48 protein-coding genes (1 of these 48 running past the window's edge) are annotated in these 53,038 nt (G+C 55.9%); 29 read left to right on the forward strand and 19 right to left on the reverse strand.

Annotation, left to right across the window (positions count from 1 at the left end):
- From LAO21_16300 to LAO21_16320, 5 genes are all read left to right on the forward strand, one after another.
- Nucleotides 1-597: the 3' portion of an activator of (R)-2-hydroxyglutaryl-CoA dehydratase gene (locus LAO21_16300; protein ID MBZ5554280.1), read on the forward strand. It extends 1,092 nt beyond the left edge of the window; only the last 597 of its 1,689 coding nucleotides appear in the window; its start codon lies beyond the left edge, outside the window; it ends in the stop codon at nucleotides 595-597.
- 75 nt (nucleotides 598-672) lie between these two features.
- Nucleotides 673-4,239 (forward strand): acyl-CoA dehydratase activase-related protein, encoded by a 3,567-nt coding sequence (locus LAO21_16305; protein ID MBZ5554281.1) that lies wholly within the window; start codon nucleotides 673-675, stop codon nucleotides 4,237-4,239.
- A 174-nt stretch (nucleotides 4,240-4,413) separates the two neighbouring features.
- Nucleotides 4,414-4,689 (forward strand): hypothetical protein, encoded by a 276-nt coding sequence (locus LAO21_16310; protein MBZ5554282.1) that lies wholly within the window; start codon nucleotides 4,414-4,416, stop codon nucleotides 4,687-4,689.
- A gap of 37 nt (nucleotides 4,690-4,726) precedes the next feature.
- Nucleotides 4,727-5,572 (forward strand): tetratricopeptide repeat protein, encoded by an 846-nt coding sequence (locus LAO21_16315; GenBank protein MBZ5554283.1) that lies wholly within the window; start codon nucleotides 4,727-4,729, stop codon nucleotides 5,570-5,572.
- A 13-nt stretch (nucleotides 5,573-5,585) separates the two neighbouring features.
- A complete protein-coding gene (locus LAO21_16320; protein MBZ5554284.1) occupies nucleotides 5,586-5,960 on the forward strand; it encodes a tetratricopeptide repeat protein in 375 nt (124 codons plus the stop codon).
- 1,646 nt (nucleotides 5,961-7,606) lie between these two features.
- On the opposite strand, the gene LAO21_16325 is transcribed toward LAO21_16320, so the two are convergent.
- Nucleotides 7,607-7,891 carry a hypothetical protein gene (locus LAO21_16325; protein ID MBZ5554285.1) on the reverse strand — a complete coding sequence of 95 codons (285 nt, stop codon included), beginning with the start codon at nucleotides 7,889-7,891 and terminating at the stop codon, nucleotides 7,607-7,609.
- 504 nt (nucleotides 7,892-8,395) lie between these two features.
- On the opposite strand from LAO21_16325, the gene LAO21_16330 reads away from it, so the two are divergent.
- Nucleotides 8,396-8,743 (forward strand): iron-sulfur cluster assembly accessory protein, encoded by a 348-nt coding sequence (locus LAO21_16330; GenBank protein MBZ5554286.1) that lies wholly within the window; start codon nucleotides 8,396-8,398, stop codon nucleotides 8,741-8,743.
- 919 nt (nucleotides 8,744-9,662) lie between these two features.
- Here LAO21_16330 and LAO21_16335 read toward each other — a convergent pair.
- From LAO21_16335 to pyrE, 8 genes are all read right to left on the reverse strand, one after another.
- Nucleotides 9,663-10,499, reverse strand: a complete 837-nt coding sequence (locus LAO21_16335) for an XdhC/CoxI family protein (protein MBZ5554287.1) — start codon at nucleotides 10,497-10,499, stop codon at nucleotides 9,663-9,665.
- A 90-nt stretch (nucleotides 10,500-10,589) separates the two neighbouring features.
- A complete protein-coding gene (locus LAO21_16340) occupies nucleotides 10,590-11,420 on the reverse strand; it encodes an EF2563 family selenium-dependent molybdenum hydroxylase system protein (protein MBZ5554288.1) in 831 nt (276 codons plus the stop codon).
- Between the two features lie 220 nt (nucleotides 11,421-11,640).
- Nucleotides 11,641-12,234, reverse strand: coding sequence for a nucleotidyltransferase family protein (locus tag LAO21_16345; GenBank protein MBZ5554289.1), 594 nt, complete (start codon nucleotides 12,232-12,234; stop codon nucleotides 11,641-11,643).
- Nucleotides 12,235-12,322: 88 nt separating this feature from the next.
- Nucleotides 12,323-13,546, reverse strand: a complete 1,224-nt coding sequence (locus tag LAO21_16350; protein ID MBZ5554290.1) for a LeuA family protein — start codon at nucleotides 13,544-13,546, stop codon at nucleotides 12,323-12,325.
- Between the two features lie 78 nt (nucleotides 13,547-13,624).
- Nucleotides 13,625-13,972: a hypothetical protein gene (locus LAO21_16355; protein ID MBZ5554291.1), complete on the reverse strand. Its 348-nt coding sequence runs from the start codon at nucleotides 13,970-13,972 to the stop codon at nucleotides 13,625-13,627.
- Between the two features lie 47 nt (nucleotides 13,973-14,019).
- On the reverse strand, nucleotides 14,020-16,113 hold the full coding sequence (locus LAO21_16360) for an oligopeptide transporter, OPT family (GenBank protein ID MBZ5554292.1): 2,094 nt from the start codon (nucleotides 16,111-16,113) through the stop codon (nucleotides 14,020-14,022).
- A gap of 32 nt (nucleotides 16,114-16,145) precedes the next feature.
- Complete coding sequence (gene truA / locus LAO21_16365; GenBank protein ID MBZ5554293.1) at nucleotides 16,146-16,955, reverse strand: tRNA pseudouridine(38-40) synthase TruA; 810 nt, start codon at nucleotides 16,953-16,955, stop codon at nucleotides 16,146-16,148.
- 44 nt (nucleotides 16,956-16,999) lie between these two features.
- Nucleotides 17,000-17,578 (reverse strand): orotate phosphoribosyltransferase, encoded by a 579-nt coding sequence (pyrE, locus tag LAO21_16370; GenBank protein MBZ5554294.1) that lies wholly within the window; start codon nucleotides 17,576-17,578, stop codon nucleotides 17,000-17,002.
- A gap of 157 nt (nucleotides 17,579-17,735) precedes the next feature.
- Between pyrE and LAO21_16375 the strand changes: the two genes are divergently transcribed.
- The 4 genes from LAO21_16375 to LAO21_16390 all read left to right on the forward strand — a co-directional run bounded on the left by LAO21_16375 (nucleotide 17,736) and on the right by LAO21_16390 (nucleotide 22,386).
- The gene (locus tag LAO21_16375) at nucleotides 17,736-19,532 is read left to right on the forward strand and encodes a TolC family protein (protein MBZ5554295.1); all 1,797 of its coding nucleotides are present in this window, start codon (nucleotides 17,736-17,738) and stop codon (nucleotides 19,530-19,532) included.
- 111 nt (nucleotides 19,533-19,643) lie between these two features.
- Complete coding sequence (locus LAO21_16380; GenBank protein ID MBZ5554296.1) at nucleotides 19,644-20,423, forward strand: glycosyltransferase family 2 protein; 780 nt, start codon at nucleotides 19,644-19,646, stop codon at nucleotides 20,421-20,423.
- Entirely contained in the window at nucleotides 20,420-21,499 is a 1,080-nt protein-coding gene (locus tag LAO21_16385; GenBank protein MBZ5554297.1) for a glycosyltransferase family 4 protein, read from the forward strand. The genes LAO21_16380 and LAO21_16385 overlap by 4 nt, the downstream gene beginning before the upstream one ends.
- A gap of 14 nt (nucleotides 21,500-21,513) precedes the next feature.
- Complete coding sequence (locus LAO21_16390) at nucleotides 21,514-22,386, forward strand: prepilin peptidase (protein ID MBZ5554298.1); 873 nt, start codon at nucleotides 21,514-21,516, stop codon at nucleotides 22,384-22,386.
- 263 nt (nucleotides 22,387-22,649) lie between these two features.
- Here LAO21_16390 and mtgA read toward each other — a convergent pair whose 3' ends face one another.
- The 4 genes from mtgA to LAO21_16410 form a co-directional block, all read right to left on the reverse strand.
- Nucleotides 22,650-23,438 (reverse strand): monofunctional biosynthetic peptidoglycan transglycosylase, encoded by a 789-nt coding sequence (mtgA, locus tag LAO21_16395; GenBank protein MBZ5554299.1) that lies wholly within the window; start codon nucleotides 23,436-23,438, stop codon nucleotides 22,650-22,652.
- A 24-nt stretch (nucleotides 23,439-23,462) separates the two neighbouring features.
- A complete protein-coding gene (locus LAO21_16400; protein MBZ5554300.1) occupies nucleotides 23,463-25,352 on the reverse strand; it encodes a carboxypeptidase regulatory-like domain-containing protein in 1,890 nt (629 codons plus the stop codon).
- A 167-nt stretch (nucleotides 25,353-25,519) separates the two neighbouring features.
- Nucleotides 25,520-26,290 carry a LytTR family DNA-binding domain-containing protein gene (locus tag LAO21_16405; GenBank protein ID MBZ5554301.1) on the reverse strand — a complete coding sequence of 257 codons (771 nt, stop codon included), beginning with the start codon at nucleotides 26,288-26,290 and terminating at the stop codon, nucleotides 25,520-25,522.
- Between the two features lie 88 nt (nucleotides 26,291-26,378).
- On the reverse strand, nucleotides 26,379-27,707 hold the full coding sequence (locus LAO21_16410; GenBank protein ID MBZ5554302.1) for a histidine kinase: 1,329 nt from the start codon (nucleotides 27,705-27,707) through the stop codon (nucleotides 26,379-26,381).
- 247 nt (nucleotides 27,708-27,954) lie between these two features.
- Here LAO21_16410 and ribA point away from each other — a divergent pair, with 247 nt between their 5' ends.
- Entirely contained in the window at nucleotides 27,955-28,551 is a 597-nt protein-coding gene (gene ribA, locus LAO21_16415) for a GTP cyclohydrolase II (GenBank protein ID MBZ5554303.1), read from the forward strand.
- 85 nt (nucleotides 28,552-28,636) lie between these two features.
- Here ribA and rimI read toward each other — a convergent pair whose 3' ends face one another.
- Both rimI and tsaB read right to left on the reverse strand, forming a co-directional pair.
- Entirely contained in the window at nucleotides 28,637-29,146 is a 510-nt protein-coding gene (gene rimI, locus LAO21_16420) for a ribosomal protein S18-alanine N-acetyltransferase (GenBank protein MBZ5554304.1), read from the reverse strand.
- 140 nt (nucleotides 29,147-29,286) lie between these two features.
- Nucleotides 29,287-29,973, reverse strand: coding sequence for a tRNA (adenosine(37)-N6)-threonylcarbamoyltransferase complex dimerization subunit type 1 TsaB (gene tsaB / locus LAO21_16425; GenBank protein ID MBZ5554305.1), 687 nt, complete (start codon nucleotides 29,971-29,973; stop codon nucleotides 29,287-29,289).
- Between the two features lie 190 nt (nucleotides 29,974-30,163).
- Between tsaB and mutS the strand changes: the two genes are divergently transcribed.
- From mutS to LAO21_16465, 8 genes are all read left to right on the forward strand, one after another.
- Nucleotides 30,164-32,788 (forward strand): DNA mismatch repair protein MutS, encoded by a 2,625-nt coding sequence (mutS, locus tag LAO21_16430; protein MBZ5554306.1) that lies wholly within the window; start codon nucleotides 30,164-30,166, stop codon nucleotides 32,786-32,788.
- A gap of 56 nt (nucleotides 32,789-32,844) precedes the next feature.
- Entirely contained in the window at nucleotides 32,845-33,999 is a 1,155-nt protein-coding gene (locus LAO21_16435) for an anhydro-N-acetylmuramic acid kinase (protein ID MBZ5554307.1), read from the forward strand.
- Nucleotides 33,996-35,591 (forward strand): ABC transporter substrate-binding protein, encoded by a 1,596-nt coding sequence (locus tag LAO21_16440; GenBank protein MBZ5554308.1) that lies wholly within the window; start codon nucleotides 33,996-33,998, stop codon nucleotides 35,589-35,591. Before LAO21_16435 ends, LAO21_16440 begins: the two co-directional genes overlap by 4 nt.
- A 16-nt stretch (nucleotides 35,592-35,607) precedes the next feature.
- On the forward strand, nucleotides 35,608-36,942 hold the full coding sequence (locus LAO21_16445) for a tetratricopeptide repeat protein (GenBank protein ID MBZ5554309.1): 1,335 nt from the start codon (nucleotides 35,608-35,610) through the stop codon (nucleotides 36,940-36,942).
- Complete coding sequence (locus tag LAO21_16450; protein MBZ5554310.1) at nucleotides 36,939-37,463, forward strand: hypothetical protein; 525 nt, start codon at nucleotides 36,939-36,941, stop codon at nucleotides 37,461-37,463. Before LAO21_16445 ends, LAO21_16450 begins: the two co-directional genes overlap by 4 nt.
- The gene (locus LAO21_16455) at nucleotides 37,438-38,112 is read left to right on the forward strand and encodes a hypothetical protein (GenBank protein MBZ5554311.1); all 675 of its coding nucleotides are present in this window, start codon (nucleotides 37,438-37,440) and stop codon (nucleotides 38,110-38,112) included. The genes LAO21_16450 and LAO21_16455 overlap by 26 nt, the downstream gene beginning before the upstream one ends.
- A complete protein-coding gene (locus LAO21_16460) occupies nucleotides 38,105-38,827 on the forward strand; it encodes a hypothetical protein (GenBank protein MBZ5554312.1) in 723 nt (240 codons plus the stop codon). Before LAO21_16455 ends, LAO21_16460 begins: the two co-directional genes overlap by 8 nt.
- Nucleotides 38,828-39,151: 324 nt before the next feature.
- Nucleotides 39,152-40,741 (forward strand): glucose-6-phosphate isomerase, encoded by a 1,590-nt coding sequence (locus LAO21_16465; protein ID MBZ5554313.1) that lies wholly within the window; start codon nucleotides 39,152-39,154, stop codon nucleotides 40,739-40,741.
- A gap of 146 nt (nucleotides 40,742-40,887) precedes the next feature.
- On the opposite strand, the gene LAO21_16470 is transcribed toward LAO21_16465, so the two are convergent.
- Complete coding sequence (locus LAO21_16470) at nucleotides 40,888-41,736, reverse strand: proline dehydrogenase family protein (GenBank protein ID MBZ5554314.1); 849 nt, start codon at nucleotides 41,734-41,736, stop codon at nucleotides 40,888-40,890.
- A 578-nt stretch (nucleotides 41,737-42,314) separates the two neighbouring features.
- On the opposite strand from LAO21_16470, the gene LAO21_16475 reads away from it, so the two are divergent.
- Together LAO21_16475 and LAO21_16480 are read left to right on the forward strand one after the other, a co-directional pair.
- Nucleotides 42,315-44,513, forward strand: coding sequence for a protein kinase (locus LAO21_16475; GenBank protein ID MBZ5554315.1), 2,199 nt, complete (start codon nucleotides 42,315-42,317; stop codon nucleotides 44,511-44,513).
- Nucleotides 44,514-44,585: 72 nt separating this feature from the next.
- Nucleotides 44,586-45,344, forward strand: a complete 759-nt coding sequence (locus tag LAO21_16480) for a Stp1/IreP family PP2C-type Ser/Thr phosphatase (GenBank protein MBZ5554316.1) — start codon at nucleotides 44,586-44,588, stop codon at nucleotides 45,342-45,344.
- 51 nt (nucleotides 45,345-45,395) lie between these two features.
- Here the strand turns inward: LAO21_16480 and LAO21_16485 are convergent, their stop codons facing one another.
- Entirely contained in the window at nucleotides 45,396-46,031 is a 636-nt protein-coding gene (locus LAO21_16485) for a Maf family protein (GenBank protein ID MBZ5554317.1), read from the reverse strand.
- 195 nt (nucleotides 46,032-46,226) lie between these two features.
- On the opposite strand from LAO21_16485, the gene LAO21_16490 reads away from it, so the two are divergent.
- The 4 genes from LAO21_16490 to LAO21_16505 all read left to right on the forward strand — a co-directional run bounded on the left by LAO21_16490 (nucleotide 46,227) and on the right by LAO21_16505 (nucleotide 49,945).
- Nucleotides 46,227-46,571, forward strand: coding sequence for a DUF721 domain-containing protein (locus tag LAO21_16490; protein ID MBZ5554318.1), 345 nt, complete (start codon nucleotides 46,227-46,229; stop codon nucleotides 46,569-46,571).
- A gap of 222 nt (nucleotides 46,572-46,793) precedes the next feature.
- Nucleotides 46,794-47,105: an Asp-tRNA(Asn)/Glu-tRNA(Gln) amidotransferase subunit GatC gene (gatC, locus tag LAO21_16495; protein ID MBZ5554319.1), complete on the forward strand. Its 312-nt coding sequence runs from the start codon at nucleotides 46,794-46,796 to the stop codon at nucleotides 47,103-47,105.
- Between the two features lie 34 nt (nucleotides 47,106-47,139).
- Nucleotides 47,140-48,591 carry an Asp-tRNA(Asn)/Glu-tRNA(Gln) amidotransferase subunit GatA gene (gene gatA, locus LAO21_16500; protein MBZ5554320.1) on the forward strand — a complete coding sequence of 484 codons (1,452 nt, stop codon included), beginning with the start codon at nucleotides 47,140-47,142 and terminating at the stop codon, nucleotides 48,589-48,591.
- Between the two features lie 853 nt (nucleotides 48,592-49,444).
- On the forward strand, nucleotides 49,445-49,945 hold the full coding sequence (locus LAO21_16505) for a hypothetical protein (protein MBZ5554321.1): 501 nt from the start codon (nucleotides 49,445-49,447) through the stop codon (nucleotides 49,943-49,945).
- Between the two features lie 22 nt (nucleotides 49,946-49,967).
- Here the strand turns inward: LAO21_16505 and LAO21_16510 are convergent, their stop codons facing one another.
- Nucleotides 49,968-50,477, reverse strand: a complete 510-nt coding sequence (locus LAO21_16510) for a hypothetical protein (GenBank protein ID MBZ5554322.1) — start codon at nucleotides 50,475-50,477, stop codon at nucleotides 49,968-49,970.
- Between the two features lie 223 nt (nucleotides 50,478-50,700).
- Between LAO21_16510 and LAO21_16515 the strand changes: the two genes are divergently transcribed.
- The 4 genes from LAO21_16515 (at nucleotide 50,701) to LAO21_16530 (ending at nucleotide 52,743) form a co-directional block, all read left to right on the forward strand.
- Complete coding sequence (locus tag LAO21_16515; GenBank protein MBZ5554323.1) at nucleotides 50,701-50,922, forward strand: hypothetical protein; 222 nt, start codon at nucleotides 50,701-50,703, stop codon at nucleotides 50,920-50,922.
- Nucleotides 50,923-50,962: 40 nt separating this feature from the next.
- On the forward strand, nucleotides 50,963-51,256 hold the full coding sequence (locus LAO21_16520) for a type II toxin-antitoxin system RelE/ParE family toxin (GenBank protein MBZ5554324.1): 294 nt from the start codon (nucleotides 50,963-50,965) through the stop codon (nucleotides 51,254-51,256).
- A gap of 22 nt (nucleotides 51,257-51,278) precedes the next feature.
- Entirely contained in the window at nucleotides 51,279-51,659 is a 381-nt protein-coding gene (locus LAO21_16525) for a HigA family addiction module antidote protein (protein MBZ5554325.1), read from the forward strand.
- A gap of 61 nt (nucleotides 51,660-51,720) precedes the next feature.
- Nucleotides 51,721-52,743 (forward strand): toll/interleukin-1 receptor domain-containing protein, encoded by a 1,023-nt coding sequence (locus LAO21_16530; protein MBZ5554326.1) that lies wholly within the window; start codon nucleotides 51,721-51,723, stop codon nucleotides 52,741-52,743.
- Here the strand turns inward: LAO21_16530 and LAO21_16535 are convergent.
- The coding region (locus LAO21_16535; protein MBZ5554327.1) for a hypothetical protein at nucleotides 52,740-53,038 on the reverse strand (299 nt) is incomplete at its 5' end. The genes LAO21_16530 and LAO21_16535 overlap by 4 nt on opposite strands.

Genomic DNA, 53,038 nt, shown 5'->3' on the forward strand with positions numbered 1-53,038 from the left:
GCCGAAAAGATCTTCAAGCGCGAATGGAACCGCCTGCGAGACGCGCTCGACCATATGCCCCACGACCTGACCGACCAGTACGAGCTCCAGCGGCTGGGCCATCCCTTTTATAACAGCCGGGCCGGCGGCGGCGAAGGGCATTTAGAGGTCGCCAAGAACATCTATTACTCCAACAAGGGAATCTGCCACATGGTCCTCTCGCTCAAACCGTTTGGCTGCATGCCTTCCACGCAATCTGATGGGGCTCAATCCGCGGTCGTGAACCAGTACAAGGACATGATCTACCTGCCCATCGAGACATCCGGCGAGGGAGAGATCAACGCTCACAGTCGCGTGCAGATGGCTCTGGGAGAAGCTAAGGTGAAAGCCAAGGCGGAGTTTGCAGAGATTCTCAAACAAACGGGATACACCCTGGAAGAAGTGAAAACCTTTGTGGACGACCATCCGGAACTGAAGCGGCCGATGTACCGGGTCCCCCATTACAAGGGGGTCATCGGTGTGGGCGCATCCTTCGTAAAGCATGTGGGTGAAATGATGAAAGCTGAATCGCGCTCAACAGCTTCCTTCACCAACCAGCAGGTTCAAGCCTCAGCGTAGGATCGTCCCGCTGGAGGGATGACCGGACCCCGGACTCCAGGCGTCTCACGTATACAACAATTGAGGGATTCGAGAATGGACAACGTCAATCAAAAGAATTATCTGATAGGGATGGATGTCGGCTCCACGACCGTGAAAGCCGTGGTCATTGACACCGCGACCGATGAGATCCTGTGGAAGGATTATCAAAGGCACGACACAAAACAGCCCGAGAAGACCCTGGAACTGCTCCAGCGCATCGAGAAGGATGTTCCGATTCCCGATCCTAAGCAGGTTCGTATTTTCATCACAGGGTCAGGCGGGAGCGGCATTGCCCCCCGGATCGGGGCGAAGTTTGTCCAGGAAGTCAACGCGGTGTCTCTCGCTGTGGAAAAACTCTATCCGAAAACAGGATCTGTGATTGAATTGGGCGGCCAGGACGCCAAGATCATCATCTTCAAGGAAGATCCCGAAACCGGGAAAAAGAAGAAGATCCCTTCCATGAACGACAAATGTGCGGGCGGAACCGGAGCGGTGATCGACAAGATCAACGCCAAGCTTCGCATCCCCTCGGATGAGCTGTGCAAACAAGGCTATATGGGGAGAAAGCTTCATCCCGTGGCGGGAAAATGCGGGGTGTTTGCGGAGACTGATATCAACTCGCTCCAGAAAATGGGCGTTCCCCGCGATGAGTTGATGGCCTCGTTATTCGAGGCGATTGTGGGACAAAACCTGGCGGTGTTGACCCGCGGAAATACGCTGCGACCTGAAGTGCTGCTGCTGGGTGGTCCGAACACCTATATTCAGGGGATGATGGAGGCATGGAAGTACAACATTCCCAAGGTGTGGCAGGAACGCAATTACCCCCTGCCGGAAGGGGTCGACCCCGCTGACCTCATCAAGGTCCCGGACAATGCCCAATATTTTGCCGCTATCGGGGCTTGTGAGTATGGGAAGACCGAAGAGGCCGAGATCGGGGTTTACAAGGGATGGCAGGACCTCGAGCACTACATTACTTTCGGCCGCGCGGAAGAAAAGATGAAGAAGGGCGCCGGGGCGGGCCTTTCCAAGAACGAGGAGGAATTGACGGCGTTCAAGGACCGCTATAAAGGAAAGAAATTTGTTCCGGCCACGTTCACGCCGGGCGATGTGGTGGAAGGTTTCATCGGTCTTGATGGCGGATCCACATCTACGAAGGCCGTTCTTCTCGACAAGAAGCGGAATGTCCTGGTGAAGACTTACCAGCTCTCCAAGGGGAATCCCATTGAAGATACCATCGAGGTCTTCGGAAAATTGAAGAAGCAGGTGGAAGACCAGGGGGCCACGCTGAAGGTGTTGGGTGTAGGGACGACCGGATATGCCAAGGACATTTTGAAGGATACCTTGATGGCCGATGTTGCCCTGGTCGAAACGGTCGCTCACACCGAGTCGGCCCTCCAGTTTTACAGGGATGTGGATGTGATCTGCGATGTGGGCGGTCAGGACATCAAGCTGATCATCTTGAAGAACCGGCAGGTCAAGGATTTCAAGTTGAACACGCAGTGCTCCGCAGGCAATGGCTATTTCCTCCAATCGACCGCTGAAGGCTTTGGCCTCCCGGTTGAGCAGTACGCCGATATCGCCTTCAAGGCGCAATCCATGCCAACGTTTGGATATGGGTGCGCCGTCTTCATGCAGTCCGATATCGTGGACTTTCAACGGCAGGGGTGGAAGCCCGAGGAGATCATGGCGGGGCTGGCCGCCGTGTTACCGAAGAATATCTGGCTCTACGTTTCGCAGATTCCCAACATCGCCGCCCTGGGGACCAACTTTGTCCTCCAGGGAGGCACGCAACACAATCTGGCTGCCGTCAAGTCCCAGGTCGACTTCATTGAATCGCGATTCAAGGGAAAGGAAGTGCAGCCTCGTGTAATCGTCCACGAACACTGCGGGGAGTCGGGGGCGATCGGCGCGGCGATTGAGTGCGTCCGCCTTTTCGAGAACGGTCATCAGTCTACCTTCATCGGCATGGAGGCCGTTCAGAAGATTTCGTACGTGACCCATCGCAACGAAAACACTCGCTGCTACTTTTGCAAGAACAAGTGTCTTCGAACCTTCATCGATGTCAAGACGGGCGTCTTGGAGAACATTGAGGTCCCCAAGAAATCAAAGATCCCGCTCGAGGCGGGGATCAAGCGCCTGATCGTCGGGAATAGCTGCGAAAAGGGCCTGGTAGAAGACGTCGATGACATGCGCGTCATCAAGAAGGGCCTCGACACCGTCAAGTCGGCCAATCCCAACCTGGTGGAGATCGCCGCCAAGGAATGTTGGCGGTCCATGAAACCCAGGCGGGTGGCGGATGCCATTCCAAAATTCGCCGTGACCGCCGCTCAGAAAAAACGGGTGGAGTTGATGAAGAAGCGCTCCGAGATTCGGATTGGCATTCCCCGCGTCCTGAACATGTACTCCCAAAATCCCCTGTTCAGCGCCTATTTTGAATCCCTCGGGGTCAAGCCGGAGAATCTTATCTACTCCGATTTCACCACCGAGCAACTTTATAAAGACGGGGCCAAGCGCGGGGCCATTGATCCCTGCTTCCCATCGAAGGTCGGCATTCCCCACGTTCACAACCTGCTCTATGTCCATCACAAGAAGAAGCCGCTCGATTTCATTTTCTTCCCGATGATTGATTGCCTGACCTCCGATCTGCAGCACACCCAGGCCAGCCGTTCGTGTCCGACTGTGGCCGCGACGCCGGAGGCCGTCAAAGCGGCCTTCATGAAGGAAGGCGATGTATTCGCAAAAATGGGGACCCGATTCCTCAATACCTTTGTAAACCTGAGTACTCCGAAACTCTTTGGGAAACAGATGTATGATGAATTCAAGGATATTTTGGGACTGAGCGAGGAGGAGAATCATCGCGCCATCAATGAGGCTTACAAGGCGTTGGACAAGTTTTCAAACGTCATTCAACGCGGGAAGGCCCGCGAGGTTTTGGAGCAATTGGAGCGCGAAGAACGCCTCGGTATCGTCCTGTTAGGGCGCCCCTATCATAACGATCCCGGCATCAATCACGAGATTCTTGAAGAGTTTCAAAAGCAAGGTTACCCGGTCTTTGCCGAGGACGCCCTTCCGATCGACGACGACATCCTGGATCGACTCTTCGGCGACGAGGTCCGTGCCGGAGACATCAAGCATCCGATGGATATCAGCGACGTCTGGAAAAACAGCTACTCGGAGAACACGAGCCGGAAGGTGTGGGCCGCCAAGTACGTGGCCCGCCATCCCAACCTCATCGCGCTCGAGTTGTCCTCCTTCAAATGCGGACACGACGCCCCCATCTACACGGTGGTGGAAGAGATCGTCCAGAATTCGGGGACCCCGTATTTCTGTTTCAAGGATATCGACGAGAACAAACCCACCGGCTCCATTAAGATTCGGGTCGAGACAATTACCTACTTCCTGAAACGATACCGGGAGGACATGATCGCGAATAAGAATAAGGAACAGACCTTGGAACAACGGCTGGCCGAATACGAGCGCCGGCTCCGCACCCAATTGACGGCAACTGAGAGTTCCCCGCAACAGGTTTCGGAGGAGCTCCTTCCCCCGATCCTCGACAACTACTTCCCTGCCAGTCAACTGGCAGCCACTGTAGAGGAGGAGCGTCGAGTCAACAGCTGAAGACCAAGGAGATTGATAAGTGCCACAATGGCAGGGACCTGTTCCCTGCCATTTTTTCAGGTGGGTGATTCGGTAACGCCCTCCCTTTGCGACGAAGGTGATTTGTGGTAACCTTGGCGCGATTCGACATCACCACAAAACCTGAGGGAAAACCCTTCGCACGGAGCGAATGAGATGCTTGAAGCCAACCGCGTCATGTTTGAGATTTATCGTGAGGAAAGTTACAACCGCCGTTACAAGGTCGTCTATTTCACCGAGCTCAACGATCACAATAAGGAAACAGAGATCAATCGAGCGCTCGCGGGTGAGCATTACTATGATGGATTCCTGCGGGAGTACCGGAAAGAGGAGGCCAAGGCCATCATCACCCGGTTCCTTGAAAAGATGAACAGTGGCGAGCAAATTCCTCCGGAGCAACTTGAGCAAGAGTTGCACGATTATTTAGGATGAGGATGCAGGCTCTAAAGTTATGGGCGAGGTTAGCGAGGTGAACACACTCTTCCAAAAGGGGTTGCTGCAGTTGGAACAAGCCGAGTTTGAAGTGGCCCGGGAGTGTTTTGAAGCCGTGGTGATCGAAGAGGCCTCCAACAGCGAAGCTTGGTTTAAGCTGGGAATCTGTTATCTGGAGACGGGCCGTCCCGACCTGGCGATTGAGGCGTTGAGCCGAACCCTTCGCTTGAAGCCTGAGAACGCAGATGCCCATTACCTGCTGGGTAACGCCTATGGAAGCACCGGGCTGCTGGAAAAAGCCCAGGAGATGTACGAGAACGCCCTCAATGTACAACCCCACCATCCCAAGGCCGAGGAATTCCTGACCCGGACCCAGTCGCTCATTCAAAGCCGCGAGCATTTCCGTATGGCGGCCCGCTTGTTTGATGAGGGGAAATTCAAGGATCCCGCTACGGATGACCTTCTGTGGCTCAATCAAGCCTTTCGCGAGCTGATCCATTCTGTGTCTTCCTTTCCACAATCGCCGGCAGGGCGTGAGTTTGAGTCTTGCATCAAACTGATTCTGGATCGAAAACTAGAGCAACGGATTGAAGTTCCAATAAGCGTAGAAAACCGTTTATGGGCTGAGCATTGTGAGCGCGGAAAGTCGTTTCTAACATCGAGACTGTGGCCGGGCGCCTATCAAGCCTACTCTGAAGCCACCCAATTCGAAGCAGGCCACCCCTTTGTTCATCACGCCCTGGGAATTTCACAATATCAAATGGGCGATCTGGATGGAGCCATGAAATCCTGGTTGGCAGTCCTCGAGATAGATCCCGAATTCAATTTTGCGAGGCTTGGCTGTTTGCAGGTGCCAAAGCAATATCAAGCCAAAGCGCATTAATTCCCATTTCCCAATGACAAAAAAGAAAGGGCCCTTCCGAAAAGAAGTCATCGAATTCGCGCTGGACCGCGACGTCCAGGAGGAGATTGAACGGGCTCTGCTGGCGATCAAGAAACACCCCAACAACAGTTCTTTTTACGTGAGCTTGGGCGACCTTTATTACAGCCAGAAGAAAATGGAGCCGGCCGTTTCCACTTACGTTCAAGCCTTGCAGGTTGACCCTGGAAACACTCGGGCCCACACGCGACTCGGTCAAATCTGCGCCATGTACGAGCTCTACTCCGAAGCCTGGCAACATGCGCGGGCCGCCGCATTGCTGGGCGATCCCCATTTGAAAGAGCAGCTCGAGCGCAACGGCATTCCGGAACCGCCCTCACAATCTGCGTAGCCCGTCCTTTGGAGTGCGGAACTCCCAGTTTCGCTGTCCCCGACCTCGCCAATCTCTTCCCTCAAGCTCAATCCCATACGCAACTGGAAAGACTTGACCTAAATTATTGGGGTTGAACTTTGAGGTAAAGGCAGCAAAAACGTAAAATCAGTTTTTACCTGGATAACAAGATAACAATGCCAACAGACAACCAGCCAGAAGCAGTGAAAAGCAACGAAGGAGAAGGAGGACGATAAGGCACAATGAGTACCCAATTAATGGTTGCGCTTCTTCTGATACTTACATGCCCCATAGGTGCGTTCTCCATCGACTCGCACCCGAACTTGGCTCGAGTGTTGTCCCGACCAAATGTGAAGCGATTGAACAGGGATGGAACGGCAAGAATCGTCGGCCTCGCCCTGCACCATTGACGCACGTTTGCCACGTAGCGGCTTCCACAAAGGGACTTCTAGCAATGATTGGATGGAGAGCGAATGATTGCGGTGACGTCTTTCCCATCTCCATTGATTGTGAAGATGCGACCCCTACACATTTTTAGAATCTGCCATGATCCAACTCCGTAGGAGTGCCATATTTATAGACAAGCCGCCCCCTTGTTGTCTCCTTCGGTTGAACCCCGTCAGGGGTGACACCTGAGTTGCTATTCTTACCCACGACCAGAGATACATTTTCAAGCCTGTTGAGGGTTGACGAGGGAAGGTTAGCAGCCCAGATATCACCCCTGGCGGGGTTCAACTAAAATGGGAGAAAAGGGGGTTCGTAAGGCTATAAATATGACACTCCTATGGAGTTGAATCACCGCAGCATCAGGATAACCGGAGGCCTTCAGCGCTGTTCTACCCAATTTTCTGCCACTGGGGTTTGGGCTGTAGCCTGGGAATTTTCATTTATTCAGAATTTAGAGCCTGAAATTATTCGCCTAATCTCGAGGGCATGATGAATGGAGGGGTGAATGATGGGTCGCGGTAGGGATGCCCGTCGCCGGGCACCCCCCGCACAGATCCGTACGTGCGCAACTAGCGCATACGGCTCCTATCTTGGATGAATGGCGTCGAAGTGAACCTGGCGCACGCCAGTCGTACGGCATATAGCCTTCTCTGGCCGGTCTGCTGTCTCGACGACCGCAGACAAAGGGGAGGTCTCCCGGTTCTCGTGCATGAAGTTTCTTGGCGTGCACGGGGTCTACGACTACGGGGGGTCCTGGTCGGGCTCACGGTCTGGCGCCCGCGCTGATGTGGCCTTCCCCTTACGACCACAGGGTCGGCACCCCCAAGGAAGTTTTCGAAGCTCAATACCCGGCCCACCAATGCCCCTGTCTACGCTTCAACTGTGTCGCCTCGCCGCGCCCCAGGCAAGACTCGGGGTCAGGATGGTTCGTTACTGCTTTCCTGTGCAGCTCTTTCATCTACTACTTCATGCCGGTTTATCCCGGCGCTCGGTCGCATCTCCATAATCCATATTTCGTCTCGGTCTTGAGTATTGATGTGTATTCTCAAGAGGTTTGAGTCGGGGTCGAGAACGAGGGCGACGGTCCAGTCGGCTCGCAGCAAGGGCCTGAAGCGTCGGACGACTTCGCAAACAGCCTTGGCGCGTATCCCTCGTCAGTCAAAATATGGATTATGGAGATGCGACCCCAATTCCCCTTCCTAGGAGATGACTTGCCTTCTATTCCCGCTCAGAATTCCTACAGCCTTGCCGTTGCGGTTACCGCGGGAAAAAGTCAGTTTCAGCCCATAAATCGTTGCCGATCCCTCTGCGTAGTTATTCTTGAACCGAATGGCTCCAATCAGTTTTCCGCCTTCGTCATAAGCCTTCGCTATCCCATCTGGGATATGACCCGATACAGGCTTTAGGTTCCCGACACTATCCGCCCGCTGCCGCGCAATCTCCTCCGGGCCGTCAAAGAAGATCAGGTCTTCGTTGAACCACATTCGCCCGTCGCGAGGATGCCCATTCGGAGGCCGGAAGGTAACCTCCCCAGACCTCGCGATGCTTCCCGCAGGGAGAGCTAACAAAGCAACTAGCAAGAAAATGCATATCCGAAATCGAATCATAATGAGAATTTCCCGGGGAAATTTCCTGGGCTCAGATTGGGACGGGCTGTTGCCGAAACCCAAAGGCGCCCAGTCCGGGCACCGGGCCTACAGTGTAAGCCGATGATTCGTGGCTGTAGGCCGAATAAAGCGGGTCTTCGCGAAAACTGGGAAAACTGGGGACAGCCACCTGTTTTTGGCTAGAAATGCCTTTGTAACGTCCTTATTTCCCCCGAGAATCCTATGTCCGGCCACATTTTGGCTCCTCCTGATTCGAGACTGTTGACAAATCATGACTCCAACGTTAATATTTGCCTTTGACTCAGCAATCAAACCCGTAAGTAATGCACGCCCTCTCATTTGAGAGGCAGATTAACACTTTATTTAAGGAGAACAATCTCAATGGAAAACACAACCGCCGCCCAGGCACTCTTGCTGACGCCTATGGCTGTCACCAAGGTCAAGGAAATCATGGCGAAACAGCCCGAACAGTTCGAAGGCTTGCGCATTGCCGTCGTCGGCGGCGGATGCTCGGGTTTTCAGTACCACATGGGCTTTGAAAAGACTGCGGGCCTCAACGACCAGGTGCTGGAATTTGATGGCTTGAAGGTCATCGTCGACAACAACAGCCTGAACTACATCAAGGGCTGCGAAGTGGACTACGTCGAAGGCATGCAGGGAACCGGATTCAAGTTCAATAACCCCAATGCCACCTCCACGTGCGGTTGCGGCGAATCGTTCAAAGCATAACACCGTTTGCGAATAACTTCCTCTTTGCGGCTGAAGAAATCAGTGGTAATTTTCTTCAGCCGCAATGCCCTTCCATTTCCTGATTCAATCCCCCATCCCTTCGTCGACTCAAGCGGGTAGATCGTGCGCATCCTGTTGGCAAGCATACTGGCCAGATTCCAGGCTAGTGGCAATACTGTTCAGTTCACGAAGTCAGGGCCGAAACACCCCATTCGATTGGGCAGTTTTTAGTACGAAACTGTGCTCAGTGGATCGTCGATAGGTTGAGAAATGAAGAGATTCTTTCGCCCCTCCGGGGCTCAGATCTTTTTCCCACCCATACCCCGCCCTCGCCCCGCTAAAAGAAAAAGCGCGGGGCTCAGACGGGGCTACACTCTGGCTGCCCTCCGGGCCTAACTTGATTACACTCTTTCGGTCTCCGGGCCTAACCTGATTACACTCTTTCGGTCTCCGGGCCTAACTTGATTACACTCTTTCGGTCTCCGGGCCTAACTTGATTACACTCTTTCGGTCTCCGGGCCTAAGCGGGGCTCTTCCCCCAGCGGATCTTCGACAGACGGGACTAGAATTGTGCCTGCCCTCCGAGCCTCTGAATGGAAATGAACCGGGCATTTGATCAAGAAACTCGAGAGGCGGGATACAGTCTCCCTACCGTTCAATTAACGAAATCCGGGCTGAAACTCCCCATTCGATTGGACATTTCTTAAGACGAAACGCTGCTTAAATGAAGAGTACTGGGGCTAGGGGGGGACTTGTCTGAGCATTTGATGGGTTCACATCGTAGGGGCGTTCGCCGGGGCGGACTATGAGATCCCATCCATTTTGAAGCCGGATGCATGCCGGGGCATCCGCCGTTGGGGAGTGTGTGCCCCCACATTAAATCATGCGCGATACTGTACAAATTTCAAAGACGCTCGTATTAGATCTTCTGTTCGGCGTGGGATTTGTATTTCAACTGGTCAGAGAGTTTGGCGCCCTCGGGCAAGGTGGCGCGGCGGCGTACCGCAATAATCTCCGAAACAAATGCCACGCTAATCTCTTCGGCCGTTACGGCGCCAATATCCAGTCCGATCGGTGCAGTGACCTTCTTGAATAATTCCGGATCAAACCCTTCTTCTTCAAGCCTCTCGTAAAGGGTTCTTATCTTGCGTTTGCTACCGATCAGCCCGATATAGCGAGCCGGGGTCTGGATGGCCCAACGAAGGACATTCAGATCCTCCTTGTGACCTCGGGTAACGATCACCACATAGGACGACTCATTGACCTGGACGCGGGTGAAGGCGTTCTCAAAATAGTCCGCAATCACCTCTGCCGCCTCTGGAAATCTTTTCTGACTGGCATAATCGGGGCGGTCATCGACCACCACCGTTTGAAAGCCGGCCAGGGTAGCTACTTTCGAAATGGCCCGAGACACATGACCAGCGCCAAAGATGAAAAGGGTGGGAGGAGGAAGAATCGGCTCCACAAAAACCTCCAGGGTTCCGCCGCAAACCAGCCCGCTATGGTCCACGTCATCATCCGTCAGGTCGAAAGAAAGCATACGGGATTTCTCCTCTCGCATGGCCTTTTGAGCAGCGAGGACCACTTCGGCCTCGACACAGCCGCCCCCAATGGAGCCGACGATGGAACCATCCTCGCGAACCAGGATCTTCGCGGCCTCGTAACTGGGGATCGAGCCCCGTACACGGACGATCGTCGCCAACGCGGCCTGCTTGCCGCTCCTGCGAATCTTCGATATCTCTTCGTAAATGTCCATAATTATAGTCGTGTCCAAATCGAAAAAAGACGGACAGACACTTGCTTGGGTGCCATCCCCGCGAAGTTGCTTAAGAAAAGGTGTCTGTCCCTAATCCACCCCCCTCTTAGTGTCACTGGGTTGATCCGTCAGAATTCTCAGCACGGCCTCGAGCACCCCGCCGGCAATGGCGCGTGCTTTATCGGAAATCAGAAAACAGTTTTCCGGGTTGCCGCGAGGGTCGATGTCCGCCACTTTGATGCGGTCTGTCACCGGCGTGCCCTCATGCAGCAAGCCCCGCAGCACGCCCGTAAGCGTTGCCTTCACCGGGATACCGTTAACAGACCCAATAATATCACCGGCTTTCACGGAGTCGCCAATCTTTTTGGAAGTGAGAAAGACACCCTTCCCCGGCGGATAAACCACCCGGTCATTCGACGCCCCTTGCACTTCAGCGGGGACGCCGGTGTTTCCCTCTGCACTTCCCTTTTCGATGACCCGACCGAGATGGTGGCCGCGATTGGTCTCAATCACATAATCGGCATTGGTGAGTGCATCAAACCCAGGACCCAGCCCGACGACATGGACGCCTCGCGGGTACTCCCGTGCCACCGGAAGCTTCAACATCCGCGCATCCACAAGGATGGCCATCGTCTGCTGAAAGATCGGGGCCGTCAGCTTCAGCTCCGGATCAACGATCACGGGGAGATGGTTGTCCGCAATCTGATCCTTTGCTTCCTCCAGCGAGGACACGCGATGTCCTTCAAGATCCTCAACGTGATGCGATCCGCAGTAGATTGCTTCCGCGAATGCAACTCCGCGACGAATGGCGAGAGGGGTTTGAATTTCTGTCAGCACGGTTTTGAAGCCACACCGCCACAGCTTGTGCGCCACTCCGCTCGCCATCTCCCCCGCCCCGCGGATGAGGATAAAGCAATCCATGTTCGCGTGCCTCTTCAGAGTTCCTAGCCGGACAAGCCGGAACCAAGTCCAGTATTCATTAGGAAGCCAGGAAACCGGGGGATCGGTTGCCGGTGGAAGGCCGTCTCCAAAGGGATCGTCCGATTCTGTGCCGATTCAGGGTTTTTAACTTCCTATATTCCTGGCTTCCTAATGATAAATTCTTTTTGCCTTTATCGGCAGAAATTCTGTTGATGAGCGACTACTCATTCCATCGGATTCGCAGTCTCTCCCAATCTTCAACGCGATCGACATCGAGCAGAATGGCATCGTCGTCCATCTCCACCCACTCGACTTGTGAAGGGTGTCCTGTGAGGATTGACTTACAGCCGACATCGCCCCGCAAAGCCCGAATCTCATCCCAGAAAATCCGTGGGATGATGACTGGATTGCCTTGCTGCTCCTTGAAACGGGGGGCCACAATCTGGCCCGGGTTCAATTTCCAGCGGGATATCAGTTGGTCAACGATCCCGGGGTTGACCGCCGGCATGTCCGCATGGGCGATAAGCACCGCCTCGCTTATGGGGCTACACGCTCCCAGTCCGCACCGGATCGAGCTTGACATCCCGTCCGAAGGGGATAGATTGACGACCTTTTTGACTCGATCCTGGCGGGGAGGGATTTGCACTAAACGAGACGTTTCCGGGTTCACCACAAGGATCACCTCGTCGATTACACTGGCCTTCAACTGATCGGTCACCCACTCGATCAGCGGCTTCTGATGGATCAACTCTTCCAGCTTTTCACGACCATAGCGGCGTGAAAGGCCTGCAGCTAAAAGCAGGGTTGAGATCACTCGGGCACTTTAAGGAAAGCGAAGGAGGAAGTCAAGATGACGGCAGGTCCAGCGCGATTGCGTGCCCCGCGGCATGACGGGAATGCTCTCAAGTGGGTCGAATCACGGCACGGATTTCAGAATCACTGAGCACATGATTGGACTGTTTGGCCACGGCGTAAATGGCATCCACAAGCGGTTCGTTCGGAGCCATGCCATGTTTCTCCAACCAGTAGACGATGTTCGATTTTCCACTCATGGGCCCAATCTCAATCACCTGCTCCAGGCCGAAGAGGTGGGCGGGGACTCCGGAGTAAACGCTGTTGGCCAACGGCTCATCTTTTTTTCGAAATGCCTTGATGACTGCAGCGGCATGGACACCTGTGGCGGTTCGGAAGGCGTCGGCGCCAAACACGGGGTAATTCACCGGAATGGGTACCCGCGTCGCCTTGGACACCGCCTGGCAATATAACTTCAGTTTGCTCAAATCCTGATGAATGATCCCCATCAGCTTCAGATTGACCAGCAACTGGTCCATCGACGCATTACCCACGCGTTCGCCAATCCCCAGGGCGCACCCGTGAATCTGGTCCGCCCCCGCTTCAAGGGCCGCGAAGCAGTTGGGAATGGCGAGTCCGCGGTCACTGTGACCATGCCAGTCCACCCGGATCGTGGCGCCGCTTGGCTTCACGATTTGATCGACCACAAAATGGATCAGATTCTTGACCCCGGCCGGGGTGGCATGGCCCACCGTGTCACACACACAAATCGCCCGCGCCCCGCATTGAATCGCGGTTGCGTAGAGCAGCTTCACGGTTTCGGGATCAGCCCGCGTGGTATCTTCGGTCACGTACATGACCGGCAACCCCAGGTTGACGGCATAACGAACCGCGCGTTCCGTGGTTCGAACCAGGTGGTCCACTGTCCATTCTTCCGTGAAGCGGCGGATGGGGCTCGACCCGATGAACGTCGCCGCCTCGATCTCCAGTCCAGCCCGCTGCACTACTTCCGCGATCGGCGTGATGTCCGCCTCAATCGTGCGGGCGGCACAGTTTGCCCGAATGCCCAATTTGCCTTGAACAATTTCCCGCGCCAGCCGTTCCACATCGGCGCGCGCCCGGGGACCGGCGCCGGGAAGACCCAGGTCCAGAGAATCAATTCCGACTTCACTCATCAGATGGAGGATCTCGATTTTTTCTTCGATCGAAGGGTCCCGGACTGAAGGCGACTGCAAGCCATCGCGAAGACTTTCGTCATTCAACAGGACGCGCCGGTCCGTGATCGGCGTGCCGCCGTTGGCCGTATTCCAGTCATAAATGAGCTGCTCATCCATGGCACAATTCTATGCGAGGATTAACCTCGGGTCCTGCTCCTCAACGCTCGTTCAGAATCGCGCTACACCATTGCCACATTATACTTCGGCCCAAGTAGCGGCAGGGTCGTGCTTCGTGTCCTCAGGGCGGTACACCGAGTGACACTCCACGCACCGGTAAAGCTCGGCGTCCTTACCCACCTGGCGAATGAGGGCCTCATCCAGGTCGTAAAAGCGTTTGAGCTTCCCCTCGCAGTTCTTCCCTTTCTCGTCTTTCACGAGGCACACCCATTGGCCGGGTTTCTTCACGAGTATGCCTTCCGCTTTTTTCTTCTTCGGTGGAGCGGGAGGCGCCGCATGGGCGGCGGGAGGTGTCTTTGCCTCCGGCGCAGGGCCCGGCGGGGTGCCCGGAGCCGCCGTTTGGGTCTTGGGAATTTCGTCAGGCACAGGCTCTTCTCCTCATTTGAAGGTGTCCAGTGAGAAAGTGGATTCTATCACAACTCTTTGATCCCCTTCTCCTCCGGGGCAGCGCGGTGGGAGTCCCAGTACATGTAAACGCACAGGGCGGCGAAGAGGATGAGGCTAATGATCTGTCCGTAATTGGCAAACCAGGGGGAGGGGGTCGAAGGTCCCCACTCGTAACTCTGGGTGGCGGGATTGAAGGTTCTTAGATAAGGCACTCCCGCGCTAATGAATCTCTCCAAATGAAAATTGCGGACCACCACGCCGACGACTCCCAGCAGGGCCCCACCCGCGATAAACCCTGATGCAATGAGGGTCCCTCTTTCCCAGCGACGTCGACTCACTTCTTTGTTTTGGGAAGACCGGATGACCCAATGGGAAATGAAGCCGCCCACCAGGGCGGGGGCGTTCAGTTCCAGCGGGAGATACATGCCCAGCGCAAAGATCATTGACGGGATCGAGAGCATCTCGCAGATCAGCACGATCACGGCCCCGATGCCGTATAACAACCACGTGATTGGTTCGTTCGCCATCATGGAGGACGCAATGGCTTTCATGATGTTGGCCTGGGGAGCGTCAATCAGCGGCTTTCCGGCCACCACATCGTCCGGGCTGAATGCAAACACCCCACTCATGAAATGGATCGTGTACACCACGGCGATGGAAGAGATGGCGACCCCGACGAACTTCCAGATCTCCTGGTTGCGCGGTGTCGTCCCCAGCCAGTAGCCGATCTTCAGGTCCGTGACAAACCCGCCGGCCACCGCCAGGGCCGTGCACACCATGCATCCGATCATGATGACCACGGTCATTCCGAAATTCCCCGAGATGCCGAGCCGCAGGAAAATAAAGCTGGAGATGATGATCGTCAACATCGTCATGCCGGAAATCGGGTTCCGGGCCACGATGGCGATGGCGTTTGCCGCCACCGTCGTAAACATGAAGGACATCAGTAAGACAATGGCTGTACCGGTCAGGACCGCACCCCACCATCCCAGGAACGATCTCAAATACACCGCCGTCAGGATGCCCACGCCGATAATGGCCACGAACACCAGGACCATGGAGAGGTCCCAATCGGTGCGTTTTTGCCGAACCTCGCCCCCCTTCCTTTTTGCATTAATTGCCTTAAAGCCGAGGGCGAAGGAGCCGACGATGATCTTCAGGGACTTGATGATCGCCACGATTCCCGCAAAGGCGATGCATCCGACGGCGATCCGTCGCTGCACGTACTGGCGGAAGATATCCTCGGCGCTCATGCTGCCGATCAACGCCTTCGCCGGAGCTACCGCGACGGGTAGATGCTGTCCGACAAAATATATTGTGGGAACCAGGATGAGGACGGACAAGAAACTCCCTGCAATCAGGATCAGCGAATTGCGCAGCCCAATGACATAGCCCAGACCCAGAATTGAAGGAATCGCATCCAGCTTGATCACCATGCGGGCTTTGTCAGCCAGCACTTGGCCGGCGCGAGTGAAGAGGAAATCCACGTGCTCCTGCCAGACATTGCATGTGGTGGCGATGAACTCATAGAGGCCTCCCAGCCCCATGGAATACAAGAGGATTTTCGCCTGCTCTCCTCCGCTCTCTCCGGTCACCAGGATTTCCGTCGTTGCTGTCGCTTCGGGATAAGGCAGTTTGCCGTGCATCTCGACGCAAAAGTATCTTCTCAAGGGAATCAGGAAAAGAATCCCGAGGCAGGAACCGAGAAAGCAGGCAAGGATCATGGACCACAGGGAGGGCTGAAGCTTGAGGATGAAAAGGGCCGGCAAGGTGAAGATGGCCCCCGATACCACCACCGCCGAAGTGCTTCCGATCGATTGAATGATGACATTTTCCGAGATGGTCGACCTGCGGGGAAAAACGTGTTTCAGCCCCACGGCAAGGACGGCGATAGGAATGGCCGCCTCAAAGACCTGGCCCACCTTCATTCCCAGGTACGCCGCCGACAGCGTGAAAATCACGGCCATGATCAGGCCGATCCCAAGGGAACGGAGCGTGACCTCAAAGGTCTGAGTTTCGGGTGCAACATAGGGGGTGTAAACTTCACCTGGACCAAGCTCGGAATAAGCGTTATCAGGAAGCCTCTTAAAAGGCTCGATTTCTTGCGGGATAACTCCCATGCGACCTCCGATGAAAAAGTATAAAAGTTACCTCAATATTTGACCCAATCCAGACACAGACCCTGTGCGGGCGCCGTCCACGGGGCTGCGACGCGTTCCCGGGCTTCCAGTTTCAAAGGGATCGCCTCAGGAGCCAGGCGGCCTCGCCCCACCTCGAGCAGGGCCCCGACCATGGCCCGCACCATCCGGTGCAGAAATCCATTTGCCTCGACCCGGAAAACGACAAGCTGGGTACGCTCCTCCTCATGCACTTCGGAGAGGTAGATGGTCCTCACTTTTGACGGGGAGTCGTCCTGGGCATCGCAAAACGATGTAAAGTCGTGCTCCCCCAGAAAGCAACGAGCCGCTGTAGTCATCCCTTCCACATTGAGGGGGTAAGCGGTATGCAGCACGTAATGTCGGCGGAAGGGGGAATTGATGCGTCGCATCAGGATCGAATAGGAGTACTGCTTCGATCTGGCCGAATAGCGCGCGTGAAAGGTTGAATCCACCTCTCGACAGTCATACACGCGGATGTCGTCCGGCAGGAGCTCGTTCAGGGCATGTTGGAGATTCGGGACCGGGATCTTGGAAGACGTCTTAAAGTGGGCCACCTGCCCGCGGGCATGCACGCCGGCATCGGTACGACCTGACCCAAACACATGAATTTCCTCCTGGCACAGCTTCTGCAGGGTGTCCTGAAGCGCCCCCTGGATTGTCACCATTTGCGGTTGAATCTGCCATCCATGAAATCGGGTGCCGTCGTAGGCCAATACCAACTTGATGGTTCTCGGTTCCTGGACGAGAGGAATTTCTGGGTAAGGGAGGGATTGGGGTTCCAGTTGCTCGGTCTGAGATTGCACGTGGTCCTCGTTTGGATCGGTCTGGTCAGATGAGAGTGGCCGCCCTACAGTCGACTGCCCGGCTTGAGGACCGGAATTCGATTCCGACAGAGGGGACATTCGGCCGGTGCATAGCTTTGCACGGCAAGCGTCACAAGCGTATGGTGCGGTACGCTGGAATCCTTGAAGGCCGTACCTCCACTCCGATCCACCAGGGCCCCGACACCAATCAGGACCCCGCCGGCTTGTTCCACGGCGGCTATGGTTTCGCGCGTGGAGAGACCCGTCGTTATGACATCTTCCACGACGATCACGCGGTCCCCAGGCTGTAACGAAAAGCCCCTTCGCAGCGTCATTGTGCCCTTGACGCGCTCCGTAAAAATCGCGCGAGTCCGGAGCGCCCGAGCCACCTCATGCGCCACCAGAATACCCCCGATTGCCGGGGCGGCAACTGCGGCAATGGGTTTGAGTCCTACAAACAACGTTGCCAGGGCTGACCCCAGCTGCGCGGCAAGCGGAGGGTCCTGCAATACTAAAGCACATTGGAAATATCGATCGCTGTGGAGGCCGGAAGAAAGCTCAAAATGCCCCTCCAGAAGGGCCCGGGACTGGCGGAACAGGGTGATGATCTCTGCTTCAGTCATGACGGAAGACAGCACGGCGAAGCTTAAAGAGAAGCGCCGTAATTGTCAAGAAGGATGAAACTTATACGCTCCTTGTATCGTATAATGCGTCAAGACGGCTGTGGCATTCACGTCGACAGCATTCAATTCAGCACTCAAACCAAATTGGAGATTGGTAATGGAAAAGCGAAAAGGTAGAGTTCGACTGGGTAGGAAGTGGTTGGTTCTGGTCGTCATCCTCCTCGCCATCCCGGTTCAGATCGGAATGACGGCTGCGCAGACGCCCTTTCCGATGCCGGGATACTTCAAGAACAATATTTTTGGCCGGGACTTTGTTCCTTCCGAAAAAGAGCGTATTTCGGACCTGATCGAACGCCTGACCAAAGAGGGCAAGGTGACACTGGCAGAGGCCGATGTCATCGCCGTAGCGCTTCAGAACAACCTGGACATCCAGGTGCAGCGCGAGACGGTTCCTCCTGCCAGTTACGATGTCCTCAAGACCTATGGTCCGTTCGATCCGATTTTCCAAGCCACTGCAAACAGTGACCGGCGCCTTTCACCGTCCTCAAACTTCCTTCAAAGCGGGGTGTTTGGTCAGGTCATCCCGATCAGCAGCCTGAATCAATCTTTCAATTTTTCATATCTGCAGGCGTTTCAGACCGGAACCAGCGCAAGGATCGATTATGACACCTCAAAGGCCTTCATCAGCAGCCGGCTGGCCAGCTTGAACCCGTCGCTCACCTCCGCCCTGCGGCTGAGTTTTACCCAGGCCCTCCTCAAGAATCGGGGTGTGGGGGTCAACTCCGTGCCCATCAAGATCGCCAAGAACAACAGGGACATTACCCGGGAACAGTTTTCCTTGACCGTGATTAACATCATGAACCAGGCCCTGAATTTCTACTGGGAGGTGGTTTTTGACCGCGAGGATGTTCGCGTCAAACAGGCCTCTCTCGATCTCGCGATCAAGACCAATGAAGACAACAAGCGGCAGGTCGAGATCGGAACCTTGGCGCCGATCGATGTGGTGCAATCGGAGACCCAGGTGGCCCTCCGCCGGCAGGATTTGATTGTCGCCCAATATACCTTGCAGCAGACCGAGGATACGTTGAAGCGGTTTCTCTCTCCCAATCGTGACCCGGGTGCCATCATTGCCAAGCTGGAGCCCGTGGACCGGCCCAGGCCCGCTGCAGCCGAAGAGATTCCCACGGTGCCCTCCGCCATCGACGAGGCCATCAAGAACCGTCCTGAATTGACCCAGGCGCGCCTCGATCTTCAGAACCGGGACCTGAGGCTTCAATTCACGAAGAATCAATTGCTGCCCCAGGTTGACTTGAGTGGTGCTTATCAATGGATCGGCTTGGCCGGAAATTCAGCGATTGTGGACAGTCAGGGAAACCCCGTTGTAGGGCCGGACGGAAAACCTATCATCGTGCCCGCCGGCTTTCCCGAAACCACTCGGCAACTGTTCAGCTTTCAGTTTCCCGAGTATTCCTTTGGAGTGAGCCTGACGTTTCCCATCAAGAACAAATCGGCCCAGGCTGACTTTGGACGGGCTTCGTACGAGAGACGCCAATCCGAGGCGACCCTGCGACTGTCGGAGCAACAGGTCGCCCTGCAGGTCCGAAATGCCGTGACGGTCCTTCAAATGAATAAGGCCCGCATTGAAGCCGCCACGCGGACCCGTGAACTTCAGGAAAAGACCCTGGATGCCGAAAACAAGAAGTATCAGTTGGGCGCTTCCACGATCCGATTCGTGCTGCAGGAACAGACCAATCTCGCCATCGACCAGGATTCCGAAATCCGGGCGATGGTGGATTATGCGAAATCCAAGATCGCCCTGGCCCAGGCAGAAGGCCTTCTCTTTCGCACTTATGGAGTGCAGATCGAGGACGTCCTCGAGGGGAATGAGGTAACCCCCAAGAAACCCACCGCTGGTTTGAGGGCGGTCACTGCGACCACAGGGAGTAATCGCTAAGGAAGGGCTTGACCCCTAGACCAAGAAGGCCGCTCTCCGGGGCGGCCTTTTTTTCTCCGCTTTCCTCTTTGACTTTCACCAAAAAGAATTTATCCTTGCTGCCCTGCCATCATGCGAATCTCCGCCACCATTATTACCCTCAATGAGGAAAAAGATCTGAGGCGCGCCTGCGAGTCGTTGCAGGAAGTCGCCGACGAGATCATCGTGGTCGACTCGCAAAGCCAGGACTGCACGCGGGAGGTCGCCCTGGAATTTACTCCCCACGTGTTCATGCACCCCTTCAAGAACTATTCCGACCAGAAGAACCTGGCCGCAGACAAAGCGACGAACCCCTGGATTCTCAGTATTGACGCCGACGAGTGTCTGAGCGAAGAGTTGAGACAATCCCTCCTGAGATTGAAAGCCGGACCGGCGAGGCGGGAGGTGGCCGCCTATCGATTTGCAAGACGGGCCAACTATCTGGGAGGATGGATCCGTCATTCGGGATGGTATCCGGATATCAAGGTCCGGTTATACGACCGGGCTCGGGCGCGGTGGGTGGGCGATTATGTTCATGAGTCGCTGGTGGTCGATGGACCTGTAGAATCCCTTCCGGGTGAGTTGCTTCATTACACGGTGGACACCCTTTCTGATCATGTAACCCGCCTCGACCGCTATACGACCCTGGCCGCCAGACACTCCGCTTCGGAAGGGAAAAGGTTCTCGCTGCTGAACTGTCTTTTTGCCCCGCCCCTGACCTTTCTCAAGAGTTATTTCCTGCAGGGGGGAATCCTCGATGGATGGCGGGGCCTCTCGATCTCCGCATTCGCAAGCTGGTACGTCTTCCTCAAACAGGTAAAACTCCGCGAAATTCAAGGGAACGACCGGCACCTCCCGGGTTCAAATTCATGAAGATTCTCCATCTGGATACCGGTCGGACCCTGCGTGGCGGCCAACGGCAAGTCCTTCTGTTGATGCAGGGGTTGAGGTCGTGGGGGGCTTCCCAGATTCTCCTTTCTCCAGCCGGCGCCCCCACGGTGATGCCAGCGCGGCGGGCTGGACTTCCGGTGGCCGAGATTCCGGTGGGAACTTTCGCGAACCTCTCCACATTCCAAAGTGTTCGGAGAACCATTCTAGGGTTTCAACCCGACGTCCTGCATCTTCATGACGCCCGGGCGCATGGCTTCGGCTATCTTGCCAATCGAACCTTAAAGCGCCCAATGGTGGTCTCGCGGCGTGTGGCCTTCCCTCTTCAAATGAATTTCTGGTCCCGCTATAAATACTTCGCCCCACGACAACGTTTCATCGCCGTTTCCCTTTTTGTAAAGGGCCTTATGGTGGACTCCGGGATTCAGCCGGCGCTGATCGACGTCGTTTATGACTGCGTTGATCTCACGATAGAGGCCGGAGGAGGCTCCCAGGCGCGAACGGGTCTCTCTTCCGAACAATTTATTGTCGGAACCGTTGGGGCCCTGGAACCTGAAAAGGGCCACGATGTGTTGATCGAGGCCATGGGAAGGCTTCGGTCGTCCTTGCCGCAGTGTCGTTGTATAATCGCCGGGGAGGGAAGCCTGAAGCCCCGCCTGCAGGCTATGATCGCAGTCCATCATCTCGAGAACACGGTGCAAATCGTCCCCCCGCCCGATTCATTGACCGGCCTTCTGTGCGGGATGGATTTGTTTGTTCTCCCCTCCCGAGTGGAGGGTCTGGGCTCAATTATTCTGCTGGCAATGCATTGTGGCATTCCGGTCCTCGCGAGTAACGCCGGCGGGATTCCAGAATTAGTGGAGAATGAAACGACCGGATTCTTGTTTGAAAAGGGGGATGTGGGAGCGCTTACCCGGGCGCTGCTGACGCTTTCGGACAATCCCACTCAACGACACCAGGTGATCGAAAAAGCGGCAACAAGAATAAGGAGCCAGTTCTCGGTCGAGGCCATGACTGAGGCCACCCTCAGTATTTATCAGAAGGCTCTCGCGGCATCCTGACCCGAGCACAGCGTATGATAAATCTATTCACATTTCTCCTGGGCAGCGTCATCGGAAGTTTCCTCAATGTGTGCATCCTTCGGTGGCCGCAAGACCAGTCCATTGTCAAGCCCCGTTCTCACTGCCCCAGCTGCGGCGCATTCATCAAACCGTACGACAATGTCCCCATCCTCAGCTATCTCATCCTGAAGGGCCGTTGCCGGGCGTGCGGAACTTCCATTTCGGTGATGTACCCTGTGGTGGAGTTGCTCACCGGTCTGTTCTTCCTGTTTTGCGGCCTGCAATTCGGATACACCCTGGAAACATTGAAGTACTTCATTCTCGGAAGCGGTCTGATCGTTCTGATCTTTTCGGACATTAAGTTCCGTCTGCTTCCCGACCAGATTACTATCTATGGCACTTTCGTGGGACTGCTCCTCAGCCTGAAGGTATGGATTGACGATGACTCGTTCAGATCGCTGATCTCCCTCAATCAACCTACCCAGATGTTTATTCAAAGGACCGCTCGTGCTTTAGCGGACTCCTGGGCAGGCAATTATCTGGGCAGTGGATCTCTGTATTCTGTGCTTGGGGCACTGTGTGGCGCCCTTTTTGGTGGAGGGATCCTTTTCTTGTTGGGGGAGCTCTACTATTGGATCCGCAAAGAAGAAGGGCTTGGGATGGGGGACGTCAAGATGATGACGATGATCGGGGCCTTCTTCGGTTTCAAATTAACTTTCGTCACCATTATGTTAGGCTCTCTGCTGGGGAGCGTGGTAGGCGTCCTTGGAATGTTGTTTCTCGGGAGGGACATGAAATACCAACTCCCCTTCGGGACGTTCTTGGGAACCGCTGCATTGATCCTCGCCCTGGCAGGAAAACCAATCCTGCAATTCCTGTTTCACTAGTCCGAATCGGGTAAACGCAGAGGGCTTCCCTTCCCTTTCGGGATCGCGGATTCAGAGGGGCACCCTTTGCCGGTCCATTGGCCTCTCCCGGAGAATTTTCCGCATCCTTCTTTCGACTGGATCTCTTCCTTTCCTCGCGGCCCGCAACCCAAACCATGCCTTCGTTGATTGCGGAAATCGCTCTCCACAGGAACCTGCTTTGAGCGGCGAGCCAACGGCACGGGCCGAGCGCAACTTGAGAAGCTTCCACTTCGGAACTGAAATTAATCTTCCGGGGTAAGCCGTGCCTGGGGTGGAGTTGTTCTGAGGATCAGTGGGGCCGAGAGGGCCGCTCGATACTCCTCTTCACTGATGTGATGGTACCGATACATGCGGTCCAGAATAATGCTTCGACGGAGCTGGCTCCGCTTCAAGCTGATGAGAGGATTCATGCGCAGCGGATTGGGGATGATGGCGGCAAGCAGGACGGCCTCGTTCAGAGTCAGCTGCGCCGCTGATTTTCCAAGATAGTAACGGGAAGCTGCCTCCGCCCCGTATACATTCTGGCCCCACTCAATCACGTTCAAGTAGATCTCAAAGATTCTTCGTTTCCCGAGGTCCCTTTCCAGTCGATATGCCAGGACAGCTTCCTTGAGTTTTCGAACCGGATTTTTCGAAGTGGAGAGAAACAAATTCTTGGCAAGTTGTTGAGTGACAGTGGAGGCGCCGCGGGCGAAGCGCTTTTGCTCCCAGTCCACGGTAAGGGCCTCTTTGATGCGCTGATAGTCGAACCCCTCGTGCTGGAAGAAGGCATCATCCTCACCGATCAACACGGCGGTTTTCATGGAGTTTGAGATGGCCTGATAAGGGACAATGACTTGGAAGTGGGAGGGGGCCTTTCGGTGATGCGAAGCCTCAAACTCCTCATCCCGCTGCCTCATCAGGGCAGTCTCGGCTGGAATCGTCTTTCGCAGAAAGGTCACATCCGGGAGGGAGAAGTATTCGACACCCAGATACGCGGTGATGACGACAAGGACCGCCAAGGCGACTGTCCGCTTGGGGGGGAGCCTCACGGATGGAACCCCGAGATCAGGGGTCTACGGTATGGTGATCGGTTGTGTTTCCTCAACGGTGAAATCCACATTCGTTGTTTCGATTCCCTTTTTGACCTCAACGATTTTGGAGTCGTACCAACGGGGGCCGGCAAAGAGCTTCTCCAGGGTCATCGGCTCCTGTTCTTCGACGAGGACCACCATATATTTTCCACTGCGCAGACCAGGGACGGTGTAGCTGTCTCCTTGAATCCTGTGAAATTCATAAAACTCCTCGTTGAACCTCATGAGGAGGATCACATAATGATCCAGCGGGAGATGAGAGCGTTTCAAGATGACCTTTCCGCTGATCGACCCTCCCACCCGGATCGGGAAATCTATATCGCGGAGGTCTCGCCCCTCTGAAATGATCAGGGTCTTCACATCGATGCCCGGATTCAGCATGACGTTCGGATCTTCGGAGGTCAAGGCCAGGTGGAAGCGGCCGATCGGCGCTCCCACAATCGCATAGCGTCCCTCCTGGCTCAATTCATAGCTGCGCGGCTCAAACCCGTCGATCTCGTTGCCGACCGTGGAGAGGATCAGGTGGAGGTGTTTGTAGTCGAGGGAGTACTCGGGATCGTCGACCGTGACACGCCCCGAGACATTTCCTCCCAGCCGGAGATTGAAATCCACGTTCGGATAAGTATCCCCGTCCTTCAGCGTCAGGACCGTCGCCTTCTTTTCTGCGACTTGGTCCCGGTACCATGTGGCGACATGCTGTTGCCCCGGAGGAGGAAGGTCCACCGTCACATGATAGCTCCCGGGGGGGAGATCATCGACCGCATATCGCCCCTCGGTATCTGAGACCGCAACAGGAATCTTGACTTTACCGTCGGACTGAGCAACAGGTCGAACGGTGACATCCAACATGGGCTGGTTGTAAAACACGGATCGAACGCGGCCGAAGATGTGGCTTCCACGAACCAGGTAGAAATTGATCCCCGTGATGGTTTCCGCCCCGGATACCTCCAGGGGCCGGGCGAGCGCACGATCCAATTTGTGATCATAGAATTCGGTGATATACCGATGCAGTCTGGTTCCTTCCGGAGATTCAGAACGTTCGTCTCCTGCTTCAAGGATATATTTTCCCTGCGCCAGCCCATGGATCGAATAGTTTCCTGACTCGTCGGTGTAGGCATATCGTTCCGGCTGGTTCCCTTCGACGGGGACTGCAACCGCCATAACATCCGGGAGCGGCTCGTTGCTCGACGCGGAAATAATGCGGCCCTGAATGGCGGCACCGAAGTCCAGCTTGAGATCAATTCCGGACGCCTTGTCGCCCGGGTGGATCGCGATGCGTTCTCCTTGTTCTCGAAAGAGCGCACGCGGGTAAAAGCTGGGAATGTACCTTGAATCAAGCACCCCAGCCTGGACTGAATAGTCGTCCGGGGCCAGGGCTCGGAGCAGGTATCGGCCATCCTTTCCTGTCGTGGCGACACCCCGATATGTCTCCCCTTCTACGGTTACCCGCACGTTGTCGAGGGGGACACCGTCTGCCACGCGGGTCACGCGTCCCTCGATAGAGCCCCCCAGTTCCAGTCTTATGTTGGCGAAGCTGAAAACGTCTTCCGCCACAAGCTCCACCACACCCGGAATCGACGGATTCTCCGGCTGACGGTAAATACTGGGTAGATAATTGGAGCCAGACGGGATGGCTTGGACCCGATAGCGGCCCCGGGGAACCTTGACCACATAAGCGCCCTCCCGGTCGGTCAAGGTTTCATAGGTACTGGGCCTCTGCTCAATGGAGGTGGCACGAACGACAACGCGGGAGACCCCTCTCCCCGTTTCCTTGTCCTTCACGACTCCGCCGATTTGGGCCGCCCAGGTGACGGAAACGGCGAAGGGAATAAAGCACAACACCGCCACTAGCCGATGAGAATGAGTGCGCATGACCTCTCCGAGCCGGACTTCTTCGTCTGATCCCTATTCTAATTAAATTGAGCGCGCGGAGCACCACCTTTTTGCATCGGTGTGAATAAGACGGATTTCGGGAGTAGTGGGTCTGAAGAGATTTGGGGGGGCCGAGAACCTCCAGAGGATTTGACAATCCGGCAGATCTATAACTTCAAGAATTCCCTCAGCTTCTTGGTCTGCGTGCGACTGACGGGGATTTCAGTTTCTTTCCTGTCGGTCATCTTCAGTTGCAGTGACCGGTTGAACCACGGGATTACTTCTTTAATCTTGTTAATGTTGGCGATATAGGCCCGGTGGACCCTCCAAAAGACCTTGGGATCAAGGTTTGCCTGAAGATCCTCAAGAGTCCGGTAGTTCGAAGTTCCCACAAGCTCGTTCGTCACGACTGAAATCACACCGTCCTCGACATTTGCAAAGATCATATCCGTAGAATCCACGAGCAGCATCCGGTTCCCCGACTTCACTAACAACTTAAACCGCTGCTCCGGCTGCGCCTGAACCATATTGAGCAGGTTCTTGAACTGATCCTCCATGAAGGCCGTGTTGTTGATCTGCTGTTTGGCCTTGGCGATGGCTTTATCGAGGCGCTGTTTATCGATCGGCTTCAGAACATAATCAACAGCATTCAGATCAAATGCCTTGAGGGCATAATGGTCATAGGCGGTGACAAAAATGACCTTGGGCAGAGGGATCTTCTTCGCGATCAGGCGATCGATCGTCTGAAGGCCATCCAGCCCTGGCATCTGGATATCCAGGAACAGCAGCTGGGGCTTGGTCTTTTTCACCAGGTCGACCGCTTCCAGCCCGTTCTTCGCCTGACCCACCACCTTGACGTCGGGATTCGCCTCGAGAAGAAACATGAGCTCCTCTCGGGCAAGAGGTTCGTCGTCCACCAAGACTGATTCAATCTGCATAGTTCCTGTTATTCCTCCCTTAAATGGTCAATCTGAGGCTCTCGGCTTCACCCTCGGTCACGTCATGGCCCGGGGGCCCCTTTTCAATTCATTTTGCCGGACTTGCCGCTTCCAGTTCCGGGATGCGGATGAGCGTCTGCGTGCCCCGGCCGTTTTCACTCTTCAATTGCAGTTGGTACTCGCTTCCATACACCACCTTGAGACGTTCATTCACATTGGAAATGCCGATCCCTTCAGTGTAAACCGTTTCCAGTTGGTCCTCCGGAATTCCGATCCCATCATCAGAAATCTTGATGACGACATGCCCGTCCTCGCGGTACGCCCGGATACTGACCGTTCCTCCTTCGACTTTGGGAGCCAGCCCGTGCTTGATGGAGTTTTCAATGATCGGTTGAAGAATCATGCTGGGCACGACGGCCGAGACAGTGTCTGGATCCACGGATTTCTCGATACGCAGCTTGTCGTGTCCGAACCGGGTGACCTCAATGTCGAGGTAATCATCAATCGACTCCAGCTCTTCTTCCAGCGTCACAAAGTTATCGTGCGTCTTAAGCAGTTTCCGAAGCAAGTTGGAGAGCTTCAAAACCATCCCACGGGCGAGTTCAGGGCGCGTACGAATCAGCGAAGCGATCGAATTCAGGGTGTTGAACAGGAAGTGCGGATTGATCTGACTGGAGAGCGCCTCCAAGCGGGCGTTCATGACCAGCCGCTCCTGTTCCTCCAGTTTGACCTCAATCCGGCGACTGTTCCACACCTTCAGGGCGATCCCGATGGCCATGGGAGTGGAGATCAGGATACAGAACAGGATCCATGGATTGGGACTGGAGGCACTGTAGAGCCACACCGAATTCGGATGAACCAGGCGCGCCAGGCTGATTCGCAACACCTCAATCATAAGACTCGCCAGCAATAGAATAAACTGCCAGTCGATATTTCGAAACGTCAATGCATTCTTCATGGAGCGATAAATGTTCAAATCAAAAAAGGGAGAGAAATGCCAGATATCCTCTTTGTTCCTGCACAACGCCCGCAGGGCGCCCCCCACCAGCCCTGCCAAGGAGAGAATCAGTGGAGCCAGCCATTCCTTGCGGAAGAGCGGGAGCAGCCCCAGGACACCGCCGGTGACTCCCCCCGTGACCGACCCGCCCAGGAGCCCAACGAGAAAGCAACATTCCAGGCTCACATCGGCCGCGGCATACCCGAGCAACAGCCGGGCCGCCACTCCCACCCCCAACGGCAACCCCAGCAGGAAGACAAAATGCATTTTCTGGCGAAAGTTCTTCTTTTCGACGAAGAGGAGGTCGAGAAAGGTCTTGGAGCGAGCCAGGACGCTGGCCAGGGAGGCGATGACCGCCATCTTTAACAGCAGGTTCAGGAGGATGAACTCGTTTTGTGAGAACGATGGGGTCTGGTGCATGGCACCCGCATTCCGCCGATTGATGATTTGACAAAAAGGGACATAACCATTCTACCCACCATGACGAAATAATTCAACCGGCGTCTCATCGAGGTCGTGTGGAGGCCCACCGCCTTTAAGCTCAAAAGAGCGGCGTTCTTTGCATTCCCGATTGGCGGTTGCTATAATGGCCCGCTTTGAGCGGAACACAATTTGTCACTGTGGAACGGAGCACATGAAGCGGGGCCGAAACCGGGGAATCGCAAAGATCAAGACGCGCAAGGTCGCGGAGGCCAAGCTTCCGACCCGATTGGGACGATTTCGAATCCTGGGGTTTGAATCGTCGGGAGGCGCGGAATCCGCAGTGGCCCTGATCATCGGACAGCCGCAGCGGGTCCGGGCTCCTCTGGTGAGGATTCATTCGCAGTGTTTGACAGGGGATGTTTTGGGATCGCTCCGCTGTGACTGCGGCTGGCAGTTGAAGACCGCGCTGAAACTTATCGCTCGGGAACAATGCGGTGTGTTGATCTATCATCTCCAGGAAGGGCGCGGCATTGGCCTGCTCAACAAGCTCCTTGCTTATGAACTCCAGGACCAAGGCAGCGACACCGTCGAGGCAAATCAACAGTTGGGGTTTGCGGCGGATGTACGGGATTATGATATTTGTATCGACATCCTCAAATTGTTGTCCATCAAGCAGGTCCGCCTGCTCTCCAACAATCCCGAGAAGATTGCCGCCCTGGAAAGGAACTCCATCTCCGTGGTCGAACGGGTCCCCCTGCTTATGAAGCCATCGAAGATGACGCGGAGGTACCTGGCCGTAAAAAAGAAAAAGATGGGCCACCTGCTGGAGGGAATCACGTAGGGGTAGGGAGTATCCCTGGGAACAACCATCTGCGGGCGGGGGGCCAGGAGAAAACTGGACAGGGTTCAGCGGTGCTCAGGGGATTTCAACTCCCGATTTCACGTTTCATCAGGATAGCATCCTCGGTGGGATTGCTGTAATAATCCTTCCGCCGGCCGACTTCCAGAAATTTTTCCTTCAGGTAGAAATCCCGCGCGGGCGCGTTGGAGGGACGAACTTCGAGAAACAGGTTTTGGACCCCCTCTCGGACCGCCCGCAATTCCAAATGATGCAACATCTGGGTACCGATCCGGCGTCGCGTACAAGCGGGGTCCACTGCAACGTTGAGGATCTCGGTGTCCGGTGGGGTGACCCTGTAAACTAAGAATCCGACCACCCACTCCTTCACGTCGGACTCTTTCTCGATGGCCACCAGTCCTTGGGCATTCTGCCGTCCTCCCGCCACTCCGTAATATACCCCGATGTCCCAGTGCGAAAGCAGCGGCCACGCCATTTCGATAGCCTTTACCTGTTCCACATCCCGCCCTTGAAGAGGTCGCAGGAGGATCTCCGGAGAAGACGCCAATGATGACCGCTTGGACTCACGCTGGCTCATTGCACGCAACACCTCTCGAGCGCCTGAGAAAGTCTGCCCCTCATGGGCCTCTCCTCCGCCTCTCAAATGGGATTCAGCGCATTGCCTGGAGAGGTTGGCCATCCGGCATGTCGGGAGTTCCTTCCGGCAAGAACCAACCCTCATCCCTTAAACATCATTTCCGCATCGGATCGCCGAATATAATGGATTGACACCTGCTCGCTTGATACCTTCTCGGCCCTTTCAAATTTCCGCGCTGCGAGCCGGGCGACCTGAGGTGCAAGATACCATGAGGTCCTCAAAAAAGACCAGCCGGAACCCGCGTTGGGCGTGATGTGCGATGAAAACTTGTCCACGTCAGGACCTGCGAATTGACACGGGACTTTGGGTTGGGACGCGAAGAAGGACTCCACCTTCATGAGCCGGTCAGGCTCGACCGCTTCCAACTCTCCGTTAGACATCGCGTAGACTCCCGCGTACAACTCGGAACGATGTGCATCCAGGAGTGCAGCAATTCGAGGGCTCGGCAAAACCTCGGCTGCCGCGGCCGCGAAGGCTTCGAGGGTGGAAACGGGGATGACCGGCTTCTGATTCATTTCCGCCAGGCCTTTGATGGTCGCGACCCCGATGCGCAACCCCGCAAACGACCCGGGACCGGTCGTCACCGCATAAGCCTCGAACTCATTCAATCGCAATTTGAGCTGTCCCGTTAAAAACCGGACGGCCGCGAACAGCCGAACGGAGTGACTTTCCGTGCTTTCAGTCTCCACACAGCCGAGAAGCACGTCGTCACGGAGGACGGCGACGCTGCCGGCCTTGCTCGCCGTGTCCACGCTCAAGATAAGCATCTTTTCACACCATGCGATCGAATTGACAGTCCAAAATCCGAATACTATACTGGGCCGCGGTAACGGTTCCGCATCGAGGTACCAGAGCACGAAGATCAGTCCCACAACACTCCATTCTCGACATTCTACCAAACGTGTTATCTCTTCACGAGGGAGATTTTGTCGGCTGAGGGAGGTCTCAAGCTAGATCATGGACAACCTGACTCCCATGATGCGTCAATACTCGCAAATCAAGCAGGCTCACCCGAACGCCCTGCTGATGTTCCGCCTGGGGGACTTCTACGAGCTGTTTTTTGAAGACGCCATCATTGCCGCGCGCGAGCTACAGATTGTCCTGACATCCCGCAACCGGGAAAAAGGCGTCCAGGTTCCCATGTGCGGGGTGCCTTACCATGCCGCCGACAACTACATCGCGAAGCTGATCCAGAAGGGGTATCGAGTCGCTATCTGCGACCAGACCGAAGACCCCAAACTGGCAAAGAAACTGGTGCGCCGCGAGGTGACCCGTGTCATCACTCCCGGAACAGTGGTGGACTCCAGCCTCCTCGAACCCTCACAAAACAATTATCTCTGCTCTCTTTGCTGCGGTGACCAAATCGTGGGCCTGGCCTGCGCTGACCTTTCCACCGGCGAATTCAAGATTACCGAACTTTCGGGCGATGCGTGGGAGCAGCAACTCACCGATGAGCTCGAAGGATTGAGCCCGAGCGAAGTCTTATATCCAGCCAGCGCGACGGCTTCGCTGGAGCCGCTTTTGCGCCTGGATCATGCCCATCCCGCCCCCACGCCGCTGGATGACTGGATCTTCACAGCAGAGTACGCAGAACGGGTCCTGACTCAACATTTTGGTGTGATGACCCTGGCCGGGTTTGGCTGTGAGAATTTTCCTTATGCCATTCGCGCTGCGGGTGCCGTCATTCATTACCTCCGTGAAACGCAGCGGGCCGCCCTCTCCCATCTGGTATCGCTCTCCAATTACTCCCCGGCGGAGTTCCTGGTACTCGATCAGATCACCCAGCGGAACCTGGAATTGGTGGACCCTCAATTCCCGGAGAACAAGGATGCCACTCTCCTCCGAACGCTGGACGCCACTTCGACCCCGATGGGCGCCCGCCTTCTGCGAAACTGGATCCTGCACCCCTTACATGATCTCGAGACCATCAAAGGCCGTTTGCAGGCTGTGGAGGAACTGAAGCATTCGACCATCAATCGCGAAGAGATTCGGAATGACCTCAAGACCATCTGCGATTTGGAGCGGGTGCTGGGTCGAATCGCCCTGGGCACTGTCATGCCTCGGGAACTGATTGCCCTCAAGAACTCCTTGTTCCATCTCCCCGTGATCAAAACCTTCATTTCCAATTACGGGTCCCCGCTGATCCGCGACATCCACGGCCGCATCGATCCTCTCGAAGATATCCGGGCCCTGGTCGAATCACAGATCAAGGCGGATCCTCCCCCCACCCTTTCCGAGGGCGGGATCATTCAGGACGGGGTCGATGAGGAGCTTGACTCCCTACGCCACATCAGCATTAACGGAAAGACCTATATCGCCCAACTGGAGGCCCGCGAGCGGGCGCGAACCCATATCGGTTCATTGAAGGTCAAGTACAACCAGATTTTCGGCTATTACATCGAGGTGTCCAAAGCGAACCGGGACTCGGTTCCCGCCGACTACGAGCGGAAGCAGACGCTGGTCAATGCCGAACGGTTTACCACGCCGGAGCTGAAAGAATACGAGGTCAAGGTCCTGAGCGCGGAGGAGCGGATCTGCGAACTGGAAAAGGCGCTCTACGAAAAGATCCGCGCCCGGATTGCCGCCGAAGCGAAACGCATTCGCGAGACGGCCCAGGCCCTGGCCGAGTTGGACGTTCTGGGCTGCTTTGCGTACCTGGCGAACAAACACCGCTATGTCTCCCCCACTTTCAATGAGGAAGGCGAACTGCTGGTGGTGGCGGGACGTCATCCGGTGATCGAGCGCCTCTGTGAAAAGCAGCGGCTGGGTGAATTCATCCCCAACGACCTCTACCTCAATTCCTCCACGGATCAAATCATCATCCTGACAGGCCCCAACATGGGGGGCAAATCAACCTACCTTCGACAGGCGGCCCTCCTCGTTGTCATGGCGCAAATGGGCTCCTTCGTCCCGGCAGAAAAGGCCCTCCTTCCCCTCGTAGACCGCATCTTCACGCGCATTGGGGCCTCAGACAATCTGGCCCGGGGACGCTCCACGTTCATGGTGGAGATGACCGAAACAGCGGCCATTCTTCATTCGGCCACACCTCAGAGTCTGATTATTCTCGACGAGGTCGGGCGGGGCACGGCCACTTTCGACGGTCTCTCCATAGCCTGGGCGACCGTTGAATACCTTCACCAGAAGTTGAAGTCCAAGACCCTTTTCGCCACCCACTATCACGAATTGACGGAGCTGGGGTCTCTTTTCCCTGGGGTGAAGAACCATCACGTCTCGGTACGGGAATCCGGACATCAGATCGTGTTTTTGCGCAAGGTGGAAGCGGGTCCGGCGGACAAGAGCTACGGCATCGAGGTGGCGCGATTGGCGGGACTCCCGCTTCCGGTGGTGGAGCGGGCGCGAGCCATCCTGCACCGTCACGAGCGGCGGGAGCAGGATGTGAGCGACGATCTGCTGTCTCAATCGCTGGGTATGGGCAACCCCAAGAGGATGACTCAGATTCCTCTGTTTGAGTTCCCCGGCAACGGCGTCCTGGACGCTTTGCGCGAGGTGAAGACGGACGAACTTACGCCCATCGAGGCCCTGAATCTCCTGAATGACCTCGTGAAGAAAGTTCGTCCATGAAATCCTCAACGTCCTTGAACGCACCTGATTTCTTCGCAGGACGAGATCTTTAGACTATGAGACGAATCATCGGGTTAATGTCTGGAACGTCGGCGGATGGTGTCGATGCGGCCGTGGTGGATGTGTGGGGGAAGGGTCTATCGACCCGGTTCCGGATGGCCGCCTTTGAATCCATCCCCTATCCCAAGCGGACCCGCCAGCTCATTCTCTCTTTCCTCAATGCCCGCGGGATCACAGTGGCCGAGATCAGCCAGTTGAATTTTCTGATTGGACACCTCTTCGCCGAGGCCGTCCTGCGCTGCTGCCGCCGTCATCACATTCCCCTGAAGTCCGTCGATCTGGTTGGATCCCACGGGCAGACGGTCTACCATCAATCCGTCGCTTCTTCCTTTGGCGGCCGCGCAATGACCTCCACCCTGCAATTGGGTGAACCCGCGGTCATCGCGGAACGGACCCGGATCACCACGATCTCCGATTTTCGGGTGCGCGACGTCGCCGCCGGAGGCACCGGGGCCCCGTTGGTTCCCTATGTTGATTATCTCCTGCTCCGGAGCCGGTCGCGGAATCGCGTCGCCTTGAATGTGGGCGGGATCGCCAATCTCACCCTGATTCCCCGAAATTGCCGGCTCTCCGAGCTGCGCGCTTTCGACACCGGCCCCGGGAACATGATGATGGATGCCGCCGTGGCGATCCGCTCCAGGGGCAAACTGAATTTCGATCGCCATGGCGCGCTCGCTTCGCGGGGACGGGTGATCCCCTCGGCGCTTCAGTGGCTCCTCAAACATCCGTTTTATCGGCGTCGCCCGCCCAAGGCAGCCGGCCGTGAGCAGTTCGGCATCGAATACACCGAAGCGGCTCTGCGGCGGATGCGATCCGCCCGGGTGGAGGATGTTCTGGCCACCCTGGTTGAGCTGACCGTCCGCACGATCCTCTCGGCGCTGGAAAAATATGCCGGACCCTCCGGCCCGATCGACGAATTGATTGTCTCCGGCGGCGGGGCCAGAAATCGTTTTCTGATGTCCCGATTACAGTTTCTCTTGCCGGAGACCAGGGTGATGACCTCGAGTGAGGTGGGGATTGACCTGGACGCCAAGGAGGCGATTGCTTTCGCCCTCCTGGCCAATGAAACCTGGCACCATCAGCCTGCCAATGTCCCTTCGGTCACGGGAGCCCACCATCCCGTCATCCTGGGAAAGATTACACTCGCATGAACTGGAGATTGCCCTGTCCCTGGTCACGTTTCGCCCGGGCGCGAATTCTTTTGAAGCCGGGCCTGCTGTGGGGATTCATTCTTTTGAGCGCGCTTGCCGGAATGTATTCATGCAATCATTCCGCTCCCGACCCGCATACCCTGGTTTTCCTGTTGGAATCCAGTCCTGTCAGCCTGGATCCTCGCGTGGGCACCGATGCCTTTTCAGAACGCCTGCACCAGCTCCTTTTTAATTCGCTGGTAAGGAGGGACATTCATGCAGAGCTCAGGCCCGACCTGGCGACTGACTGGGAAACACCCGATCCACTGACCTACGTGTTCCACCTTCGTCCCCTTGTGCTTTTCCACAACGGCCAGCCTTTGACGTCCCGCGACGTTCGCTACACCTTTGAAAGCATCCTCGACGGAAGGGTGAACACCGTCAAGCGGCGCCAGTACCAGGTCATCTCTCAGATTCAGACGCCGGACGAACACACCATCGTCTTCAAGCTCAAAGAACCCAATGCCAATTTTCTGTGGCTCCTCTCGCTGGGTGAAATCGGGATCGTGCCCCGGACGGCCGGGCCGGAATTTGCGAGTCATCCCATTGGCTCCGGTCCGTTCCGGTTTGAAAGCATGCGGGAGGATGAGAATGTTATCTTGACGCCCAATCCGAGGTATTACGATGGGCCGCCCCGAGTGGGGCGGGTCCTCTTCAAAATCGTCCCCGAGGCCATTGTCCGCGCCCTTGAGATGAGAAGCGGATCCGCCGATATCGCCTTGAACGAGCTGACGCCCGACATTGTGCACGCCCTGAACTCGGATAAGAAGTTAGTCGTGATCGAGCAGCCGGGAACCACCTATAAATATCTGGCCTTCAACCTGCAGGATCCCCTTTTGAGGAACCTCAAAGTGCGCCAGGCCATCGCCTATGCCATCGATGTCCCGGCGCTCATCCATTACCTGTGGCGCGGGGAGGGAGACCCGGCAACAGGCATCCTGCCGCCAAATGTCTGGGCCTATGAACCCAACGTGAAGCAGTACTCCCGGGATCTGTCGAAGGCCCGGGCCCTGCTGGACGAGGCCGGGTATCCCGATCCGGACGGCGAGGGGCCGTTGCCCCGCTTCACCCTGACTTACAAGACGTCCACGGAAGAGCTGTCGCGCTCCGAAGCCGCCGTCATTCAGCAGCAGCTCCGTGAAGTGGGGATCAAGGTCGAAATCCGGTCGTTCGAGTTCGCCACTTTTTACTCTGACATTGTCCGGGGAAATTTCCAGATGTATTCTTTGCGCTGGATCGGGGATAATTTGAATCCGGATATATTTGATGCCGTGTTCGGATCCTGGAATGTTCCTCCGGACGGGAAGAATCGCGGGCACTACAACAACCCCCACGTCGATCAACTGATCCAATGGGCCCGGATCGAGCCGGACCGCGCTGTGCGGAGAAGATACTATTCTCAGATCCAGTCCATCGTGGCTGAAGATCTACCCTATCTCAGCCTGTGGAACATCCACAATGTGTGCGTGTCAAACCGGAGGGTCAAGAATATCCATCTTTTCCCCTCTGGAGATTTTGACTTCTTGAAGGAAGTCACTCTTGAAGGGGAATGAGATCAAAAGGAGTATCTTGAAGGCATCCAATCGCACCCCTGGAAACCTTCTCCGATGGGTCGCCATTATTGTGTGGGCGACGGCCGCGCTCCCGGGCTGGGCCCAGCCCCCCGCGGGTCCCTCCCGCGCCGCGCAGGGAACGCGAAAAAGCGCCCCCAAACCGATCGACACTCTTCGGAAACAAGCACAGCAGGCCATGGAACGCAAGGACTGTCCCTCGGCGATTGAGCTCTTGAAGAGGATTGTGGAGATCGATCCGAAGGACGCGGTCGCCTGGTTTGACCTGGGGAACTGCTATGCAGTGACCAACGCCCGCGACGCGGCGATTGCTAGTTTTAAAACTGCCATAAAAGTGGACCCGGAACTGGTCGAGGCCGCCGCCAACCTTGGTCTCTTGCTCACCCAGACAGGCCAATTCTCGGAAGCCCTGCCGCACCTTCTGCGGGCCCTTAAGAAAGAGCCTAACAATTTCAGCCTTCATCTCGCCGCAGGGGTGTGCCTTTTCGACCTCCAGCGTTACGCAGAGGCGATCGGCCAGTATGAGTCCGCCGTGGCATTGAAACCATCAGACGTTGAGGTCCTCTCCCAACTCGCCCTGGCCTGTCTCAAAAATCACAATTCAAGTCAAGCCCAGCGGATCCTCGAAAAGATCCTGACGCTGGATCCCGCCAACGAAAAAGCCCATCTCGGGTTGGCGAATCTTGCTCTCGAGTCCAACCATACCGCGGAGGCCATGAAACACCTGAAGGCAATCCTGGCCCTCCACCCCGACAACCTGGAAGCGCGCGAACAGGTTGCGACGTTGCTCCTGAACCAGAAAGAGTTCGCAGAAGCCGCAGCACAACTGGAGAACCTCCGGGCGGCTGACCCCAAACGCCAGTCGACGGCCATCAAACTGGCGCACGCGTACGCGGAGCTGAACCAGCCCGATAAGGCGATTCCCCTCTATTTGGAACTGCTCGCCCAGGATCCCAACAACTTTGATTTACACTCCAACCTGGGCAAGCTTTACCTGGAGAAGAAAGATCTGGACAAGGCGCAGACGGAGCTGCGTGCCGCCCTCGCCCTCAAACCCCGCGATCTGGAAACCGCCAAAAACCTCGCTTCTGTATTCCTGCTGCAAGAGCAATATCCTGCGGCCGCAAATCTGCTGGAACAAATTGTCCGACTGGAGGGATCCAGTGCGGGAGATTACTTCTTTTTAGCACTATGCTACGATAAAATGCAGATGGTTGAACCAGCTTATAGCCACTACCAGAAGTTCCTTGAACTGGACCAGGGAAGGAACGATACGCAGGATTTTCAAGCGCGACAGCGAATGAGAATCCTGGAGAAGCGGAGGAAGCAATGAGGGGGATTGGCCTGATTCTTCCCCATTGTGAATCGAGAAGGGGGCCGGGGCGTCTCCGCCTGAAGATTTCCTGCGCGGTCCTGGGAATGAGCCTGCTGCCTCTGCCTCTGCTGCAGGCCGCAGAAAAGAATGCGAACCCGCTCAAACAGATCGAACAGAACGTCAGGCAGGCTGACAACATGCTTGAGGGCGTGGACAGAAACCTCCAGGCCAATGAGTATGAGAATGTTCAGACGGGACTGCGCCAGTACAAAGCGATCCTCGACTCGACCGAATCAGATGCCCGGGAGTATCTCGAGACCCACCGGAAGACTCCCCATCAGTTCAAGGATGCTGAAATTAAACTTCGAAGGCAGTTGCGAAAATTACAGGATCTTCGTCCCGGATTGCCTATCCCACTGCGGCAGGATCTGGATGCGGTGGTAGAAAGCGCCAACAAACTGCGAAAGCAATTCATGGGCGACCTGTTCAATGTAAAGCCGCCCTCACCACCCCATGACGATGCGAAAAAACAGCTCTGACCGTTCAGGAAGGACGCTTCCAAAAAGAGCCCTGCCCCGCCGGGCCGGGGTATCCATGTGCGCCGGTGTGGCCCTCCTCCTGTCATGGCTAACCCTCAGCACGACCCTCCGGGGCCAGTCTGAACAGAAGGAGTACCTTAGCCCGGCGGAGATCGACCAGATCCGCGAAGCCCAGGACATTAACGAGCGAGTCCCCCTTTACCTGGATTTTGCAAAAACCCGACTGCTGGCGGCGATGAAGCTAGCGGGTGTCGAGAGTCCGGAGCATGCCGAGGAGGGCCCCAAAGGGACAAAGAGCCGCCCTGGCTATAAATCCCCGGACGAGAAAAAAGAGCCCGAGAAATCGCTTTCAGATTACCTGGAGGAGTATGACTCCATCTATGAGGAGATGTTGAGACATCTGGATGAGACGCTGGATCAGGGCGCTGATGCCCGCAAGGCGCTTAGGGCCATCCTCAAGGAATCTCCACTCCATCAGTCCTCATTGAAAGCCGTTGAGGCAAAACTGGGGGACGAGTCTCCCAACATCCTTTCGGAAGCCCTGAGTGACACGGCCGATGCCATCGAAGGGTCTCAAAAAACCCTGCCCGAACAGGAGGAGAAGTTCAAACAGGAGAAGGAACGGCAAAAAGAAAAGCATCGTGAATAGAGAGACCGGGATATTCAACAAGGCCTTCCTGAAATGGAACCCCTCGGCTGCACTTCCCAGGATCGAAATCCACTACTACCCCTACTCCACCCTGACGCACACCATCCGTTACCGGAAGAACGTCATCAAGGTCCGCATTAATCACCTCTTCAAGAATGCCCCTACTGCTGTCCTTGAAGCGGTCGCCCACATCCTGTTCTCGAAACTCTACCAGCACCGCACCCCGGCAGAGGCCTTGGACCTGTATCATCGCTTCGTGGAGGGCAATCAGCACCGCTTCCGCGCGCTTCTCCAGGCCCGTTCCGGTAAAATCCCGGCGCTGACCCCGGCCAAGGGACATCATTTTAATCTTCAGCACATTTTTGACCGGGTCAACCGACGCTACTTTCGATCACAACTGATCATGCCTGGCCTGGGATGGAGTCGTCGTGCCGGACACACCAAGCTGGGTGAGTTCCAGAGCCTGCGGCAGGCCATTGTGATCAACCGGCGACTGGATAGCGCCGACACGCCCAGCTATGTTCTGGAATATTTGATGTTCCACGAGATGTTGCACATGAAGCACGGCGCCGAGATCCGGAACGGCCGCCGCTTCGTTCATACCAAGAAGTTCCGAATTGAGGAAAAGAAATATGAGGGTTATACGGCGGCGATGGACTGGATTCGCCGGGTGACGAGACTTCCCGAATGGGGCCATCGGCTGCGCGGGTTCTGATTCCCCCCCGTCTGGGTCGAGATGAGCCTGCTCCCGCCTGGACTTGAGTGCCCAATCCAGGCTGAAAAAATGTCCGGCCGGTGTGTCCTCTGAGTACGGGGTTTCGGATAACCGTCCCAGGCATCGCGCCGGCGCCGTCACAGGGTCTTCGGGACCGATACCCTCCCTATAAATTTCGCCGGCGGTGCCCGGCTTCTCGAGTCCCTTTCGAAGGCCGTGCATTCCTGTCGCGACCGATTTGTGTTAACTTCGCCTACTTCAGTCACGGGACTTGACTTCGATTTCAGGGGCGAGGGTGCACCCCTTGCCGCGGGAGACATGATAATGAATTCTCTTCAGCTGTGGGAACGTTACCGGACGTATTTGAATGTGAACGAATCGCTCGGCATCATGGTTGACATCAGCCGCATGAATTTTTCCGAAACCTTCTTCAATGAAATGCAAGAGCCCATTCAGCAGGCCTTCAGGAAGATGGACGATCTGGAAAAAGGGGCGATTGCAAATCCCGATGAGAACCGGAGGGTCGGCCATTACTGGCTGCGCAATCCCTCCTTGGCCCCCAATGTCGACCTGCGCCATGCGATTGAACAAACGCAGGTGAGGATCAGGCGTTTTGCGGATGACATCCACTCTGCCAGGACCAGGACAGAGCGGGGTGCGCCTTTCCGGCACCTGTTGGTGATCGGGATCGGAGGCTCTGCGTTGGGGCCACAATTCGTCGCGAACGCCCTGTCTGCCCCGGACGACAAAATGAGTGTCTCGTTCTTCGATAACACTGACCCCGACGGCATGAGCCGGACCCTCGCGCGACTCGGACCGAGGCTCGCTGAGACCATGACCGTCGTCATTTCTAAATCCGGCGGGACCAAAGAAACACGAAACGGGATGCTGGAAGCAAAGGGCGCATACGAAGAAGCAGGACTCCACTTGGGGAGGCATGCCGTGGCCGTCACCGGCGAAGGCAGCGATCTGGACCGGCTGGCAGGATCCGAAAGTTGGCTGGCGCGATTTCCCATGTGGGATTGGGTGGGGGGAAGAACCTCCGAACTCTCCGCCGTCGGATTGCTGCCGGCTGCCCTTCAGGGATTTGACATCGACGGCATGCTCAGGGGCGCCCGGACGATGGATGAAGTGACGCGAAGGAAAGACCCCCGGAATAATCCCGCCGCGCTGCTGGCAATGATGTGGTTCTCCGCAGGCCAGGGCCGGGGCGCCAAAGATATGGTGATCCTGCCATACAAAGATCGGCTTGAATTGTTCAGCCGTTACCTCCAGCAGCTTGTGATGGAATCTCTTGGAAAGGAAAAAGACCTGGATGGAAAAATCGTCCACCAAGGAATAGCAGTTTATGGGAACAAGGGCTCCACTGACCAGCATGCCTACGTTCAGCAGCTCCGAGAGGGGATCAATAATTTCTTTGTGACATTCATTGAAGTCCTCAAAGACCGCGACGGAAAGTCCATCGAACTTGAGCCCGGGGTTACCTCGGGGGATTACTTGAGCGGCTTTTTTCAAGGCACGCGACAAGCCCTGTATGAGAATGGCCGTGGATCCATCACCCTTACGGTCTCCCGGGTCGATGCAGAAACCATCGGAGCGTTAATCGCTTTGTTTGAACGCGCCGTCGGTTTCTATGGCACTCTGGTCAATGTCAATGCGTACCATCAACCGGGTGTGGAGGCAGGAAAAAAGGCCGCAGCGGGGGTCATTTCCTTGCAGATCCGGATTCTTTCATTTCTTGCCCAAAATCGCGGTCACTCCTTTTCGGCAGAAGAGATCGCCCGCGGGATTGAGGCCGGCAACGAAATCGAGACTGTCTTCAAAATCCTGCATCATGCCGCGGCCAATCCCGATCACGGGGTGCTTCTCTCCCCAGGGAGAACCGTGTTTGAGAACACATTCGGCATCAGATAGGGCTCCGGCCTCCTGACGGCTTGGACACGTCCGGAACCCGGCGGACAACAGACTCCGGTCGGGAGTTTACATCCCGCGGGACCTCCGTCGGCCTCGGCTTCTTCCGGTCCCCCGCGCCAACGCCCCGGTCATCGGCACTTCCCCGGTTAGCCCTTAAACAGATTGCTCACGACGAACCAGACATTCTCCTTCCGCTCCCGCAGTCTCCTGTAAAAGTAGGGCGCCCAATGCGTGCCAAACGGCACATAAATGCGCATCCGGTAGCCTTCGCGAACAATCGCTTCCTGTGTCCCCTTTCGGATCCCGTAAAGCATCTGAAATTCGAACTTGTCATTGGCGATTCCCCGTTCGGCCGCAAATTGCTTTGTCCATTTGATCAAGGAACTGTCATGCGTGGCGATGGCAGGATAAACTCCCCGGGTGAGAAGTTTCTCCGCGAGTTTCCTGTAATTCGCCCGGATCTCGCTCATCTTCTGGATGGCGACCGCGGGCGGTTCGCGATAGGCCCCTTTGCAAAGGCGGACTCGCGCGCCGGCGGCATTGAGCGCATCAATATCTTTTTCACTGCGGTGGAGATAAGCCTGAATGACCGCCCCGACATGAGGGTACTTCTTCTGCAACTGAAAAAACACCTTCAGGGTCCGCTCGGTGTAAGGGGATCCCTCCATGTCGACGCGCACGAAGTTATTCAGGGTCTTGGCCTTCTCCAGGATCCGCGAGACATTCTCGACGCAGTAGTCATCCCCGATATCCAGGCCCGTCATGGTAAGTTTGACTGAAATGTTGGAATCAATCCCGGCCCCATGGATTTGATCGAGGAGATCAATGTAAGCTTGCACGGCACGATCCGCCGTCGTCCGATCGTGAACGTTTTCTCCTAAGATGTCGAGTGAAGCGGTCATGCCCTTGGAGTTCAATTTCCGCACCGACGTGATTGCCTGGTCCACTCGCTCCCCCGCTACAAATCGGCTTGCGAGTCGAAAAAGTAAGCTCATAGAAGTCCTTATAAAGTGTTGGATTTTTACTGACGGGCATTCGACTTTGAGACGTCCGGGTCGAAGGCTATGGATGAAAATAAGGGGTGCGCGCTTGCACGACGTCAACTGGCATCCCCGGGGCGCCCGATTGACGCCGATCTGCCCACTGCATTATAAGCGTTCCACGGCGTTCTTTTCAACCGCGAGTCGCGGCTCAAAAGGGTTTCCGATGTCTCGTCAGGCAAGAAAATGCGTTGACAATAATCTCTAGCCGCACTTAGAATTTTGTGGCGTACCTTATAAAACAGCACTGATCAGATCTCATTCATTGCGTGCTCCCACTGTCTTGTTTCTCGACGCCTCTTTGGGTGGGACCGGAGCATGTCGTGGAAAGTCATGAATTCGCTGCTCCGGGTGATGGATTGGAGAATTGTCAGGAGGCTTTGCGTATCCTCCCGCCTCATTCGATATCTGGACTTAAATTATGATGACCCTGCTGCGCTGCCGATTGATGTTGACAGGGGGAAGGAATGTTTTGAACTCAAAACAGCGAGTTGAATCGTTACTCTAATCATGGGTTCAGGGAGATCAAGGTAATGATCGGAAGAGAGATCGAAGGGTTTCAGATCATCGAAAAGCTCGGGGAAGGTGGAATGGGTGAGGTGTATCGAGCCACGGACACTTCGCTGGGTCGTGTCGTCGCATTGAAGTTGCTGCATACTGAGTTGACGAAGGAGCCCCAACTCACCGAGCGGTTTCTTTCAGAAGCACGAACCCAGGCACAGCTCAACCATCCCAACCTGGCTACTCTCTATCGGTTGTTTCAATTCGAAGGCAGTTACTGCATGGTAATGGAATATGTCGACGGGGAGACCTTCGCCCAGATGATCCGGCGGGTGGGTCCGATCGCACAGGAGCGAGCCATTCCCCTCTTCAAGCAGGCGCTGGCCGGTTTGGCGCATGCACATCATGCCGGGATCATTCACCGGGATATCAAGCCGTCCAACCTCATGGTGAACAAGGACGGGATTGTCAAGGTGATGGATTTTGGCATTGCCAAGATTTTGGGAGGGCGCGGGTTGACCGCGACGGGAGTGCGCCTGGGGACCCTCTATTACATGTCTCCGGAGCAGATCCGAAACCAGCCGCTCGACATCCGTACCGATATCTATGCCTTAGGCATCACGCTTTATGAAATGCTGACCGGTCGTGTTCCATTTGACAGCAACAGTGACTACGACCTGATGCAACAGCATATCCAACAAACGCCTCCGCTTCCTCGCCAGTTCTTTCCTTATTTATCTCCGGCCGTGGAAGATGCGGTTCTGCAATCGTTGGAGAAGGAGCCGTCGCGCCGATTTCAGACGGTCGAGGCATTCTCAAGGGCACTGGACGAAGGAATGAAGACGGTCACGGGCATTGGGGGAGCTACGGTGGCGCTCCACCCCACGGCCATGGACCAGACCATCGTTTCCCCTCGGCAGTCTCAAGCGGTTCCGCGGACGCCTACTCCTTCGGGAGGCGGCGGTCCCGCTTCTTCACCACCACGCGTTTTTACCCCCATGCCAGCTGCTCCACCTCCAAGACCGGCAACACCGATTCCAACGGGCGGAGGTCAAATGGCAGGACCGCCCCCTCGGGTGAGCACCCCAGCGTTACCGCCCCCGGTGCCATCTCCAAGAACCCCCTTTCCGGGACCCGGGCGACCCGGGACACCAATTCCACGCGTCGCGACTCCGGCGCCGTCAGGACCAGTCCCTCCGGCCAGAACCCCTCTCCCAACGGGAGGTGGACAGCCGCCGTTGTCCAGTACACGTGTCGCAACGCCGCTCCCCCATCCCACGGGTCTCTCATCCTCGACACCCCCTCCATCGACTGGAGGCTATGTACCGGGTCCGGGATCCTGGCCTCCGCCGACACCATTGCCTGGAGGCTACGCACCTCCCATGACTGGCGGAGGAGTTCCCCCTGTGGGAGTGAAGAGGAACTTGACCCCTTTGATCCTGGTAGGGGTAGCTCTCCTGGTGATCGGTGCGGTGGTCGTGATTATTGCCGCCAAGCGTTTTCTGAACAGGCCCAAACAGGATGTTGCGGTCTCTGAGTCATCGGGGAGTTCTCAACCGACATCGACTTCAACACCTCCTACGAGTAGCGCCGCGACACCGCAGCAGAACCCTGAACCTGTCGCTGCTCCGTCTCCACCTCCCCCGGAGACCACTGGAGCGACCCAACCGGCGGAACCAAAACCTGTCGCCAAGACGCCTGCCAAGGAGCCCCGTAAGGGCAAAGGCACTCCCCCACGCAACACAACGGAAACTCCTCCTCTGCCCGTCTTGACGCCGGAGCAGCAGGCCCAAATCCAGCAGCAGATTGACTCTGAGAAACAGCGCCAGTTGCAGCAACAGATCAAGGACCAGCAGAAGTCCGTGCCGCCGCCGGTCCAGCCGCCTTCAACTCCGGTCGAGAACAAAGCACCTGCCTCTCAGAGCTATCGCGTGGCACATTCCCACGGGGGTTTCAATTTTGATCAAAAATGTGTTGGGACCCTTACAGTGAGTAAGGCACGGATGACCTTCAGCCCGGATTCCGGATCGCATGCCTTCGATGTGGCCATCGGGGATGTCAAGGAGGTCAAGAAGAACAGCGGTTTCTGGTCCGTCCCCTCCTTTCATATCAGACTGAAGAATGGAGAGAATTATAATCTGGCGAGATTCACAACGGATAATCGCGTGGTCTCAGGAGTAGACATTCTTCCCCAGATCGATGCTCTCCTGCCGCCGGGGGTCAAACACTAAGATGCCTTGATCTCCCTGGATGGATCGGACCCGCTGGCCGGGACGGGATACATCATTTTTTGATTCTCATTAATGAAAATTCAAGTCGCACAAGCCTCTCATATCGGAATGCATCGCCGCGAGAATCAGGATTCCGTTAACTACGTGAATCCTGAAGGCAGGCGTCTTCAGAAGGCATTGGGCTGCCTGCTCATGGTGGCGGATGGGATGGGAGGAGCGGCCGGCGGCAGAGTCGCCAGCGAGATGGCGGTCTCAATCATTCCAAGCGTTTACTTTCAAAATACGGTGGACCCGCTGGAGAGCTTGAGACTCGCATTCGAATCTGCCAATACCGAGATTTTCCAGCGAAGTCAGAATGATCCCGCTCTGCGCGGGATGGGGACGACCGTGACGGCCGTTGCTTTCATCGATGGCCGCTACATTTCGGCTCACATCGGTGACACCAGACTCTATCGCCTGCGCAAACATACCTTTGAACGATTGACCTCTGATCATTCCATGGTTGCCCAGATGGTTCGCGAAGGACTGATCCAGGAGGAGGACGCCCGTCACCATCCCCACCGAAACGTGCTTCTGCGGTCCATGGGAATTCAAGAGAATTTGGTGGTGGATTTTCAGTCAGACCGCATCAAGGCAAATGATCTCTACGTGCTCTGTACGGACGGGCTGCACGGCCTGGTCGAGGACAACGAGATTGCCGCGATTGCCGACAGCAATCCGCCCAAGGAAGCGTGTGAGGCCCTGGTTAACCTCGCCAATGAACGCGGAGGCTTTGACAACATTACCGTTCAAATCGCCCAGATCGAGAGCACTGGCTGGCTTCAAGGATAGCCGTCTGCGCCCGCCTGTTTTCCAGCGGCAGCAGCCGGACCTATGGCTTTCCTACTTGAGCCGGCCCGCAGCGATTCTCCTCAATGCCTCGGATACACTCGCGACCGGCAGGCCCATCACATTGAAGTAACATCCTTCGATCCGTGTCACAAATTTTGAAGCCAAGCCTTGAACGGCATAGGCCCCGGCCTTGTCAAACGGCTCTCCGGAATCGATGTAGCTTTCGATGTCGGTCTCACTCAACGGGGAGAAAGTGACCCGCGTGCGCTCGCTCCAACGGAGCGAACGATGAGTGGCGTGACAAATGAGGGCGACGCCGGTGATGACCCAATGCGACCGGCCCGAGAGCAATCGCAACATCCGGCGGGCTTCGCCCCGGGAACGTGGTTTGCCGAGGATCTTGCCTCCCACACAAACGATGGTGTCTGCTGCAAGGATTACAGCATCCGGGGAGACATCGGCCACGACGGAACGGGCCTTCTTCAATGCGAGTCGGATCGCATAGGCGGACCGTCTCTCCCCTGAGCGCCGGGGACCCTCCACAACCTCGCCCGGCATGCTTCGAAATCGAATGCCCGCATTCCGGAGAATCTGACGACGCCGGGGAGAGGAAGAGGCGAGGATGATCTCCAACCGCCCTTCCTGATCCCGGCTGCTTTTCGTGGACTGGGTTCTGCCCTTTTCCATGATTTCTTTCACCCGAGTGTGGCGCCATTTTATCGAATTTCCCGCAGCCAGGCCATCCTCACGTGAGGAAGAATTTCACAATTCATTTTTTTTTGTTTCCAAAAAAAGATTTTTGCTGTACAAGAAGTCACCCGCATTTCAGTTCGTGATCAGTTTTTTCAACTCCAGTGAATTTTTGAGGAAAGTACTTCACGCATGCAGCACGTCACCCGAATGTTCCCTGGGCTTCTGCAAAGCCTGCGTCACTCACCCTCTCTCATGACATCGGTGTGGCGCGCGGTGTGGATCGCCAATGTGGGAGAAGCGACGGCCACGCATACTCATGTCTCCCGCTTCGAGAAGGGAACCCTCACGGTCCTCGTCGATCACCACGCCTGGCATCAACAATTGATCCGGATACGACCGGATCTCATTAAGACTCTGAATCAAGCTTGCGGCAAGACCGCGCTGATGGATGTCGAGTTTATCTACAACGCTTCTCAAACCGCTCCGTCGAAGGTCTCCGCTGCCGGGATTTCGGACCATCCTACCCTCCCATGAAAATAGCGGGTCAGCCTCGGCCGCCGTGTCCCCTGCCCCGATTCTTGGGGTACTCGATGGAGGGGGCGGATTGCCAGTACACTGAGTAGACGGGGATTCCTGATCTGCACGACCCCTCTTGCGAGCCTTCCTCATTCCCGAGTGTCTAATCCAGTTGATTTTCAATGTCTCTAATGTTAGTTTCATCCCCTCATTTTTCTCAAGATTATCGAGGCGGAAGAAATGAAGATTTCAGAAGAAGAAGTCCGGTATGTGGCCAAACTTGCCAACCTTGAACTCACTTCCGAGGAAGTCAAGACGTTTACCAATCAGTTGAGCAGTATTCTCGAACACATGGAGACATTGAGCGAAGTGTCTACCGACCACGTCGAGCCCATGACGAGGATTCCCGACTTCGGAGAGTTGGCTTCGTCCTCGACTCCTTTCCGTGAAGACGTCCCCGGACCCACGATTGGCACTGAACGGGCTTTGGGGAACGCGCCCGATCCCGGTGAAAAATACTTTAGGGTGCCCAAAGTGATTGCAGACCGTTAACCCGTAGCCTGGGACTTTACCCAATCGACTGCCTATGGCCCATTTAGATCCGAGAACGTTCTCCGTGGCGTCACTGCGCAAGGCCCTCTCCGCAGGCGAGGTATCCTCGCGGGAAGTCTGTGCCTCCGTTTACGAGCACGTGGAGAGGATCGATCCGAAGTACCGGGCGTTCCTTTCGCTCAGCCGGAAGCGCGCTGAAGAACAGGCCGCTCGAATAGATTCGATGCCCCGGGAGGAACGGCCCCCCCTGGCAGGGATCCCCGTGGCACTCAAAGATAATATGCTCCTGGAGGGATTCCCCGCGACCTGCGGTTCCAAAATCCTGGCCAACTACATCTCTCATTACGATGCCACCGTGACCCGGAAGCTCGAAGCCGCCGGGGCACTCATCATCGGCAAGACAAATCTCGATGAGTTTGCCATGGGCAGTTCAACCGAAAACTCGTCGTTCTTCACCACCCTGAACCCCAATGCACCGGATCGAGTGCCGGGCGGATCAAGCGGGGGTTCGGCGGTGGCTGTGGCGACAGGGATGGTCGTGGGCGCGTTGGGAAGTGACACCGGTGGATCGATCCGCCAGCCGGCGGCACTGACCGGAGTGGCAGGTCTCAAGCCCACCTACGGCCGGGTCTCTCGATTCGGGTTGATTGCGTTCGGGTCTTCCCTCGATCAGATTGGGCCCTTTGGACGCTCGGTAGCAGACGTCGCGGAAATGCTTCATGTCATAGCCGGCCATGACCCCAACGATTCGACCTCCGTCCCGCTGCCCGTTCCCGACTATCCTGAGGCACTGGGAGGCGACATCAAGGGCCTGGTGGTCGGGGTCCCCTGGGATCTTTTTGGCGAGGGTCTCGAGACGGACGTGAAGGAACACGTGACCGGAGCCGTCCGCTTGCTCGAGAAGATTGGATGCATGGTTGAACCGGTCCAACTGCCCCACTCGAAGTACGCCATCGATGTCTACTACATTGTGGCCCCCGCGGAAGCCAGCTCCAATCTGGCACGATTCGATGGAGTCCGCTACGGCTTTCGCTCACAGAATTCCCACACGCTTTCTGAGATGTACCGGCAGACGCGGGAGTGCGGGTTTGGTCCGGAAGTCAAACGGCGCATCATGCTGGGCACCTATGCCCTGAGCGCCGGTTACTATGATGCCTATTATCTCAAGGCCCAAAAGGTTCGCACGCTGGTCGCACGGGATTTCAAAGAGGCTTTCAAGAAGGTGGATGTGGTGGTTTGTCCGACGTCTCCCACCACCGCATTCAAGTTGGGGGAAAAAACTGAAGACCCGCTTTCCATGTATCTGAGCGATGTGTTCACCATTACAGCGAACCTGGCCGGAATCCCGGGCATTTCCCTGCCCTGCGGGAAAGACAAGCGCGGTCTTCCCATCGGCATTCAATTTCTCGGCCGGCCATTTGATGAACTCAAGATGCTTCAACTCTCCTTTGCTTACGAGCAGGCGGGAGGATTTGGACTTGAATGAGTGAACGCGGACAAACGCGAATGAGATGGAGTATCGGTTGTAGACACTCCTTTAAGATATCTCCCAATAGACAATACCCCCAACGGCAGTTGGGGGATCGTTCAGATTCAACCTACTGGCGCCTCTGGTTTTTCCAATTCAATTCCCCCGACGGCAGTCGGGGGATGATTCAGGTCCCACCTCCCCGGCTCGACGTGCGTGCTAGTTGAATGGTGTAAATCTCTCCGCCGACGGGATTCGGGAATTGTTCTTCTGAGTCAACTGCGCACAACCCGGCGAGATGCCAACTCCCGCCTCAGCGAGCGGCCGAATGTGAACTATCCCCCGCCTGCCGGTGGGGGGATTTGGGAAGAGGGGTCAAGCGGGGACAAACACCAGCATTTAGGACGACATCCAACCGATGTCGAAAAAGGTGTCAGTCCCCTTCATCTACTCGTGTTCAAGAGAAAGGATTAAATTGTCAAAATGCAGAATCCGGAGCTCTGACCCACAAATATTAGTCCATCAAGCATTCGTAATCGATGATCCCGTACCGTGCCTTGGGGTGCTGGATTTCCACGTACCCACATTCGGGCCATTCCTCTGAATGGGCCACCACGCCGGCTCGCACCATGTTCAAATCCATATAGGCCAGACACGAAGAATGGAAAGGTCCCAAGAACTCCCGACCCCCGACCGACAGATTGCTCTTCCACCGAACGTGCGCCCCCCCCTCACAGCGACCGTCCCCCAACTCCGTAGGAGTGCCATATCTGTACTCACGCCGAGCCCCCCACCACGTCGCAGTGCAACCCCGTAGGGGTGACATCATGCCCCTCATCTGAGCGCCAGAGGGACCTCAACCCTCCTGGAAATGTTCAAGGACCGCATAATAGAAAAACCGGAGACGTTCTTTTGCAACGGCTTCGACAAAAACGGTCTCATTATCGACGAGAAATACAAACTGGAAGTGCTCTCCAAAAACAAGAGCCGTCTTTACGCCTCATTGCTCTGGTTCAAGGACGTGGGCGCAATTGATGATGACGACATTGAAGTCTTCGATGCCATTCGGAAACACCGAAACGAAGTTACTCATGAGCTTCTAGATTTTCTGTCCGATGTTAAGCGGAACTTTGACGTAACGAAATTCGAAAGCTTGGTTAACTTGCTTGCCAAAATCGAAAAATGGTGGCTTATTAACTTCGAAATGGCGATTGATCCAGACATGGTGCCAGAGGACGTGAACGTTGATTACGTTATCCCGGGGCCTATGTGGAGTCTCCAACTGATGTTAGACATTGCTTTAGGTAACGAACCAAAGGAAGGTTATTACTATGATGCCTTCAAGAATGCCTCTAAGAAAGAGCACACCTAACAAGCGCGTGGAGTCGGACTCGCTACGTCGGCGCTTCGCGCTGCCTCCGCTCACCGCTCACGCGCATCGTTAACCCGATGAATATATGGATCAGCCCCGAACGATTGAAACGATTTTGAATTGGCTTCGGAGTAATGTCCTTCCTCCGCAGATTGTCAAATGTGATCACGTCACGTGCGACCGACAGGAGTTGCCGTTGTTTCTGGGCGAGAAGCTTGCCGGGACTGGCCGCGGCAGCCGCATCGCGCAAGTTGATCTCATTGTGTGCGACCAGTCCAGCCAAACAGTAAACTTGATCATCGAAGTAGATCCCAATCCCAATCCCAAAAAGGTTCTTGGTGACATCCTGGCAGTGCTGCTGGCTGACAACTACACTCCATCGAATGAGTTTCAACCATTCAAAATCAAAGACGCCGTTTTCGTCTATGTGACCGTTCTTCCGGAAAATCCTCACTCCCAAAAGGCGAAACAATTCCGCCAGATTGAAGCCGCGTTGCAGGCAAAACTTGATCTTCGCAGTCTTGGTATCCATGCGGTTCATCTGTGTCACGCCAGCACGGAGGAGGGAGCTGTCGAACGGTTCAGGCAGACTGTGGAACCATATTTAAGTTCCGGCCAGCTTAAGGTGAAGGCTTCCGTACAATAGGGCCCTGGCTGTGTACGGGCTAACCAAGGCATGCATCCGTCTGGAACAAAAGGCAATGCGGCGGGTGATGCCTCATCGTTAGAAGGCAAACCAGAGAGGGACAAAATCAATGGCAGAGCATGACGTTCCATTCAACGTCCCAAAGCGGGCTCTTGGCAAGTCCGACATGAAATTCGTCGTCAAGCGCGACGGTGCAGTGTTGGGCACGCTGGCCATATCAAACGGTTCGGTAGTCTGGTTCTCCAAGGGAACGACCTATGGGTACAAAATAGACTGGCTGAAGTTCGGCCAGCTTATGCAGAATCACGCCTCTCGTTGTGAAAGACGATAGCAGTTTTACTCTAGCATGATATCTGTGCTATCATGTCTACATGATTCGGCGGTTTCGCAACGACGGAACGGAGGATGTATTCAACGGGCGGAACACGAAAGTGGCGCGTCAGGTGTGCCCGCGACAGCTATGGGGCGTTGCGGCGCGAAAACTCGATCAGCTTGACTCGGCGGAAACGATCGAGGACCTTCGCGTTCCAGCGGGGAATCGACTCGAGGTTCTCTCAGGTGACCGGCGAGGGCAACACAGCATCCGCGTGAATGAGCGCTACCGAATCTGTTTCCGTTGGTCTGATGACGGTCCGACGGAGGTCGAGATAGTGGATTATCACTAGCCTCAGCATATGGGAGAACATCATGATACGGGTGCCAACTCATCGCGAACCAACTCACCCTGGTGAGATGCTTTTAAGGGAGTTTCTGGAACCCCTGCGTCTGTCACAGCAGGATCTTGCTCGGAGGATAGGGGTTCCCTACCAGCGAGTAAACGAACTTGTCAACCAGCGTCGTGGCGTCACGCCGAGCACTGCGCTTCGATTGGCCCAATTCTTCGGCAACTCTCCGGCTTTTTGGTTGAACCTCCAGCTTCGGTGGGATCTTTATCATGCTCAGACGGAAGAGGCGGATGCACTCAGAAAGATTCGTCCGATGGGGGCCGGGGGCAGATCCGACTCTGAAAGCAGCAGGCCTACTAACCATTCGCCCCAGCGGACGGTCCGCTGCACGGCCCGCCCCTGAGCTTAGCCGTTAGCCGGACAAATGCTCATCGACGCGGCACGACGTTAACGAGGGAATCGCCATGAACGATTCGGAGAAGCCGAAGGGTTCTGCAGACGCTGACGTACTTCCTGCCAGTTCGACCCCGTTGGTGTTCATAAGCCACGATGGTCGCGACGCCGACTTGGCGGAAGCCTTCAGCAAGCTACTCAAGAGCGTCAGCGCGGGCATGATCAAGACGTTTCGTTCGTCTGACAAAAAGGGTACGGAAGGCATCGATTTCGGCGACGAGTGGTACAAACGGCTTATGGCAAAACTGCAGTCAACATCGGATGTGGTTTGTCTCTTCACCGAACGCAGCCTCGATAGACCGTGGATTCTGTTTGAGGCCGGAGTGGCAAAAGGGAAAGTGACTACTCCGGTCGTCGGTTTGGCGCTGGGGGTGCCTCTGACCCGTGTCGCGTCCGGGCCCTTCTACAACTTTCACAACATGGACGACAGCGAGGGAGATCTGACGAAGCTCGTGCATCAGCTCGCGAGGCGGATCCCCAACCTGGAGCTCGACGCCGATGTTGTGCAGACTCAGGTAGAGGCTTTCAAGGCCACCGAAGCCACAATCCTAAAGTCACTGGCAGCGACTGGTGGCAAGAAAGCGGAGGATGCTGCGGACGAGAGCCCGGTCGCCAAGCTGGCAGAAGAGATGAAGGCATTGCCTTCACGCGTCGCGGAACGCTTGGCCGAGGTTGGCGATCCCTTTCGCCGCCGCAGAATGCGTCGATTTCATCCAATGATGTTCGAAGAACTGATGCACATGTCAGGCGAGCCAGGTGATCCGGTCGCGATTCTGATGGCCGCCAGTATCGTCCGCGACGAGTTGCCCTGGCTCTATGAGTTGGCAATGGAAGTGTACCGGGCCGTCAAGTCTGGAAACACGGAGGCCATAGAGGCTGAAATGGCGCGCCTTGGCCATTTCTCAGAAATCATGATGCATGGCCCTTTCATGCACCAAATGGGTTTTGGCGACAAGGGGTCGCACATGTTCGCGATGGAGTTTCCGCGAATGGAATGCACTGGGGTCGAATGCACTGGGGTCGGACCAAGCTAACTTGCTTTAAGATAAGAGAATAAGTTCCAAAACCGGGTGTTTTCGAGGCTTAACCGGCCTTTTTCGCCCTCCAAATTGTCCTCGTAAGCCGCCACCTCCTCGCGCAACTGGTAACCAGTTTCGGCGGGCATCACGTCCCTTCCTCGAGCCCGCGCCCCCAATTGCCTCCGAACGGCTTCCACATAAGCCGGGCTTCCCACCGCCAGACTCTCGCTCCAATGACTCTGCCGCTCCAACTGCTTCCGCTGTAGGGCTTCTTCGATTTGCTCGCGACAGGCTTGCTGCAACTGGTCCA

This window comes from Terriglobia bacterium, from assembly GCA_020073085.1.
Lineage (GTDB): Bacteria > Acidobacteriota > Terriglobia > JAIQFV01 > JAIQFV01 > JAIQFV01.

Excerpts from the sequence above, each read along its gene's own strand:
- LAO21_16330 (MBZ5554286.1), top strand. The coding sequence starts at position 8,396 with ATGGAAAACACAACCGCCGCCCAGGCACTCTTGCTGACGCCTATGGCT.
- LAO21_16400 (MBZ5554300.1), bottom strand. The coding sequence starts at position 25,352 with ATGCGCACTCATTCTCATCGGCTAGTGGCGGTGTTGTGCTTTATTCCC.
- pyrE (MBZ5554294.1), bottom strand. The coding sequence starts at position 17,578 with ATGACTGAAGCAGAGATCATCACCCTGTTCCGCCAGTCCCGGGCCCTT.
- LAO21_16380 (MBZ5554296.1), top strand. The coding sequence starts at position 19,644 with ATGCGAATCTCCGCCACCATTATTACCCTCAATGAGGAAAAAGATCTG.
- LAO21_16350 (MBZ5554290.1), bottom strand. The coding sequence starts at position 13,546 with ATGGATGAGCAGCTCATTTATGACTGGAATACGGCCAACGGCGGCACG.
- LAO21_16390 (MBZ5554298.1), top strand. The coding sequence starts at position 21,514 with ATGATAAATCTATTCACATTTCTCCTGGGCAGCGTCATCGGAAGTTTC.
- LAO21_16525 (MBZ5554325.1), top strand. The coding sequence starts at position 51,279 with ATGATACGGGTGCCAACTCATCGCGAACCAACTCACCCTGGTGAGATG.
- LAO21_16385 (MBZ5554297.1), top strand. The coding sequence starts at position 20,420 with ATGAAGATTCTCCATCTGGATACCGGTCGGACCCTGCGTGGCGGCCAA.
- LAO21_16320 (MBZ5554284.1), top strand. The coding sequence starts at position 5,586 with ATGACAAAAAAGAAAGGGCCCTTCCGAAAAGAAGTCATCGAATTCGCG.
- LAO21_16435 (MBZ5554307.1), top strand. The coding sequence starts at position 32,845 with ATGAGACGAATCATCGGGTTAATGTCTGGAACGTCGGCGGATGGTGTC.
- LAO21_16520 (MBZ5554324.1), top strand. The coding sequence starts at position 50,963 with ATGATTCGGCGGTTTCGCAACGACGGAACGGAGGATGTATTCAACGGG.
- LAO21_16360 (MBZ5554292.1), bottom strand. The coding sequence starts at position 16,113 with ATGGGAGTTATCCCGCAAGAAATCGAGCCTTTTAAGAGGCTTCCTGAT.
- LAO21_16465 (MBZ5554313.1), top strand. The coding sequence starts at position 39,152 with ATGAATTCTCTTCAGCTGTGGGAACGTTACCGGACGTATTTGAATGTG.
- LAO21_16440 (MBZ5554308.1), top strand. The coding sequence starts at position 33,996 with ATGAACTGGAGATTGCCCTGTCCCTGGTCACGTTTCGCCCGGGCGCGA.
- gatA (MBZ5554320.1), top strand. The coding sequence starts at position 47,140 with ATGGCCCATTTAGATCCGAGAACGTTCTCCGTGGCGTCACTGCGCAAG.
- LAO21_16455 (MBZ5554311.1), top strand. The coding sequence starts at position 37,438 with ATGACGATGCGAAAAAACAGCTCTGACCGTTCAGGAAGGACGCTTCCA.
- LAO21_16530 (MBZ5554326.1), top strand. The coding sequence starts at position 51,721 with ATGAACGATTCGGAGAAGCCGAAGGGTTCTGCAGACGCTGACGTACTT.
- LAO21_16375 (MBZ5554295.1), top strand. The coding sequence starts at position 17,736 with ATGGAAAAGCGAAAAGGTAGAGTTCGACTGGGTAGGAAGTGGTTGGTT.
- LAO21_16310 (MBZ5554282.1), top strand. The coding sequence starts at position 4,414 with ATGCTTGAAGCCAACCGCGTCATGTTTGAGATTTATCGTGAGGAAAGT.
- gatC (MBZ5554319.1), top strand. The coding sequence starts at position 46,794 with ATGAAGATTTCAGAAGAAGAAGTCCGGTATGTGGCCAAACTTGCCAAC.
- LAO21_16335 (MBZ5554287.1), bottom strand. The coding sequence starts at position 10,499 with ATGGACATTTACGAAGAGATATCGAAGATTCGCAGGAGCGGCAAGCAG.
- LAO21_16410 (MBZ5554302.1), bottom strand. The coding sequence starts at position 27,707 with ATGCACCAGACCCCATCGTTCTCACAAAACGAGTTCATCCTCCTGAAC.
- rimI (MBZ5554304.1), bottom strand. The coding sequence starts at position 29,146 with ATGAGCCAGCGTGAGTCCAAGCGGTCATCATTGGCGTCTTCTCCGGAG.
- LAO21_16450 (MBZ5554310.1), top strand. The coding sequence starts at position 36,939 with ATGAGGGGGATTGGCCTGATTCTTCCCCATTGTGAATCGAGAAGGGGG.
- LAO21_16405 (MBZ5554301.1), bottom strand. The coding sequence starts at position 26,290 with ATGCAGATTGAATCAGTCTTGGTGGACGACGAACCTCTTGCCCGAGAG.
- LAO21_16325 (MBZ5554285.1), bottom strand. The coding sequence starts at position 7,891 with ATGTGGTTCAACGAAGACCTGATCTTCTTTGACGGCCCGGAGGAGATT.
- LAO21_16480 (MBZ5554316.1), top strand. The coding sequence starts at position 44,586 with ATGAAAATTCAAGTCGCACAAGCCTCTCATATCGGAATGCATCGCCGC.
- LAO21_16490 (MBZ5554318.1), top strand. The coding sequence starts at position 46,227 with ATGCAGCACGTCACCCGAATGTTCCCTGGGCTTCTGCAAAGCCTGCGT.
- LAO21_16475 (MBZ5554315.1), top strand. The coding sequence starts at position 42,315 with ATGATCGGAAGAGAGATCGAAGGGTTTCAGATCATCGAAAAGCTCGGG.
- LAO21_16470 (MBZ5554314.1), bottom strand. The coding sequence starts at position 41,736 with ATGAGCTTACTTTTTCGACTCGCAAGCCGATTTGTAGCGGGGGAGCGA.
- tsaB (MBZ5554305.1), bottom strand. The coding sequence starts at position 29,973 with ATGCTTATCTTGAGCGTGGACACGGCGAGCAAGGCCGGCAGCGTCGCC.
- LAO21_16515 (MBZ5554323.1), top strand. The coding sequence starts at position 50,701 with ATGGCAGAGCATGACGTTCCATTCAACGTCCCAAAGCGGGCTCTTGGC.
- LAO21_16305 (MBZ5554281.1), top strand. The coding sequence starts at position 673 with ATGGACAACGTCAATCAAAAGAATTATCTGATAGGGATGGATGTCGGC.
- LAO21_16340 (MBZ5554288.1), bottom strand. The coding sequence starts at position 11,420 with ATGGATTGCTTTATCCTCATCCGCGGGGCGGGGGAGATGGCGAGCGGA.
- LAO21_16505 (MBZ5554321.1), top strand. The coding sequence starts at position 49,445 with ATGTTCAAGGACCGCATAATAGAAAAACCGGAGACGTTCTTTTGCAAC.
- LAO21_16510 (MBZ5554322.1), bottom strand. The coding sequence starts at position 50,477 with ATGGATACCAAGACTGCGAAGATCAAGTTTTGCCTGCAACGCGGCTTC.
- LAO21_16485 (MBZ5554317.1), bottom strand. The coding sequence starts at position 46,031 with ATGGAAAAGGGCAGAACCCAGTCCACGAAAAGCAGCCGGGATCAGGAA.
- mutS (MBZ5554306.1), top strand. The coding sequence starts at position 30,164 with ATGGACAACCTGACTCCCATGATGCGTCAATACTCGCAAATCAAGCAG.